Origin of the sequence: Peribacillus muralis (assembly GCF_001439925.1) — a bacterium.
In the GTDB taxonomy this organism is placed as follows: Bacteria; Bacillota; Bacilli; order Bacillales; family DSM-1321; genus Peribacillus; species Peribacillus muralis.
The window spans coordinates 376,647-433,583 of sequence record NZ_LMBV01000001.1 but is presented as its reverse complement, the minus strand read 5'-3'; the positions used below and the strand labels follow the sequence as shown (position 1 = coordinate 433,583).

62 protein-coding genes, 1 pseudogene and 2 riboswitches (3 of these 65 only partly in view) are annotated in these 56,937 nt (G+C 42.5%); of the genes and pseudogenes, 11 read left to right on the top strand and 52 right to left on the bottom strand.

Annotation, left to right across the window (positions count from 1 at the left end; genetic code table 11):
• Positions 1-3: the beginning of an exodeoxyribonuclease VII small subunit gene (gene xseB / locus ASU00_RS02120; protein ID WP_057911779.1), read on the bottom strand. Its footprint begins 234 nt before the window's first position; 3 of the gene's 237 nt are visible here — the first part of the coding sequence; the start codon lies at positions 1-3; the stop codon falls past the left edge of the window.
• Positions 1-1,352: the 5' portion of an exodeoxyribonuclease VII large subunit gene (gene xseA, locus ASU00_RS02115; protein ID WP_057911778.1), read on the bottom strand. It extends 1 nt beyond the left edge of the window; only the first 1,352 of its 1,353 coding nucleotides appear in the window; the start codon lies at positions 1,350-1,352; the stop codon is cut by the window's left edge — 2 of its three bases fall inside, at positions 1-2. Before xseA ends, xseB begins: the two co-directional genes overlap by 4 nt.
• Positions 1,353-1,501: 149 nt before the next feature.
• Complete coding sequence (folD, locus tag ASU00_RS02110) at positions 1,502-2,377, bottom strand: bifunctional methylenetetrahydrofolate dehydrogenase/methenyltetrahydrofolate cyclohydrolase FolD (RefSeq protein ID WP_057911777.1); 876 nt, start codon at positions 2,375-2,377, stop codon at positions 1,502-1,504.
• A 69-nt stretch (positions 2,378-2,446) separates the two neighbouring features.
• Entirely contained in the window at positions 2,447-2,839 is a 393-nt protein-coding gene (nusB, locus tag ASU00_RS02105) for a transcription antitermination factor NusB (RefSeq protein WP_057911776.1), read from the bottom strand.
• A 429-nt stretch (positions 2,840-3,268) separates the two neighbouring features.
• On the bottom strand, positions 3,269-3,673 hold the full coding sequence (locus tag ASU00_RS02100) for an Asp23/Gls24 family envelope stress response protein (protein ID WP_222620245.1): 405 nt from the start codon (positions 3,671-3,673) through the stop codon (positions 3,269-3,271).
• Positions 3,674-3,710: 37 nt separating this feature from the next.
• Positions 3,711-5,063, bottom strand: coding sequence for an acetyl-CoA carboxylase biotin carboxylase subunit (accC, locus tag ASU00_RS02095; protein WP_057911775.1), 1,353 nt, complete (start codon positions 5,061-5,063; stop codon positions 3,711-3,713).
• A gap of 14 nt (positions 5,064-5,077) precedes the next feature.
• Entirely contained in the window at positions 5,078-5,569 is a 492-nt protein-coding gene (gene accB, locus ASU00_RS02090; RefSeq protein ID WP_057911774.1) for an acetyl-CoA carboxylase biotin carboxyl carrier protein, read from the bottom strand.
• A gap of 602 nt (positions 5,570-6,171) precedes the next feature.
• The gene (locus tag ASU00_RS02085; RefSeq protein ID WP_057911773.1) at positions 6,172-6,750 is read right to left on the bottom strand and encodes a SpoIIIAH-like family protein; all 579 of its coding nucleotides are present in this window, start codon (positions 6,748-6,750) and stop codon (positions 6,172-6,174) included.
• A 14-nt stretch (positions 6,751-6,764) separates the two neighbouring features.
• Positions 6,765-7,433: a stage III sporulation protein AG gene (spoIIIAG, locus tag ASU00_RS02080; RefSeq protein WP_057911772.1), complete on the bottom strand. Its 669-nt coding sequence runs from the start codon at positions 7,431-7,433 to the stop codon at positions 6,765-6,767.
• Between the two features lie 8 nt (positions 7,434-7,441).
• Entirely contained in the window at positions 7,442-8,050 is a 609-nt protein-coding gene (gene spoIIIAF, locus ASU00_RS02075) for a stage III sporulation protein AF (protein WP_057911771.1), read from the bottom strand.
• A gap of 16 nt (positions 8,051-8,066) precedes the next feature.
• Positions 8,067-9,275, bottom strand: a complete 1,209-nt coding sequence (gene spoIIIAE, locus ASU00_RS02070) for a stage III sporulation protein AE (RefSeq protein ID WP_057911770.1) — start codon at positions 9,273-9,275, stop codon at positions 8,067-8,069.
• Between the two features lie 33 nt (positions 9,276-9,308).
• A complete protein-coding gene (gene spoIIIAD / locus ASU00_RS02065; RefSeq protein WP_100531630.1) occupies positions 9,309-9,704 on the bottom strand; it encodes a stage III sporulation protein AD in 396 nt (131 codons plus the stop codon).
• Between the two features lie 7 nt (positions 9,705-9,711).
• A complete protein-coding gene (spoIIIAC, locus tag ASU00_RS02060; RefSeq protein ID WP_034308319.1) occupies positions 9,712-9,915 on the bottom strand; it encodes a stage III sporulation protein AC in 204 nt (67 codons plus the stop codon).
• 21 nt (positions 9,916-9,936) lie between these two features.
• Entirely contained in the window at positions 9,937-10,452 is a 516-nt protein-coding gene (gene spoIIIAB / locus ASU00_RS02055; RefSeq protein ID WP_057911769.1) for a stage III sporulation protein SpoIIIAB, read from the bottom strand.
• Positions 10,445-11,377, bottom strand: a complete 933-nt coding sequence (gene spoIIIAA, locus ASU00_RS02050) for a stage III sporulation protein AA (RefSeq protein WP_057911768.1) — start codon at positions 11,375-11,377, stop codon at positions 10,445-10,447. Before spoIIIAA ends, spoIIIAB begins: the two co-directional genes overlap by 8 nt.
• A gap of 1,554 nt (positions 11,378-12,931) precedes the next feature.
• Positions 12,932-13,489, bottom strand: coding sequence for an elongation factor P (efp, locus tag ASU00_RS02040; RefSeq protein WP_034308328.1), 558 nt, complete (start codon positions 13,487-13,489; stop codon positions 12,932-12,934).
• A 26-nt stretch (positions 13,490-13,515) separates the two neighbouring features.
• Positions 13,516-14,577 carry a M24 family metallopeptidase gene (locus tag ASU00_RS02035; protein WP_057911766.1) on the bottom strand — a complete coding sequence of 354 codons (1,062 nt, stop codon included), beginning with the start codon at positions 14,575-14,577 and terminating at the stop codon, positions 13,516-13,518.
• Entirely contained in the window at positions 14,578-15,024 is a 447-nt protein-coding gene (gene aroQ, locus ASU00_RS02030) for a type II 3-dehydroquinate dehydratase (RefSeq protein ID WP_057911765.1), read from the bottom strand.
• 94 nt (positions 15,025-15,118) lie between these two features.
• A complete protein-coding gene (locus ASU00_RS02025) occupies positions 15,119-15,631 on the bottom strand; it encodes a YqhR family membrane protein (RefSeq protein WP_057911764.1) in 513 nt (170 codons plus the stop codon).
• 334 nt (positions 15,632-15,965) lie between these two features.
• Here ASU00_RS02025 and ASU00_RS02020 point away from each other — a divergent pair, with 334 nt between their 5' ends.
• On the top strand, positions 15,966-16,919 hold the full coding sequence (locus ASU00_RS02020; protein WP_057911763.1) for a DUF1385 domain-containing protein: 954 nt from the start codon (positions 15,966-15,968) through the stop codon (positions 16,917-16,919).
• Positions 16,920-17,055: 136 nt separating this feature from the next.
• Positions 17,056-17,430 carry an SA1362 family protein gene (locus tag ASU00_RS02015; RefSeq protein WP_057911762.1) on the top strand — a complete coding sequence of 125 codons (375 nt, stop codon included), beginning with the start codon at positions 17,056-17,058 and terminating at the stop codon, positions 17,428-17,430.
• 312 nt (positions 17,431-17,742) lie between these two features.
• On the opposite strand, the gene ASU00_RS02010 is transcribed toward ASU00_RS02015, so the two are convergent.
• The 4 genes from ASU00_RS02010 to ASU00_RS01995 all read right to left on the bottom strand — a co-directional run bounded on the left by ASU00_RS02010 (position 17,743) and on the right by ASU00_RS01995 (position 23,837).
• Complete coding sequence (locus tag ASU00_RS02010) at positions 17,743-18,624, bottom strand: patatin-like phospholipase family protein (RefSeq protein WP_057911761.1); 882 nt, start codon at positions 18,622-18,624, stop codon at positions 17,743-17,745.
• A gap of 82 nt (positions 18,625-18,706) precedes the next feature.
• Positions 18,707-19,732 (bottom strand): spore photoproduct lyase, encoded by a 1,026-nt coding sequence (splB, locus tag ASU00_RS02005; protein ID WP_057911760.1) that lies wholly within the window; start codon positions 19,730-19,732, stop codon positions 18,707-18,709.
• A 315-nt stretch (positions 19,733-20,047) separates the two neighbouring features.
• A complete protein-coding gene (locus ASU00_RS02000; RefSeq protein WP_057911759.1) occupies positions 20,048-22,618 on the bottom strand; it encodes a vitamin B12-dependent ribonucleotide reductase in 2,571 nt (856 codons plus the stop codon).
• Between the two features lie 382 nt (positions 22,619-23,000).
• Positions 23,001-23,837 carry a lipoate--protein ligase family protein gene (locus tag ASU00_RS01995; RefSeq protein ID WP_057911758.1) on the bottom strand — a complete coding sequence of 279 codons (837 nt, stop codon included), beginning with the start codon at positions 23,835-23,837 and terminating at the stop codon, positions 23,001-23,003.
• Positions 23,838-24,052: 215 nt separating this feature from the next.
• On the opposite strand from ASU00_RS01995, the gene ASU00_RS01990 reads away from it, so the two are divergent.
• Positions 24,053-24,436, top strand: coding sequence for a rhodanese-like domain-containing protein (locus tag ASU00_RS01990; protein WP_057911757.1), 384 nt, complete (start codon positions 24,053-24,055; stop codon positions 24,434-24,436).
• Between the two features lie 101 nt (positions 24,437-24,537).
• On the opposite strand, the gene gcvPB is transcribed toward ASU00_RS01990, so the two are convergent.
• The 3 genes from gcvPB to gcvT are packed head-to-tail and all read right to left on the bottom strand — an operon-like array spanning position 24,538 to position 28,458.
• Positions 24,538-25,995 (bottom strand): aminomethyl-transferring glycine dehydrogenase subunit GcvPB, encoded by a 1,458-nt coding sequence (gcvPB, locus tag ASU00_RS01985; RefSeq protein ID WP_057911756.1) that lies wholly within the window; start codon positions 25,993-25,995, stop codon positions 24,538-24,540.
• Positions 25,988-27,334 carry an aminomethyl-transferring glycine dehydrogenase subunit GcvPA gene (gcvPA, locus tag ASU00_RS01980; protein ID WP_057911755.1) on the bottom strand — a complete coding sequence of 449 codons (1,347 nt, stop codon included), beginning with the start codon at positions 27,332-27,334 and terminating at the stop codon, positions 25,988-25,990. The genes gcvPB and gcvPA overlap by 8 nt, the downstream gene beginning before the upstream one ends.
• A gap of 17 nt (positions 27,335-27,351) precedes the next feature.
• Positions 27,352-28,458, bottom strand: coding sequence for a glycine cleavage system aminomethyltransferase GcvT (gcvT, locus tag ASU00_RS01975; RefSeq protein WP_057911754.1), 1,107 nt, complete (start codon positions 28,456-28,458; stop codon positions 27,352-27,354).
• Positions 28,459-28,597: 139 nt separating this feature from the next.
• Positions 28,598-28,680, bottom strand: a riboswitch (glycine riboswitch).
• A gap of 3 nt (positions 28,681-28,683) precedes the next feature.
• Positions 28,684-28,771, bottom strand: a riboswitch (glycine riboswitch).
• Between the two features lie 367 nt (positions 28,772-29,138).
• Here gcvT and ASU00_RS01970 point away from each other — a divergent pair.
• Together ASU00_RS01970 and ASU00_RS01965 are read left to right on the top strand one after the other, a co-directional pair.
• Positions 29,139-30,827, top strand: a complete 1,689-nt coding sequence (locus ASU00_RS01970) for a DEAD/DEAH box helicase (protein WP_057911753.1) — start codon at positions 29,139-29,141, stop codon at positions 30,825-30,827.
• Complete coding sequence (locus ASU00_RS01965; protein WP_057911752.1) at positions 30,805-31,602, top strand: YqhG family protein; 798 nt, start codon at positions 30,805-30,807, stop codon at positions 31,600-31,602. The genes ASU00_RS01970 and ASU00_RS01965 overlap by 23 nt, the downstream gene beginning before the upstream one ends.
• 242 nt (positions 31,603-31,844) lie before the next feature.
• On the opposite strand, the gene ASU00_RS01960 is transcribed toward ASU00_RS01965, so the two are convergent.
• The 9 genes from ASU00_RS01960 to ASU00_RS01920 all read right to left on the bottom strand — a co-directional run bounded on the left by ASU00_RS01960 (position 31,845) and on the right by ASU00_RS01920 (position 36,698).
• Complete coding sequence (locus tag ASU00_RS01960; protein WP_057911751.1) at positions 31,845-32,030, bottom strand: YqzE family protein; 186 nt, start codon at positions 32,028-32,030, stop codon at positions 31,845-31,847.
• A gap of 111 nt (positions 32,031-32,141) precedes the next feature.
• Positions 32,142-32,528, bottom strand: a complete 387-nt coding sequence (gene comGG / locus ASU00_RS01955) for a competence type IV pilus minor pilin ComGG (RefSeq protein WP_057911750.1) — start codon at positions 32,526-32,528, stop codon at positions 32,142-32,144.
• Positions 32,521-33,000 carry a competence type IV pilus minor pilin ComGF gene (comGF, locus tag ASU00_RS01950; RefSeq protein WP_057911749.1) on the bottom strand — a complete coding sequence of 160 codons (480 nt, stop codon included), beginning with the start codon at positions 32,998-33,000 and terminating at the stop codon, positions 32,521-32,523. Before comGF ends, comGG begins: the two co-directional genes overlap by 8 nt.
• Positions 32,948-33,286, bottom strand: coding sequence for a hypothetical protein (locus ASU00_RS01945; protein WP_057911748.1), 339 nt, complete (start codon positions 33,284-33,286; stop codon positions 32,948-32,950). Before ASU00_RS01945 ends, comGF begins: the two co-directional genes overlap by 53 nt.
• Complete coding sequence (gene comGD, locus ASU00_RS01940) at positions 33,273-33,683, bottom strand: competence type IV pilus minor pilin ComGD (RefSeq protein ID WP_057911747.1); 411 nt, start codon at positions 33,681-33,683, stop codon at positions 33,273-33,275. Before comGD ends, ASU00_RS01945 begins: the two co-directional genes overlap by 14 nt.
• A gap of 40 nt (positions 33,684-33,723) precedes the next feature.
• Entirely contained in the window at positions 33,724-34,032 is a 309-nt protein-coding gene (comGC, locus tag ASU00_RS01935) for a competence type IV pilus major pilin ComGC (protein WP_057911746.1), read from the bottom strand.
• A 77-nt stretch (positions 34,033-34,109) separates the two neighbouring features.
• Positions 34,110-35,144 (bottom strand): competence type IV pilus assembly protein ComGB, encoded by a 1,035-nt coding sequence (gene comGB, locus ASU00_RS01930; RefSeq protein ID WP_161809680.1) that lies wholly within the window; start codon positions 35,142-35,144, stop codon positions 34,110-34,112.
• The gene (gene comGA / locus ASU00_RS01925) at positions 35,128-36,210 is read right to left on the bottom strand and encodes a competence type IV pilus ATPase ComGA (protein ID WP_057911843.1); all 1,083 of its coding nucleotides are present in this window, start codon (positions 36,208-36,210) and stop codon (positions 35,128-35,130) included. The genes comGB and comGA overlap by 17 nt, the downstream gene beginning before the upstream one ends.
• 107 nt (positions 36,211-36,317) lie before the next feature.
• Positions 36,318-36,698, bottom strand: a complete 381-nt coding sequence (locus ASU00_RS01920) for a Spx/MgsR family RNA polymerase-binding regulatory protein (RefSeq protein WP_057911744.1) — start codon at positions 36,696-36,698, stop codon at positions 36,318-36,320.
• A 203-nt stretch (positions 36,699-36,901) separates the two neighbouring features.
• On the opposite strand from ASU00_RS01920, the pseudogene ASU00_RS01915 reads away from it, so the two are divergent.
• Positions 36,902-37,601, top strand: a pseudogene (locus ASU00_RS01915) (helix-turn-helix transcriptional regulator).
• Positions 37,602-37,685: 84 nt separating this feature from the next.
• The gene (locus ASU00_RS01910) at positions 37,686-37,928 is read left to right on the top strand and encodes a DUF2626 domain-containing protein (RefSeq protein WP_057911743.1); all 243 of its coding nucleotides are present in this window, start codon (positions 37,686-37,688) and stop codon (positions 37,926-37,928) included.
• 59 nt (positions 37,929-37,987) lie between these two features.
• Here ASU00_RS01910 and ASU00_RS01905 read toward each other — a convergent pair whose 3' ends face one another.
• Both ASU00_RS01905 and ASU00_RS01900 read right to left on the bottom strand, forming a co-directional pair.
• The gene (locus tag ASU00_RS01905) at positions 37,988-39,085 is read right to left on the bottom strand and encodes a class I SAM-dependent methyltransferase (RefSeq protein ID WP_057911842.1); all 1,098 of its coding nucleotides are present in this window, start codon (positions 39,083-39,085) and stop codon (positions 37,988-37,990) included.
• A 205-nt stretch (positions 39,086-39,290) separates the two neighbouring features.
• The gene (locus tag ASU00_RS01900; protein ID WP_057911841.1) at positions 39,291-39,917 is read right to left on the bottom strand and encodes an MBL fold metallo-hydrolase; all 627 of its coding nucleotides are present in this window, start codon (positions 39,915-39,917) and stop codon (positions 39,291-39,293) included.
• Positions 39,918-40,149: 232 nt separating this feature from the next.
• Here ASU00_RS01900 and ASU00_RS24295 point away from each other — a divergent pair, with 232 nt between their 5' ends.
• Positions 40,150-40,323 (top strand): DUF2759 domain-containing protein, encoded by a 174-nt coding sequence (locus ASU00_RS24295; protein WP_082630109.1) that lies wholly within the window; start codon positions 40,150-40,152, stop codon positions 40,321-40,323.
• A gap of 1,422 nt (positions 40,324-41,745) precedes the next feature.
• Here the strand turns inward: ASU00_RS24295 and ASU00_RS01895 are convergent.
• The 4 genes from ASU00_RS01895 to ASU00_RS01880 all read right to left on the bottom strand — a co-directional run bounded on the left by ASU00_RS01895 (position 41,746) and on the right by ASU00_RS01880 (position 45,591).
• Complete coding sequence (locus tag ASU00_RS01895) at positions 41,746-42,918, bottom strand: YqgU-like beta propeller domain-containing protein (RefSeq protein ID WP_057911742.1); 1,173 nt, start codon at positions 42,916-42,918, stop codon at positions 41,746-41,748.
• 166 nt (positions 42,919-43,084) lie between these two features.
• A complete protein-coding gene (locus tag ASU00_RS01890; RefSeq protein WP_057911741.1) occupies positions 43,085-44,248 on the bottom strand; it encodes a M14 family metallopeptidase in 1,164 nt (387 codons plus the stop codon).
• Between the two features lie 147 nt (positions 44,249-44,395).
• The gene (locus tag ASU00_RS01885; RefSeq protein ID WP_057911740.1) at positions 44,396-45,367 is read right to left on the bottom strand and encodes an ROK family glucokinase; all 972 of its coding nucleotides are present in this window, start codon (positions 45,365-45,367) and stop codon (positions 44,396-44,398) included.
• A 2-nt stretch (positions 45,368-45,369) separates the two neighbouring features.
• Positions 45,370-45,591, bottom strand: coding sequence for a YqgQ family protein (locus ASU00_RS01880; protein WP_057911739.1), 222 nt, complete (start codon positions 45,589-45,591; stop codon positions 45,370-45,372).
• 193 nt (positions 45,592-45,784) lie between these two features.
• Here ASU00_RS01880 and ASU00_RS01875 point away from each other — a divergent pair, with 193 nt between their 5' ends.
• A complete protein-coding gene (locus ASU00_RS01875) occupies positions 45,785-46,642 on the top strand; it encodes a hypothetical protein (RefSeq protein WP_057911738.1) in 858 nt (285 codons plus the stop codon).
• Here the strand turns inward: ASU00_RS01875 and ASU00_RS01870 are convergent.
• The 5 genes from ASU00_RS01870 to ASU00_RS01855 form a co-directional block, all read right to left on the bottom strand.
• Positions 46,637-48,175 (bottom strand): rhomboid family intramembrane serine protease, encoded by a 1,539-nt coding sequence (locus ASU00_RS01870; protein ID WP_161809678.1) that lies wholly within the window; start codon positions 48,173-48,175, stop codon positions 46,637-46,639. The genes ASU00_RS01875 and ASU00_RS01870 overlap by 6 nt on opposite strands.
• Positions 48,176-48,309: 134 nt before the next feature.
• The gene (locus ASU00_RS01865; protein ID WP_057911736.1) at positions 48,310-48,498 is read right to left on the bottom strand and encodes a hypothetical protein; all 189 of its coding nucleotides are present in this window, start codon (positions 48,496-48,498) and stop codon (positions 48,310-48,312) included.
• Positions 48,499-48,562: 64 nt separating this feature from the next.
• Positions 48,563-49,147, bottom strand: coding sequence for a 5-formyltetrahydrofolate cyclo-ligase (locus tag ASU00_RS01860; RefSeq protein WP_057911735.1), 585 nt, complete (start codon positions 49,145-49,147; stop codon positions 48,563-48,565).
• 115 nt (positions 49,148-49,262) lie between these two features.
• Positions 49,263-49,412: a 50S ribosomal protein L33 gene (rpmG, locus tag ASU00_RS24290; RefSeq protein ID WP_028391797.1), complete on the bottom strand. Its 150-nt coding sequence runs from the start codon at positions 49,410-49,412 to the stop codon at positions 49,263-49,265.
• A 117-nt stretch (positions 49,413-49,529) separates the two neighbouring features.
• On the bottom strand, positions 49,530-50,138 hold the full coding sequence (locus tag ASU00_RS01855) for a hypothetical protein (RefSeq protein WP_057911734.1): 609 nt from the start codon (positions 50,136-50,138) through the stop codon (positions 49,530-49,532).
• A gap of 408 nt (positions 50,139-50,546) precedes the next feature.
• On the opposite strand from ASU00_RS01855, the gene ASU00_RS01850 reads away from it, so the two are divergent.
• On the top strand, positions 50,547-50,939 hold the full coding sequence (locus ASU00_RS01850; RefSeq protein ID WP_057911733.1) for a hypothetical protein: 393 nt from the start codon (positions 50,547-50,549) through the stop codon (positions 50,937-50,939).
• The gene (locus ASU00_RS01845; protein WP_152983661.1) at positions 50,932-51,372 is read left to right on the top strand and encodes a hypothetical protein; all 441 of its coding nucleotides are present in this window, start codon (positions 50,932-50,934) and stop codon (positions 51,370-51,372) included. The genes ASU00_RS01850 and ASU00_RS01845 overlap by 8 nt, the downstream gene beginning before the upstream one ends.
• A 56-nt stretch (positions 51,373-51,428) precedes the next feature.
• On the opposite strand, the gene phoU is transcribed toward ASU00_RS01845, so the two are convergent.
• From phoU to ASU00_RS01815, 6 genes are all read right to left on the bottom strand, one after another.
• Entirely contained in the window at positions 51,429-52,082 is a 654-nt protein-coding gene (gene phoU / locus ASU00_RS01840) for a phosphate signaling complex protein PhoU (RefSeq protein WP_057911731.1), read from the bottom strand.
• A 20-nt stretch (positions 52,083-52,102) separates the two neighbouring features.
• The gene (gene pstB / locus ASU00_RS01835; protein WP_057911730.1) at positions 52,103-52,930 is read right to left on the bottom strand and encodes a phosphate ABC transporter ATP-binding protein PstB; all 828 of its coding nucleotides are present in this window, start codon (positions 52,928-52,930) and stop codon (positions 52,103-52,105) included.
• A gap of 16 nt (positions 52,931-52,946) precedes the next feature.
• A complete protein-coding gene (gene pstA, locus ASU00_RS01830) occupies positions 52,947-53,825 on the bottom strand; it encodes a phosphate ABC transporter permease PstA (RefSeq protein WP_057911729.1) in 879 nt (292 codons plus the stop codon).
• Between the two features lie 3 nt (positions 53,826-53,828).
• A complete protein-coding gene (gene pstC, locus ASU00_RS01825; protein WP_057911840.1) occupies positions 53,829-54,728 on the bottom strand; it encodes a phosphate ABC transporter permease subunit PstC in 900 nt (299 codons plus the stop codon).
• 138 nt (positions 54,729-54,866) lie between these two features.
• On the bottom strand, positions 54,867-55,829 hold the full coding sequence (locus ASU00_RS01820; RefSeq protein ID WP_057911728.1) for a PstS family phosphate ABC transporter substrate-binding protein: 963 nt from the start codon (positions 55,827-55,829) through the stop codon (positions 54,867-54,869).
• Positions 55,830-56,019: 190 nt separating this feature from the next.
• A protein-coding gene (locus ASU00_RS01815; protein ID WP_057911727.1) for a peptidoglycan D,D-transpeptidase FtsI family protein crosses the window boundary here: on the bottom strand, positions 56,020-56,937 show its end. It continues 1,257 nt past the right edge of the window; the window shows 918 of its 2,175 coding nt (coding positions 1,258-2,175); the start codon falls outside the window, past its right edge — the gene reads right to left on this strand; the stop codon is at positions 56,020-56,022.

Here is a 56,937-nt window from a genome sequence, read left to right as displayed (position 1 = left end):
CATGGTTCAATTCGCTCCTTTATCTCTTTAATTTCACACTCAAGAGTGCCATCCTTTATGGAAACAGCTATTTTTTCCCCAACGGATACCTGCTGCGTGCTTTTCACGAGCGTTTCATCCCCAGTGAACACCAATCCATATCCCCGTTCCATGATTTTTAAAGGGCTGAGTGCAGACAACGTGGCCGTCATATGAACGAACTGTTGTGATTTTTGGCGATAGATCGCTTCCATCGCCCTCCGCAAAACCTTTTCATGCTGTCGCAACTCCTCTTTACCGTCTTTCACCGCTTGTTCAGGATGCTGCTTTTTAAGAATATCGTTCAGCTTGTTCAGCTCATCTCTCTTTTTCAAGAAATAACGTGCACTTGTCTTCAAAAGCATGTCCTTCGTCCTGTCGAGCTGTTCAAGCTTCTGTTCATACATCTTATGCGGGTAACGGAAAGCATAGGCCCTCTCCATTCTCGTCAATTTGGTGCGTTCAAAATTGACCGCCTCACGAATCGAGCGGGTCAAGCGGTTTTTGCGGTTCATCAGACGTTCAAGTATTTCATTCAAATGAGGAACCGCTAGCTCTGCTGCCCCGGTCGGTGTTGGGGCCCGCATATCAGCGACAAAATCGGCAATCGTAAAATCGGTTTCGTGTCCGACGGCAGAAATGATCGGTATATCGGAATCATAGATCGATTCAGCCACTATTTCTTCATTAAAAGCCCATAGCTCCTCAATCGACCCACCGCCCCTTCCGATTATGAGCACATCGCTTTCCGCCCTTGCATTAGCCATCGAAATCGCTTTAGCAATCGATTTAGCGGCATTATTCCCTTGAACAAGCGCCGGGTACACGATGATCCCTGCAATAGGATATCGCCGCTTAATGGTTATTAGGATATCTCTTAATGCAGCTCCAGTCGGAGAAGTGATCACTCCTACTGTTTTAGGGTAATGTGGGATCGGTTTCTTATGGTCGGCCAGGAACAAACCGGCTTCCTCCAGCTTTTTCTTCAGCTGTTCATAAGCAAGATACAAATCGCCCACACCGTCCGGGGCCATGCTTTTCACATAAAGCTGATACTGTCCGCTCGCTTCATATAATGAAATATCACCCTTTACAAGGACCTTCATTCCATTTTCGGGCAGAAATTTCATCCCTTTGTTATTGGCGGCAAACATAACGGACAAGAGGCGGGCCTTCTCATCCTTTAGCGTAAAATACATATGACCGCTTGAATGTTGTTTAAAATTCGAGATTTCGCCTTTTATGTATACATTTTGCAAATGCGGGTCAGCATCAAACTTCCTTTTAATGTACTTCGTTAAAGCCGACACGCTCAAATATTGTTGATTACTCATATCATGTCTCCTTCCGACGAAAATCGGATATAAAGAAAGCTCACCTATAGGTTACACATAAACCTTAATTAAATCTATAAATGGAAAAAAGCGGTCTCCCGTTATTATAAAACAAGAGGTCCGCTTCTTTAAATGATTTAACGCTTTTTTCAGCTTTTTAGTGCTGATTTTCTCTGTTCAAGTGCTTTTTGAGCAGATTTGACCGTATTCTTCATAAGCATCGTAATCGTCATGGGACCAACGCCTTTTGGAACAGGTGTGATGTATGAAGCTTTATGTTTCACTTCATCAAACGATACATCGCCGCAAAGTTTCCCTTCATCATTCCTGTTCATGCCGACGTCTATGACGACCGCACCTTCCTTAATATGGTCACTTGTAATCGTGTCCCTCTTTCCGACTGCCGCCACAACGACATCAGCTTGCTTCGTATAATAAGCAAGGTCTTTTGTCTTTGAATGACAGTATGTAACGGTTGCGTTCGCATTTAAAAACAATTGTCCGGCTGGTTTGCCGACGATATTACTTCTTCCGACTATGACAACATGCTTACCTTCGAGGTCATAGTTAATATGCTCGAGCATCACCATGACCCCGTAAGGCGTACAAGGTAAAAAAGCATCCTGCCCCGTCATCATCCTGCCGATATTGATCGGATGGAACCCATCCACATCCTTCTCGGGGGAAATCGCTTCAATGATCGCTTTTTCAGAAATATGTCCAGGCAATGGCAGCTGCACCAATATACCGTGAATGCTGTCATCCGCGTTCAATTCATCGATGCTGCGCATTAATTCCTCCTGAGATAGCTCTGCAGGCTTTTTGATCAATACAGAATGCATGCCCAAGTCTTTACAAGCTTTTTCCTTATTGCGAACATATGTTTGTGATGCTTGGTTGTCACCTACAAGAATGACAGCCAATCCCGGGACCATGTTTTTTTCGCGTAGTTGCTGTACTTCCTTACTGATTTCCTGTCTAACAGCCTCTGCAATTTCTTTACCATTAATGATTTGAGCTGACATGTGTAAATTCCTCCCAAGTTGTTTTTGCTAAAGAAATTGCCGAGAGATTCATGGCTCAGGACTGCAGCCTTAGCTGTCGCTTTTCACCTTCACTTTGGATAAAACGGCATTTACAAAGCTGCTCGATTGATCATCACCGAATTTCTTAGCAATTTCAATAGCTTCATTCATTGCAACACTTACAGGAACATCTTCACTGTGAACCATTTCATAAATCGCGATCCGCAGTAAATTCCGATCAATGTTCGCCAATCTTTCCAACGTCCAATTCTCTAAATTGTCCCTGATCATTCCATCAAGCTGTTCTCGATTTTCCGTAATCCCCATCACTAATTGCTTGAAATATGCATCAGTAGGAGCGCCATTCAATACGCTTTCCATTGCTTCGTCTGCATTGGACTTGGCAATATCTATCTGATATAGTGCTTGAAGGGATTTTTCACGGGCTACTCTTCTTTTCATAATCTTACTCCTTTAACATCTACTATTATATATGAAAATGCCAGAACAAACGAACATTTAATAACATTTTTTCAAAAATATTAAGATATACGGCATGTTTCTTCGTAATTAACCTAAATTTCACAAAACCAAAGGGCAAAAGACATAATCAACTTGATTAATCTCTCAGGCCATGATCCCGTCCTTTTTGAAAGTGTCAAAAAAAGCGCTTGCCTTGCTTTCATGCTCATATTTCACCTTTTACACTCTAACAGAAATCACCCTTGAATTAAAGGGAAACTTCCAGTCACCGCCTTATTATGTTCATTTACCATAATATTATCAGGCCGGCTCGCTTTCCGAAAGCGAAGCAATCCTCAAGCTAAAATTCAAAAAACAAAAACCCGGCTTTTTGCCGGGTTTCTGCAGGTGTGAATCGAATGATGCCACTTACACTTCTTGCTCATAATCCGCTTCTTGTTTCGCGTTTTCGAACGCTATACCAACAACATGGATATTCACTTCTCCAGCATCGATGGCCGTCATGTTCAACAAAGCTTCACGAATGTTGTCTTGCACTTCCTGAGCGACTTTCGGAATTGAAACACCGAATTTCATGACGCAATAAAGTTCGACTTTGATCGACTCTCCAGTCAAATCCACTTTAACGCCCTTACCGTGGTTCTTTTTACCAAGCTTTTCAACTACACCAGTAGCGAAATTCCCACGCATATGTGCAACACCTTCAACTTCCGATGCAGCAATGCCCGCTATTACCTCTATCACCTCAGGTGCAATCTCCACTTTTCCCAGTCCGCTATTATAATCATTCATTTCGAGTAATTGGCCTTCCATTTCACTCATTCAAAAGCACCTCCTGTCTTCCTTTACATTATGAGTTCATTACATCATATATTTCAAGGAATTTGGTATTAAATTCTCCGGATACGAATTGTTCATGCTGAAGTAACTTAATATGGAAAGGAATGGTTGTACTGATTCCTTCAATGACAAACTCACCTAAAGCGCGCTTCATTTTCTCGATCGCTTCATCCCTCGTCGGGGCGTGGACAATCAATTTGGCAATCATCGAATCATAATATGGCGGTATCGAGTATCCAGGATATGCTGCAGAGTCCACCCGAACCCCGTACCCACCTGGAGGTAAATACATAAGTATTTTCCCAGCGGAAGGCATGAAATTCTTTTCCGGGTTTTCCGCATTGATGCGGCATTCGATGGACCAACCGTTAAAAGTAACATCCTCTTGTGAAAGCGATAGTTTGTCACCAGAAGCGACTTTGATCTGTTCTTTAATCAGATCCACTCCCGTCACCATTTCCGTAACTGGGTGTTCCACCTGGATACGTGTATTCATTTCCATAAAGTAGTATTTTCTATTCACATGGTCATAAATAAATTCGACTGTACCCGCTCCTGAGTAATTAACGGCAAGAGCAGCCGTAACTGCAGCCTGCCCCATCTCTGCGCGTGTTTCACCATCCAGTGCAGGAGATGGAGTTTCTTCAACCAGCTTTTGCAAGCGGCGTTGAATCGAACAATCCCGCTCACCTAAATGGATGGCATTGCCATGATTATCAGCCATGACTTGAATTTCAACATGCCTGAAGTCTTCAATGAATTTTTCAATATACACACCAGGATTACCAAATGCTGTCGCGGCTTCCTGTTGCGTGATGTTAATGCCTTTAACGAGTTCTTCTTCGTTCTTGGCAACCCGGATGCCTTTACCGCCGCCGCCGGCAGTGGCTTTAATGATGACTGGATACCCCATTTCCTGAGCAAGGGCTACACCTTCATCCGTATCCTTAATGATGCCTTTGGAACCGGGAACGATCGGTACACCAGCTTTGCGCATCGTTTCCCTAGCTACGTCCTTTGTTCCCATTTTACTGATGGCTTCAGGGCTTGGACCAATGAATATGATATTGCATTCACGGCAAAGCTCAGCAAAGCTGGCGTTTTCAGCAAGGAAGCCATATCCAGGGTGAATTGCATCCGATCCCGTTTTCTTGGCTGTACTGATGATATTCGTAGTATTTAAATAACTGTCTTTTGATAGTTTGGGACCGATGCAATATGCTTCATCGGCAATTTGGACATGTAACGCTTCTTTATCGGCTTCTGAATAGACCGCTACCGTCTCAATTCCCAGTTCCTTGCATGCCCGGATGATTCGGACAGCAATTTCCCCGCGATTGGCAATCAATACCTTTTTAATCATTTAAAAACAGCTCCTCATTCCGGCTTTACTAAAAATAATGGTTGACCATATTCGACAAGTTGTCCTTCTTTTACAAGGACTTCAACGATTTCACCGCTAACTTCGGCTTCGATTTCATTGAAAAGTTTCATCGCCTCGACGATGCAGACAATCGAATCTTTTGTCACCTTACTACCTGCTTTTACGTAGGCCGGAGAATCCGGTGCAGGCGATTGGTAAAATGTCCCTACCATCGGAGACGTGATTTTATGTAAATTTTCCCGTTCAGTGACGGCAGCAGCAGGTTTTCCCGGTTCGATAGCCTGTGGCACCGCAGGAGCAGCGGCAGGCTTGACCTCAACAGCTGCATTGTTTTGAACAACATTCGGAGAAGCTGCTTGTTGGATGGCTGTACCCGTTTCAGTTTTTTTCAATTTTATTTTCGTTCCTTCATTTTCATAAACGAATTCACTGATATTGGATTGATCGACTAGCTTGATAATTTCACGAATTTCTTGCACTTTCATTTTGTGCACCCCTTGTCTAATTTAATATGAGTTGTGAGGCAATAATATTTTATGTAACATGCTATACCCTTTTACCCTTAGCTCATCCCTATCTTGTCCAATTCTGCTAGATGAAAGCCGCTAATCCACCCGAAAGCGAAAACACGAGTGAACACTTCCTGTATTACAACAGGGATTTCACTTTCTCAAAATATTGTTTCGTTTAGAGAATCGAAAAGTTTATGACCAGCTTCTAACATCATACAATATTAGCTTATACAAATTCAATGATAGATTAGTTGCAACTTGATATCCATACTTCCATTCTACACCTTTATTACAATATTGTGAATTCTATATCCTTTGGCCCCTACGCGTTACCGCTTATTTTTTCTCCGATTACCTTTAGGAAATAGCAGCAACTGTTTGTTAAATTGTTTTTCTAGAAAAGTATTATCTTGATGTCTTGTTGATTTTCCAATCTTAATTCCCATAAAAAAGCTTTTCCTCTAAAATATACACCGCATTCGCACATAAAAAATAAAACAAAAAAAAGATCCCTTTTTTTTTATAAAGGGAAATCTTCAAACTGGGGCTGTTGTGTATCAGCACTTTTTTCTGGCTTATTTTTCAGGTTGGAAATCGACCACTACATTTTGTGCATCGTTCACTTCTTTTCGTACTAGGCGGATAATGTTATTGGCCTCTGTTTTTGTTTGCTTATCAGCCTTGACGCTCACCTTGACATCCGTTCCGTCCACCCGAACGAGTGCAGCATTATAATCCATGGCCACGATTAAGTTTTCTATGATGTTCTCTTTAACTTTCGTTTCACTTAATTGTTCGATTTTGGCATACGCTTCGTCTCTTTCTTCAGCGGACAAATCTGTGTTACCCATTTTCACAGTCAATTCTTCATGTAGCTTCGCGCGTTCATCCTCAATTTGCATCCTTAACGATTCGAACTCATCACCTGATGCTATCGTAACTGAGGAACCCTCTGCATTTTTGGATGTTTCTTTGTTCCCTTTATTTTCAACTTTTGTGTCAGCTTTGTTATCCTTATTTTCTGCCTTTTCCGCTTGCTCCGTTGCCGTCATGTCGGCAGCGTTTTCTTCAGGAGCTGTTAAATAATAGACTGAAAGGACGACGACCAGACTTAGCATAGTCAATAACCAAACCGTTTGCTTTTTTAATAACATGTGAATTTTCCCCCTTATTTTTTAGGCATGACAGAAACTCTATGACTCGGTACATCAAGTGATCGCGTGACAGCTTCAATGATCCACTTTTTGATTTGGATGTTTTCGGCCCCTTTAGCGACTACCAGGACTCCCCTTACACTAGGTTTTTTTGTTTCGGAAATGATCGGTCCCTCTTTTTCGCCACTTTTGACCAAAACGAGCTGTTCATCCACCGATGTATCCTCGACCGTCCTTTTGCCGCCTTCCTGATCGGTTTCTTCGGTGACTTGCTTCTGGGTGACCTTATTTCTTTCATATACTTTTTTCTCGGAAGCATCGACGTAGATTATGACTTTTACATCCTGGACACCAGCAATCGATTCCAGTGCTTCCTTCATTTCATTTTGAAGGTATATTTCATAATCCTTCGTCGACTTGAATTCGGATTGATTCTTCTGGCCGAATGTTTCAACATCGTCCTTATCAGCTTGCTTATTATTGAATACCGTCTTCACGTCGGATGTTTGTCCCGTCTGGTTGGTGGTTAACAAATTCCCGGCCATCATAATTCCTGCTCCCAAAAGGACAACGATTAAAGCATAGACATACAGGGAAGGTTTTTTTTCCTTTGGCTCTTTTTGGTCAGGATCTTTATTCAATAGTTTTTGCAGCCAGGATAATGGACCTTTGTCTTTGTTCACTACTTAAGTCACTTCCTTTCCCCGGCGATTTCAATGATCTCTTTATCGACAGACCAACTTGTTGCCAGAAAACCTTTGACCGCATCCAGATTGGCATCGTTTGAAGGTGATGGACTCTCTGCGTTAATCTCGATTTTTGCCACTGCCTCTATCGAAGTGTCTTCTTTCGTTTCTGCCTTTTCCAAAGATATAGTAATATTTTGCAAGTTTTCCACGCTTGGGTTTTCCTCATTCTTGACCCCTACATTAATCTCGCTAATCTTCATGTTATAATCCTTCATCAGCTCCTCTTCCACACCTGCCTGTAAGTCAACAGCCATTTGTTTTAAAATATATGCACCCTGGGTAGCTTGTATTTCTTTTTTCTTCATTTCTGTCAAATTTCCCAAATCTTTTTTTTTCTGATCTTCAAATTCGCTTGTGGCGGCAGATAAAATTTCGTCGAAATCCTTATTGAATAATCCCAATATAGGAGTGATGATTATTGCAATCAGTAAAAGTCCGATGACCATTTTGGCATATTTCTGTAAAGCTGAAGTGGGAAGAAGCATATCGATTACAGTGGCGAGCAATACGAATACGATAATATTGGACACCCAGCCAGCTAAAAAACTCACCCTACCCTCCTCCTTTCTAACGAACCATCAGTGTAATGTTTCCAGAGGCTATGATTACCGTGATACTTAAAAAGAACATGAGTGAAACGATGGCCAAGGCCGCAAAAATATAAATCATACTTTTACTGATGATGTCCAGGCATTTTATTACCGGACCGCCGCCAAGAGGCTGTAAAAGGCTTGCTGCCAACTTATAGACAAAAGAAATCATTAAGATTTTAATGGCAGGGAATGTAGTTATGAGCAAGAGAATGATGACACCTGACAGGCCGACCGTATTTTTCAGAAGGACGGAGGCACTAATGACCGTATCCGTTGCATCGGTGAACATGCGTCCAATTACTGGTATGAAATTACCTGTCACGAATTTGGCCGTTCTGATCGTCACTCCGTCCGCTACAGCGGAGGATGCCCCTTGAACGGAGATGACGCCAAGGAATATGGTCATGAACGCTCCAAGGATGCCGATGGCAAAGTTACGGAGAAGCTGGGCCAGCTGTGTTACTTTATAATGTTCTGTCAATGTTGAGACGATGCTTAAAATCGCTGCAAAGAACAATAATGGGAGGACGACGTATTGGATCAGGATGCCGCTCGTATTCATCAAAAACATTAAGACCGGATGAAAGAAAGCTGCTGATACAAGCCCGCCTGACGCGGCTATCAAAGCCAAAAGCAGGGGGATGAGCGCCATCAGAAAGGAAATCATCAAATCTATCGTGTCTTTTGTATATTCAATCGCGACATGAAAGCTGTTGAGCGCGAGAATGATCAGCACCATATAAACGATTGCATAGGCAACCTTACTTACGGAGCTTTGCTCGAATGCATTCTGCAAGTTCTGCAAAAACATGCTGAAAACGGTTAACAAGATGAGTGAACCCAGCAGTTTACCATTGACGAGCAGTTCATGAAAAATGAATTTTGTAATGCCCTTTAGCCATTGGTTAAAGGAGAATTTCTTTTCTCCACTTACAAAATCCATGAAACTCCCTTTTTGGCTTTCCGGCAGGAAGCCCCCATATTCCGTGATAATGTTATCCCAATATTGTTTAAGCTCATCGACTCCCAGTCTTTCGATCTGGGCTTGTACCAGTTCTGACTGCATGATCGGCTCTTGAACGCTTTCACCATTTTCTGGATTTTCGGCAGCTTGTCCAATAGATGTATGCAAAAAAAAGAGTAAAATGAATAGAATTGATAAATAAGGCATCCGCTGCTTCATACATTCACCTCATTGACTAGTAGGAATAATCCATTAACTCGGGAGCATCTGAATAATCGTTTCGATAATGACCGTCAAGATCGGGATTGCCATCGCCAGAATCAAGATTTTTCCGCTTAATTCTATTTTGGAAGCGAGCGAGCCTTGTCCGGCATCTTTCGTGATTTGGGAAGCGAATTCAGCAATATAGGCAATTCCGATTATTTTTAAGATGGTCTCTAGATATACCGTATTTACATTGGCATTCACTGCAATTTTTTCTAACATCAATATGATTTCGTAAATTTTATCAGCTAAAAAAAGGAAAATGGAGCACCCTACAAAAACGATGAGCAGGAATGCCAAATTTGGTTTTTGCTCCTTGACGATCAAGGCCAGAAAGGTGGCAACTAGGGCAATGGCTACGATTTTTATGATTTCAATCGCCAATCCCCCCTTACTGAAATAGGAATACAGATTTAATTTTTTGGAATAGGTCCTCCACTACAGATGCGACCATGAATAAAATATAGATGAATCCGAAAAGTGTCACCCACTGGGCATACTCCTTCTTCCCAACCTGGTCGAGTATCGTGTGTAGAAAGGCTACAACAAGCCCCACACCCGCAATTTTAAATATGATGTCGACATCAATGCCCATTTTCATTCCCCCCCACATAAACTACATCAGCAAGATGATCAATAACAAACCTGTTAAAAAACCAAGACTTTTCATCATTTTTTCATACTTCCCCTGTCGGTCGAGGGCATCGTTCTCTTCCCGTTCCAAGTGTGCCATCGTCAGCATGATTTGCTTTTGCTGATGGTGCCTATCGCTTTTTCCAAGCGTCTCCCCAAACTGTGAAAGGATTTCGAACTCCCCCTGCTTCAAGGCCAGGGATTGCCATATTTTCTTCAGGCTCTCGTCCCAAGCTTCCTTGACGGTCGTCTCACCTGACTGGAGACGATTGGCGAATGTATCGAAAAAGATGGATAAGGGTTTTGCCAGCTGCTTGGAAAGCTTCCTTGCTGCTTCTTGCAAAGGTGTATGACCATACATGATTTCGGCTTCAAGTGATTGCAGGGCGACTTTCAGCTGTCTCAGCTGCCGCGGCCTCATGCTCAATTTTTTGGCAGCCTCGAACCCTGCCCATGTCGTGGCTATGATGATGATCGCTGCACCCACCAACTTAAACATGCGGGTTCACACGTTCACCCGAGAATAGAGGAAGCCCATCTGCATCGAGGACTTTGTAGCTTCTCATCCCGGTTTTTGTTCTTTGTAATTCAATATAGCGTTCAAAGATGTTTTGTTTTACTATTTGTGCGATAAAGGGACGCTTCTTTATTTCATCCAGTGTATGGCCATGTGTTGTGATCATGAGTTTAATGCCTGCATTCACCGCTTCGAGCACTGCTTGTGTATCTTCTGCGCGGCCTATTTCATCCACAACCAATACATCCGGGGACATCGAACGGATCATCATCATCATTCCTTCCGCTTTGGGACATCCATCGAGGACATCCAGTCTTGTTCCAAATTCAAGCTGCGGCACGCCATGAACACAGCCCGCTATTTCCGAGCGCTCGTCCACAATTCCCACCTTTTGCGGAGCAATCCCCCTCTTTTCATTTCCACTGGATATCATTCTTGCAATATCCCGTAACACGGTCGTTTTTCCTGTTTGCGGAGCACCGATCAATAATGTATGCTGCCATTCCCCATTATATAAATATGAAGTAAGCGGCTCTGCCACACCCACTTTTTCACGGGCAACCCTGATATTGAATGAGGAAATATCCCTGATAGCCTTGACCGCTCCATTTTCCAGGATCACCTTGCCAGCAAGACCAACTCGATGGCCTCCAGCTATGGTTATATATCCTCGCTTTAATTCTTCCTCAAGCGTATACAACGAAAATTGACCTATTTGGTTCAATAATTGATCTGCGTCCGTTTTGGTCACTGCATATGAAAAGAAGAAGGGTTCCCCACCTATAATGACCTCAAGCGGCCTTCCAATCCGTATTCGCAGCTCTTCCATTTTTTCGATCATCATCGGTGTCATACCCTGGAGCTGCTCGTATATTGTTTTCGGTAAGAAAGAAAGAATCGTTTCCATTTTGACAATCCTCCTGTATACACCACTTTCAATAAAATATATGCCGGTCCTTCATTAATGATGCCAAGCTATTAAAGAAACTGGGCATTTATTGAATGTTTACGGGACTAGTAAAAAAAAGCAAAAAAAGAGGCCAAGACATTAATCTCGGCCACAATTGTAGACAAACGCGATAGTAGTTGAGCTTTTCCTTCTATTTTGCGTAAAAGCAAAAATTGCATTCTGTTGCACGCCAGTTTTGAGTTTAATTTAGACCGTTACTTTCCACTACAAGCGGTCCGTGCGCCTCCTCGGCTTTCAGCCTGCGGAGGCGCACGAAGACGCGCATTTCCCGTAGGAGTGTTTTGCACCATCCGTTACAATCAACTCTGTGTGAATACTAATTTAGACCGCTGAACACCCACATTTTTGGAGAATCTGTACTTAGACCGTTTCATTACACTGCAGGCGCTCCCTTTCCGCGGGCGGTCCGTGAGCCTCCTCGGCTTTGAGCCTGCGGGGTCTCACGTAGACGCGCATTTCCCGCAGGAGTCTCGCACCCTCCGTTTCATTCCACTTTGGGTGAAGGTGAAAAAGAAGATAGAGTTTCCATTTACCTACATCTACAGATTTGGGAATTGTAATCCTGTTGTCCACATACATGTAGCTGGAGAGGGACGGTACAAAAAGCATGTGAAAAGCAAGGTTTTTAAGAGGAATCGCCTCAAATTCGAAGCAAAACCGAAACTCGCGAGTAAAGCTCCGAAATGGTGAAAGAAAGCAGTAATTATACGGAGAAGCCGGGCCGAATTCGGGAGTAAGGCAAGAACTTGACGAGAAATGGCCCCATTTGTGTGTTTAAAGGGCAATTTTTATGAGAATCCACCTCAAATTCGTTGCAAAAGCCCAAACTCGCGAGTAACTGTACCTTAGACCGTTTCATTCCACTTTGCGGGGGAATGAAGGTAGAAATTCAGACCACAGTTTTGGACAATCTTGATGTGATCGTTGCATTCCCTCAGGAGTCTCAATTCCCACTCCAATCAACTTGGTTTTACAACCTTTTTTCCTGAATTCTTTAAAAATAGAGTGATTAAAGCTTGAAGAAATTAGTATGCTTTCTACACATGATTTTAATCACCGAGTCAACCTGATATGATTACTTTAAATCAACTGGTGGCCAGTGAATTATTTGGTTTTTAAGTGGCTAATATGTAGTTTGAATTATTTCATGCGGGCGAATATCCCAACGGTTACGTCACCTGGAGATACATGACAGTCAAATCTTAGAGCCATTTGTTGAACAAGTGATAAAGAAATTGGAATATCCAGAAGTGGAATCCGATCATCAAAATATAAAACCGAGCTATGCGAAACGAAGAAATGATATGAGATGCAAAAGAAAAGCGTGCTATGCGTTGGACTATTTTAAGGGGCTTAAAGGTCAAGCTGGCAGCTTATCATAATTTTACGTTAATCTTCAAAACGAACGGCAAAAGGGGTTCGGGAATATAATTCCGAACCCCTTTTCCTACAAACTGAAAGGCCGAGACATGAGTCTCGGCCTTTCAGTAATTATGCGCGTGATACGTATGAACCTTCATTGGTATTGATCAATAATTTATCACCTTGGTTGATGAAGAATGGAACTTGAACGGAGAGGCCTGTTTCAAGGACAGCTGATTTCGTTCCGCCTGAAGATGTATCGCCTTTAATTCCAGGTTCAGTTTCCGCAACTTCTAGTTCTACTGTATTTGGAAGCTCGACCCCAAGTGTTTCAGCTTGGAACGTCATGATATGCACTTCCATATTTTCTTTTAGGAATTTCAATTCGCGTTCGATGCTTGATGCCGGAAGCTCGATTTGGTCATATGTTTCGTTATCCATGAATACATGGCTATCTCCGCTTGCATAAAGGTACTGCATCTTGCGGTTTTCGATATGTGCCTTCGCGACTTTTTCTCCGGCACGGAATGTTTTCTCTTGGATCGAGCCTGTACGTAGATTGCGAAGCTTAGAGCGTACAAAAGCTGCGCCTTTACCAGGTTTAACGTGTTGGAACTCGATTACCTGCCAAATTCCGTTATCTACTTCAATCGTAACACCCGTGCGAAAATCGTTTACTGAAATCATAAATTTGTCCTCCTACATGTACATGTTTACAGAATGATTAACTCTTTCGTTGAATGAGTAAGTGCTTCGTTACCTTCAATTGTAACGATTGTATCATCTTCAATCCGTACCCCGCCAACACCCGGTAGGTAAATGCCTGGTTCAACGGTTACGGCCATACCTGGTTCCAGAATGATATCAGACCTTAAGGATAATGCTGGACCTTCATGAACTTCAAGACCGATGCCATGTCCGGTCGAATGTCCAAAATACTGTCCAAATCCTTTTTCTTCAATTAAATTACGAGTTAGTGCATCCGCTTCCCTGCCCGTCATGCCTGGTTTAATTCCAGCCATTCCACGCAGTTGCGCTTCCAAAACAATGTCATAAATGTTAATAAGTTCTTCACTTGGCTTGCCAACTGCTAATGTACGTGTGATATCAGATACATACCCATTATAATATGCCCCGTAATCCAAAGTGACGAAATCGCCTTTTTCAATGATTTTATCCGTAGCCACTCCATGTGGAAGTGCCGACCTCTTGCCGGATGCAACAATAATATCAAAGGAAGAAGAAGTTGCTCCTTGTTTCCTCATGAAGAATTCGAGTTCATTGGATACATCCAATTCCGAAATGCCTGGACGGAGGAAATCGAGGATATGTGTATAGGCAGCATCGGCAATAGCAGCCGCTTCCTTTAATATCTTAATCTCTGATGAAGTCTTTATCAAGCGTAAATTCTCGATAACTCCAGACACAGGCATAAGTTTGGCTTCAACAGCTGCCTCGTAAGCCTTGTAGGTCGCAAAAGTCAGATGCTCCTGCTCAAACCCAAGTGTATCAATATTCATTATTTTAGCCTGTTTACCGACTTCTTCAATGATGGTTCCTTTGTGTTGGACGATTTCATAGCCGGTTGCCTGCTTGCCTGCTTGTTCCACGTATCGGAAATCCGTGATGAATTTCGCTTCATTTTGGGAAATCAGGACAACGCCTGCGCTTCCCGTAAAATTGGTCATGTACCGGCGGTTATATGTACTGGTGATCAAGAAACCATCAATGCCCGCTTTTTCCATTGAGGCTCTTAAGCTCATAAGTTTATCCATTCAATTTCTCCCCTTTGCAATCTTTATGATCGCCTGCAAGGCCAATTCATATCCGTGTATCCCCAAGCCGACAATCTGCCCAGCCGTAACTGGTGCGGTCACTGAATCATGCCGAAAGCTCTCACGGGCATGGATGTTCGAAATATGCACTTCGACAACTGGAACATCAATTCCGGCAATTGCATCACGAATCGCATAGCTATAATGAGTAAAAGCTCCAGGATTAATAATAATCCCGTCGATCCCATGATCCTCTGACCAATGGAGCTTATCGATGATCGCTCCTTCATGGTTAGATTGAAAAGAAGTGAATTCCACATGCATCCCTGCAGCTTGATTTTGTAAAATGGCTTCTACATCCGCAAGCGTCGAGGATCCATAATGTGCTGGTTCACGCTTTCCTAATCGATTTAAATTGGGACCATTGATTAATAAGATTTTTGTCATCACCTAACACCTGCTCATACTTCAAAGAATGCTTTCCCTCAACATTCTACCATAATTACAAATTGTCTTACTACTTTTTTACAACTAAGTTTCTTTAGCTTTCCTGCTGCTTTTGGGCTTTGTTTTTTTCACGGATATATTCCTGATGATCGTATGATATGGAATAGCCTAAAAAAAGACCGTATAAAATAAAAATGCAAACACTTGTTATGATCGTATTTGTGGACATTTTCGAAAAGGCTGGCAAATCGGAGAACATCGGTTTTAAAACAAAGATCAACAAAGCCCAGCAAACCACGCCAAAAATAATGCCTGAAAACATGCTCTTCACCCTTTTAAAGAGTGCATAGTATAGTAAAGCAATCACCACGGATAGGATTCCGAACAAGATGACGGTCATCAACACACCGAGCCAGTGATCGATCCATTTCATATTCGACCAAGAAGTTAGGATGAATCTGGGGCTGAAATCCATGAAATTGACATAGTGTGCGATCATCCCGGCAAGACTGGCTGCCGCTCCTCCAACAAAACCGATAATTAATGCGTTATAGATCAACACGCTTTGATTTTCCTGTTGATTTTGTCCATGTTCATTTGCTGACATATCAAACACCTCCGCTTGTAGTATGCCCCTTGTTAAATAGAACTATTTTTTTTTATCATTAAGGAGGAGAATCACTAGAGGTTTTTCGATTTATTCTGTATGATTAAATCATAAATAATGGACTTTCAACAAAGGATTATATGCACCCTCTGTTGAAATTTATATTGTACACAGGACGCTTCTTTTTCTTGTGATTCATCATTCATAAAGCGTTGCAGGAATTAAAGGCGCGGTTCCTTTATGGAAGGAGCGCCTCATCCTTGTAATGCTTGATAATAAACATGTTAGCAACCCATGAGAGCGCTACGTGAATAACTATTAGGTTGGTGTAGAAATGTCTGAGGTCCAAAAACCCGTTTATGGAGGGCAGGCTGTTGTGGAAGGCGTCATGTTCGGCGGCAAACATCACACAGTCACTGCGGTCCGCCGCAAAGATTCAACGATCGCTTATTATCATTTACCACGTGAATCGAAGCCAGCCGTAAAGCTTTTGAAAAAAATACCGTTTTTACGGGGCATCGTCTCATTGATTCAATCCAGTGCTACCGGTTCGAAGCATCTGAATTTTTCCACAGAACAGTATGAAGAAGAAGACGGGGAAAAACAAAAAGAGACGAAACAAGAAACGAAAGAACCCTCTAAATTAAGCCTTTGGCTAGGCGTTGCCGTGATCGGAGTGATCTCCTTCCTATTTGGGAAATTGCTTTTCACCTTGATTCCTGTCTTCCTCGCCAAATTGACAGAACCCATTTTCACCGGACATACGGCTCAGGTATTAGTGGAAAGCTTGTTCAAGCTGATTTTACTGCTCGTATATATTTATGTAGTTTCCTTGACGCCATTAATCAAGCGAGTCTTTCAATATCACGGAGCCGAGCATAAGGTGATCAATTGCTTTGAAAACGGAAAAGAATTGACTGTGGCAAATGTGCAGGCAAGTTCCCGCCTTCATTATCGCTGTGGCAGCAGTTTCATTTTATTTACAGTCATTGTCGGGATGTTTGTTTATCTGCTCGTACCAATCGATCCATTATGGGTTCGTGTCGTCAATCGCATTTTACTTATCCCCGTCGTACTCGGCATTGCCTTCGAGGTATTGCAGGCAACGAACAAATTAAAGGATATTCCTGTGCTGCGCTATCTTGGCTACCCTGGACTTTGGCTTCAGTTATTGACGACCAAGGCTCCCACCGACGATCAAGTCGAAGTCGCATTGGCTTCCTTCCATGAATTGTTAAGAATGGAAAAAGAGACAGAAAAAAGGTTAGAGTCGGATGTTATCGTGTAAAATCCAATACACAATTTGATCATGCAAAAACATATACTACCTAAGGGAATAATCTTCATTTTTTCGAAATATTTTACATGAAGAATGTTTAAAATAAGCAAAAAATGCTTATGATGCTCTTAAGGAGGTGTCTTTGTTGAAACGTTTCATATCTTTCATGATATACGGAATCATCGCCCTCGGAGTCCTCGGATTATTGAGCCGACTATTTAATGACCCGATTGGCTTTTTTAGGAACATTATCATAATAGCCATTGTCGCAGGGATTATTTATATGATCTATACCGGATTAACAAAGGGTAAACCAGTTAAAAAAGAGCAGCAAGCATTCAAGAAAGCTGCTCGCCAATCGAAAAAAAGGCTAAAAAGCCGAACGTCGAAAAAGGATAATGTGGCTAGCTTTTCTGCAGCAAAATCTTCAAAAAAAATAAAAGTGAGAAAAAAAAGTGATAGCCATCTAACCGTCATCGAAGGAAAAAAGAACAAAAAGAAAAACCGGGCTTCTTTTTAACAGCACGGTTCAGTTTGTACACAAAGGGGTTCGGAATTATTCCGAACCCCTTTTGAAATTCCCTTTGAGTTTGTTAAAGTTGTTTAAAACGAAGGATGCGATACTCCTTCTTATGAATGCGCGTCCAAGGAAAAAGAGACCTCACAGGCGCTAAAAGCGCCGCGGGCGGAACGCCTCGGATAAGGAAGCGCCTGCAGTGGCAAGGAACGAGCCTTATACAAAACATAAAAAACTGGAGACAAAACTCCATTTCCAGCGAGTTTGCCTACAGAACCGAGGCTTCTTTTTAAGAGCCCGATTTTTGTGTGTTCATCAATAAGTCCATTGCTTTAAGAATTCTTTCGTGTGCTGTTTGCCCCGATTAATCAGTTCAATCTTTTTTTCATCATTCAGGTTGAAATCCATCGCGGAAATCCCCTTCATCGGGATGAAGACGATATTCTGGACATGCTTTTTTGAAATGTATCGAGCATCATGGGCATCTTTCATCGTCTTGAACAGGGCTGAAAACAACTCAACCGCATTGTCCACCTCATGCGGTTTCCATATCTCATCGACACTTAGGCGCAAGCCTATGACCGGCCGTTCTTTCCTTACATGATCCGAATTGAATAACCACATCGGAAAATTGCTCAACACTCCTCCATCGACAAATAGGATTGTGCTTTTTCCGACGTCAAGCTTGACGGGCTCAAAGAAATAGGGAATGCTGCAGCTCATCCTTACTGCCTTGGCCACCGGGAACGTGACCGGGTTTATGCCGTAGTTCGGCAAATCATCAGGCAGCACAACCAGCTTCCCATTTGTAATGTCAGAGGTTATGATACGGAGCGAATTCGGACGAACGTCCTTAAAGGTGACTACACCCCTTTCCGCTAGCTTTCCGGCGATCCACGCCTCCATTGCATCCCCTTTGTAGAGGCCCAGTTTCCAATATACCAGGAGCCATTTGGCAAGCGGAATAGGCAAAAGCCCCCGCCTTTTATCGAGGAGACTGCTTAAATCTATATCAAAAAATAGCTCTTCCATTTCTTTTCCGGTATATCCAGCAGCTACGAAGGCTGCTATTATCGAACCTGCACTCGTACCTGCCGTGCTCTGAAAAACAAATCCTTTATCCTCTAACTCCTGCAGGGCTCCCACTAAACCATAGCCTTTAATCCCGCCTCCGGAAAAAACGCCGTCAATAATCATAGCTGCCCTCCCCTAATCCGGTCTTTACATTTTTAAGCGGGATTAGGGTGAATTATGACAATTTTATCTGAAGACTCCTTGATCAAGTAAAATACTGAATGTCCGATTTAGGGAAAAATTCGGCTATATACCCACGGATGGTGGTCTCTAGTTCTGCGGCGTCTTCTTTTTGATAAACATATTTACCAATGCCATATCGGCCCCATTTATACTTACGCTTCGTTTCATCCAGCTCCAATTTTGTTTTAGGGTAGTTTTTTTGGATTACTTTTTTTGCGGGTCCGGTAAACCGATGCTGAATCAGTTCGAACGTCAAGTCAGGGATATCAACCCCTTTTAGTGCCTCACTTAACCGTTCGAATAGTTCATGGTAGCCTTCCTTCCATCCTTCATGACGATAAATCGGAGCTACGATGAATCCTAGCGGATATCCTGCTCCTGCCACCTTGCGAGCCGCCTCCATCCTTTCCTCGAAGCTCGAGGTACCAGGTTCGAAGTTCTTTATTACGTAACGGGAATTGATGCTGAACCGAAATCTTGTTTTTCCGTTATGCTCGGCATCCAAAAGGTGATCGACGTGATGGAATTTAGTTACGAATCTTAAAACCCCATATTCACTCTTCCCGAAATATTCGATGGTCCGTTTTAATGAATGCGTCAAATGATCAATACCAACGATATCAGACGTACAAGCCGCCTCAAAACGGGTAATTTCAGGCTTTCTCTCATTTATATAATTTTCGGCTGCCTCGAAAATCTCATCAAGATTCACATAAGTCCTAATATACGGTTTAGATCCAAGTGTTGTTTGTAAATAACAATAATGACAATGTCCCATACATCCAGTGGCAAGCGGGATGGCATATTCAGCAGATGGCTTGGATGTATCGAATTTCAATGTTTTTCTGATTCCGACCACAAGCGTCGATTTGGCTACACGATATTTTTGCAAATCATTTTCGCCTGGAAGGTCCCTGATTTGGTTGTGAGAGGTGGTCTCACGGATTTCAATATTCATATCCTCAAATTTTTTCTTCAATTCGCGGCCAAGGGGATATTCCAAAGCCTTAGGCTCAATATAAACTAACTGTGGGATAAATGGTTTCATATCGTTCTCCATTCTTTTCTGGCTTTGCTTTAAACGAAGCCATTTAATTGATACCGTTAGCTTTTCTTTATTCTGTTATCCTCATGATTGTTTTTAAATGGTAATTTAAATAAAGGAAATGGAATGGTGCAGTCTGAATCGGAAAACAGCCATTGCCACTCACACATATATCTCGCAGAAACCATGTGTGTGAGTACCAGCGGTTTGCTTTGAGGATTTAGGAATGGGGTAGTATCCGTCTTCGTTCTGAATTCGATGAATGACAAAAAAAAGCCGTTAAGGTTTTAACATCACCTTAACGGCTTACCGTCTAGCTTAGAGCCCGCACTTCAGTTGTGCACCGCAATTGGTGCAAGTGTTACAGCCACCCATTTCCTGAACTTCCCCTTTGCGGCAGACAGGACAAGTGTTGCCCACTTCCGAACCAATTGTAACATTTGTGGAGCGCAGTTCATTAATGGTATCGACCAATACGACTTTTTTCTTTACTTCCACCTCTGTCAAATCGTCCATTTCAAGCTGCTCGTCCATTTGGTTTTCCTCCGCTTTAAGCGTTAGAACCTGACTGTCACGGCTGCCATCCACATACACGGTACCACCTTTTGCTCCACCTTTGTATAGACGTTCATATACTTTTTCGACTTGCTCGACCGTATATCCCTTTGGTGCATTGACCGTTTTACTGATCGAGCTGTCTATCCAGCGTTGGATGATGCATTGAACATCAGCATGAGCCTCAGGTGCTAATTCCATCGCCGAAATGAACCATTTTGGAAGCTCTTCCGTTGCCGCTTCCGGATGACGATCCAAGTATTCCTGGACAATGTCGGCCTTCACTTCAATGAATTTACCTAGACGGCCGCTGCGGAAATACGTGAAGGAGAAATACGGTTCAAGACCCGTTGATACTCCTACCATCGTCCCTGTGCTTCCTGTAGGCGCCACTGTCAATAAATGAGAGTTCCGGATGCCGTATGCAGCAACACTTTCCCTGATGTCTTCCGGCATTTTTTCCATGAATCCAGTTTGCGTAAAACGTGTTCTAAGCTCATCGGTTTCTTTATCCGTCGACCCAATCAGGAACGGGAAACTGCCTTTTTCTTTCGCAAGTTCCACGGAAGCCCTGTAAGCTGTGGTCGCTATCGTTTCAAATACCTTGTCGACGAGGAGATTTCCTTCCTCAGAGCCGTATTCCGTTTCACAGTAGATTAACAAATCATGCAGACCCATCACACCGAGGCCTACCCGACGCTCGCCAAGGGCTTGTTTTTTGTTTTCCTCCAAGAAATAAGGAGTGGCGTCAATGACATTATCCTGCATGCGTACACCGACTTCGACCGTTACTTTAAGCTTCTCGAAATCAACGGTTTTATTGTCTTTATCAGCCATTTCAGCTAAATTGACAGCCGCAAGGTTACATACTGAATATGGAGCCAATGGCTGCTCACCACATGGATTCGTGGCAACGACCTGTTGACCGTAGGCCTTCGCATTTGTCATTTCATTGGCATTATCAATAAAGAAAATGCCAGGTTCAGCGGAATATGTCGCACAAATGTTAATCAAGTTCCAAAGCTCTTTAGCGCGGATTTTACGATAAACACGAACTTTATGACCCATTTTCTCCCATTCGCGAACATCGCCGACTTTATGCCATTCTTCATTATATATGGCCATTTCTTCGGCATTATAGCTTTCGACATCAGGGAAGCGTAATTCATACTCTTCATCTCGTTCTGCCGCTTCCATAAATTCCTTCGTCAAACAAATCGAGATGTTGGCGCCTGTAAGGAAATCAGGATTATGGACGCTATACGTTCCGCCCGTGCGGAGCTTTTCCTCAGCTTCCCTAATGATCTTCTCATTGAATCCACCCAGCCCAGGAATTTCTTTAAAATTTATAATTCCTTGATACATGGCCATTTCCTGTTCCGTATGTGCAGTGAATTTCAACTTATCCGTCGCATACTTCTTGATGGCCTCATCTTTCGTGTTTTCAACCAAGTAACGAAGAATCCGTGGATTTTGCATTTTAGAGATGATGAATTCTGCAATATCCGGATGCCAATCAGAAAGCATGATCATCTGTGCACCACGTCTGCTGCCGCCTTGCTCAACAAGATGTGTCAGCTTCGCGATATCATCTAGCCATGACACAGAACCTGATGATTTTCCATTTACCCCTTTTGCCAGTGTGTTTCTTGGACGAAGTGTCGATCCATTCGTGCCGACTCCACCGCCGCGGCTCATGATCTCCATTACCTGCTTCCGATGCTCGGAAATGCCCTCACGCGAATCAGGTACGAATGGCATCACATAGCAGTTGAAATAAGTAACGTCCGTATTCGAACCTGCACCATATAATACCCGGCCAGCAGGGACGAAATTAAGGTTTTTCAATTCCTGATAAAATTTATTGAACCATTCCGTTCTTTTTTCTTCTGTTGTTTCCACTGAAGCCAGTCCCGTTGCATTCCGTTTTGCAATTTGCTCATAAAATATTTCAAGCGGCTTTTCGATGATATCCAACGGACGGTTTACAATCCCCGTCTCGACTTCTTCCGGATTATCCAATACGCCACGGAACTCATCATCCACCAGTACCTTGGCTTTTTTCGTTTCCCAATCTATATCAACGATGTAACCGAGACCCCGTGCCGGGAATTTCGGATCTTCCTTAATAGTCAGCACCACAAAATCGCCTGCCGAGAGCGTGATTTTTTCAGTATCCTTAAAAGAATAGCGGTCAAGCATGACTAGACGGGATACACCCTTATGCGTCATTTTCATATCAGCCGTTACGGGGTGTACTTGGGGAAATAAAGAAATATCCTTATTCAACCTTTCTAGATCAACCTTTAGAGCATCTTTTATTACAACCGACATAATTCCCTCTCCTTTATCTGTTTCAAAATCCGTCCTTGCTGACGCAAAAATCTATATGTAGCCTCANGTTTCGCTTAACAAGTAACCTAAATTTATCATAGCGAAACTCAAATATCAACATATAGTGTCGCATTAATTATTTCGACCACTATATATTGTGTTTTTTTTGAATAACTTTTTATTTTGTCAAACGATGAATCAATTAATATAGTTAGCAAAAGGGAGGAAAATGTCGATTTACGATAATATTTCATCAGATTTCAATTAATTTGAGCCTTGCTTTTTTCCCATCCCTTTATACGCTTATCCCTACAAGGAATAGCTCCTTTGGTCAAACAAATCTGAAAAAACTTTTTTATTTTCCTAGCCAACTATCTTACTTTTATCTCATAAAATTCCATTCGTCGCTTTCATATTTGCTTTTTGCAATCTCTTTCACTTCCAGCATTTGCTGTTCAGTGAGAGTGTATGGGACTAAATCAATAGAGAGTCCTTCTGCAAACCCTTTTTCAAAAGCAGCTTTCGCTTCCGGTATGCTGATTTTTCTCCCAGCTATGTCATTTATCGCCACAGCTTTATTTTTCAGGTTTTTTTGCATTCTTTCTTTAACCCTATCATTGGAAAACTTGAAGACACTAAACAGTTTTTCATCATCAAGGTCAAGTAAAATCGCCCCGTGCTGAAGAATGACTCCTTTTTGTCTCGTTTGAGCACTGCCAGCAACCTTCCTGCCCTCCACGACCAGTTCATACCAGCTTGGAGCATCGAAGCATACGGAGGACTTCGGTGCTTTTAAGGCCGCTTTCTCCTGATCGGTTCGAGGGACTGCAAAGTAAGCGTCCAAGCCTAAGTTCCTGAACCCCATTAATATGCCTTCTGAAATAACCCGATATGCTTCGGTGACAGTACTCGGCATGCCTGGATAGGATTCGGGGACGATTACGCTATATGTCAATTCATGCTCATGCAGGACCGCTCGTCCTCCGGTAGGTCGGCGCACAAAGCCAAGACCTTGCCGTTTGACCTCCTCGATGTCGATTTCCGCTTCTGCCTTCTGGAAATAACCAATCGACAATGTCGCCGGATCCCAACCGTAAAAGCGAATGATTGGAGGAATGTCCCCTTGGCTTTGCCAGTTCAATAGTGCTTCGTCCAGCGCCATATTAAAGGCTGGTGAACAATACCCGGAATCGATAAATCCCCATTTTTCTCTCATCATCCTTACCCCTCATTTCAAATAGTCTTTATCTCAGAAGTCCGTCATACCCCATAAAAAACTCACATGTAGTAGTTTAACAGACTTTATCACTCTAAAAAAGTAAGTGCCCCCCGAGTTTGAACGGAAATTGCTGAAAATTCTTTTTGATTATTGGGTAAAGCAATTATATAATAAAGATTGTCTGTAATCGTTAAGGTAGAAGGGAGTTTTTATGCTTGGAAATATTATATACACTGCTCATCATCTTAGGAGCGGTTATTGTGTATTCACTTTTTAATTGGTACCGCCAGCGTAAAATCGTTAAAACATTGACACAGGACGAATTTATCGCCAACTACAGAAAAGTGCAGCTAATCGATGTGCGGGAACCGAATGAATTCGATAATGGTCATATCTTAGGCGCACGGAACATCCCGATGACGCAAATGAAAACGCGCTTGGTGGAGATTAGGTCGGACAAGCCTGTATACTTGTATGCCCAAAGCGAAATCATCAGCGGAAGAGCTGCGGCCATGCTATACAAAAAAGGGTACAGGGAACTTTATCACCTAAAAGGCGGATTCAAAATGTGGACAGGAAAAATCAAAGCCAAGAAATAAGCCTAAGTTTTTGCGGGTTCACTGGAAATCAACATACATAAACATAAACAAGCAAAAATCCCCGCCATGCTGGCTGGGATTTTTGTTTGTAGCCCTAAAGGCTACGCTTGATAACGCAGTATTGGTTTTCTTGCAGCAAGTGTTTCATCAAGTCGCTTAATGACGGTTGTGTGCGGAGCTTCCTGGACGACTTCCGGAGTTTCTTCCGCTTCCTTGGCGATCTGGATCATGGCATCGATGAACGCATCGAGGGTTTCCTTCGACTCCGTTTCAGTCGGTTCTATCATCATTCCTTCTTCCACGTTCAATGGGAAGTATATGGTAGGAGGATGATATCCGAAGTCCAACAGCCTCTTCGCTATGTCGAGAGTCCTGACTCCCAATTGCTTTTGCCGGCGACCGCTTAATACGAATTCATGCTTACAATGGCGATTATATGGTAAATCGAAAAATGGTTCTAACCTTCGCATCATATAATTGGCATTGATGACCGCATTCTCGGTGACGGCTTTCAGACCATCAGGTCCCATTGAGCGAATGTACGTATAGGCCCTCACGTTTATTCCGAAATTCCCGTAATAGGGCTTCACCCTTCCAATTGATTGCGGGCGATCATAATCCAGTTTGAATTGCTCATCTTGTTTAACCACAAGCGGCTTCGGCAAGTACGGAATCAAATCCGCTTTCACCCCGACAGGGCCAGAACCCGGGCCGCCGCCACCATGCGGGCCAGTGAAGGTTTTGTGAAGATTCAAGTGAACCACATCAAAGCCCATGTCACCAGGGCGGGCCTTGGAAAGGACAGCATTCAGATTGGCTCCATCGTAATAGAGCTTCCCGCCCGCATCATGGACAAGCTGCGCCATTTCCAAGATGTTCTCCTCGAATAACCCGAGCGTATTGGGATTTGTCAGCATCAAAGCTGCCGTATCCGCTCCTACCACTCTCTTTAAATCTTCAAGGTCAACTAACCCATTTTCATCGGATTTCACCGTAATCGTTTCAAGACCGGCAACCGTTGCAGATGCTGGATTCGTACCGTGTGCCGAATCAGGGACGATCACCTTCGTCCGTGCCATATCGCCATTTGCCTCGTGGAAGGCGCGGATCATCATTAACCCGGTCCATTCACCGTGCGCACCTGCCGCAGGCTGCAAGGTCACTTGATCCATCCCCGTGATTTCCGTTAAATGCTCCTGCAAATCGTATAATAGTTCCAGTGCTCCCTGAACAGTAGACGGATCCTGATATGGGTGGATATGGGCAAACCCATTATAACGCGCCACATTTTCATTGATTTTCGGATTGTATTTCATTGTGCATGAACCTAGCGGATAAAACCCTGAATCCACCCCATGATTACGCTTGGAAAGGGCTGTATAGTGACGCATGATATCCAATTCCGATACTTCGGGAAGTGCCGCTTCTTCTATTCGGATGTACCCTTCTGGAAGAATTTCCTCGAGCAAGACAGCCTCCACATCCATTTCTGGCAGGCTATATCCGATGCGTCCGTTTGTACTGATTTCAAAAATGAGTGATTGATCTTGATTATTCATGTTGATCCCCCAATTCCTGCGCAAGTGCATCGATTTCTTCTTTCGTTCTAAGTTCAGTTACTGCGACAAGCATATGGTCGTTCAGTTCTGAATAAACGGTGCCTAAGTCGAAGCCGCCGATCATCCCTTTTTCAAATAGGTTCTTATTGACTTTAGAAAACGAGGCAGGAAGTTTAATCACGAATTCATTAAATGAGGGACCTTCAAACACAACCTCTATTCCTTTTTGCAGTAAAGCTTTTTTCGCATAATGCGCCTTTTGAATATTTTGCACAGCCATTTCCTTGACACCCTTTTTACCAAGGGCGGTCATGGCAACAGAAGCCGCTAGTGCATTCAACGCTTGGTTGGAACAAATGTTGGAAGTTGCCTTATCCCGGCGAATGTGCTGTTCACGGGCTTGAAGCGTCAGCACGAAGCCTCTTTTGCCATCTTCATCAACCGTTTGACCGACAAGGCGGCCAGGCACTTTCCGCATCAATTTATTCGTGACGGCAAAATATCCACAATGAGGTCCGCCAAATGCAGCTGGGATGCCGAAGGGCTGGGCATCTCCCGTTACGATATCGGCACCAAGTGAACCTGGCGATGATAAAGCCCCCAATGCAAGCGGATTACTGGACACGATGAACATGGACTTGGCAGCATGAACGATTTCTTCTATTTCTTTCAAAGGTTCGATGCGTCCAAAAAAGTTAGGATATTGGATGATGACACCAGCGATATCCTCATTAACCAATTCCTTTAATGCAGCCAAATCGGTCACACCGTCCTTATAAGGAATTTCAATCACTTCCACGCGTTGCCCCTTCGCATACGTCTTGACCACTTCCCTTGATTCAGGATGTACCGCTTTGGAAAGGAGAATTTTCTTCCGGCGTGTCTGACCTGAAGCAAGCATCGCCGCTTCAGCCAGCGCCGTCCCCCCGTCATACATCGACGAGTTAGCTACATCCATACCCGTCAACTCACAAATCATCGTTTGGTATTCAAAGATGGCTTGAAGCTCCCCTTGCGAAATTTCAGGCTGATACGGTGTATAAGCAGTATAGAATTCAGAACGTGAGAGAACATGATCGACGATGACCGGTGCATAATGGTCATATACACCCGCTCCAAGGAATGAGGCATAGTTTTTCAAATCCGCATTCTTGGAAGCAAGCCTCGCTAGTTCCTTCATTAAGGCTGGCTCTGATTTAGCTGGTTTAATATCATATTCTCCTTGAAAGCGAACACTTTCAGGGATATCTTTGAAAAGATCTTCAACCGTGGGTACCCCTATCACTTGCAGCATGTCCTGTTTATCTTGCTCTGTCATAGGTAAATAACGATGTTTCATCTAATGACACTTCCCCTCTATTTACGTGGTTTTTTATAAAAAGGTGTTTGTATGATAACGGCCTTCAAACGTTTGGAGCGGATTTCCACTTCCACTGCTGCATCCAGCACCGAAAATTCCTTATCAATAATTGCCAATCCAACATTTTTCTTCAATGTAGGAGATTGAGTGCCGGTCGTGACCTCGCCGATCATTTTGTCCCCGCTGTATACCTTGTAGCCATGACGTGGAATGCCACGATCAATCATTTCAAGTCCAACAAGCTTGCGGGGAGCCCCTTTCTCCTTTTGTTCAGCAAGAACAGCTTTCCCGAAAAAATCGGCTTCCTTATCCACTTTGACCGCAAAACCGATTCCAGCCTCTATCGGGGTGATGTCCGCTGTTAGCTCCTGCCCATAAAGAGGCAGCTTCGCTTCAAATCGAAGGGTATCACGGGCACCCAAACCGATCGGCTGAATTCCTTCTTCCTTCCCGGCATCCAAAATCGCCTTCCATAGGGCGGGACCATTTTCACTGTCGCTATATATCTCAAAACCATCTTCGCCTGTATATCCAGTCCGGGAAACGATTGTTGCCATCCCATTTATGATGACGTTTTCCTTGAACTTGAAAAAGCCAATTTCACTTAAGTCCGTGTCGCCCGACAGTTTTTGCAAAATCTTCTCTGCAGCCGGTCCTTGAAGGGCTAGCTGTGTATAGTCACTCGATACATTCGTCAGTTCAACATCGTCGGGACAATTAGCTTGCAGCCAGTTAAAATCTTTTTCCGTGTTCGCTGCATTGACCACGAGCAAATAGTCATCCTCCGCCCTTTTATAAACGATGAGGTCATCAACCGTCCCGCCGTTTTCATAACACATGGCCGTATAAAGTGCACCGCCCTGCTGCAGCTTAGATATATCGTTGGTCAGCATCTTTTGTAAAAAAGGAAGGCTCCCAGGACCCTTTACATCCACCTCACCCATATGGGATACATCGAATAAACCCGCCTTTGTACGGACTGCTTCATGCTCATCCTTGATACCCGAAAATTGGACGGGCAGTTCCCAGCCGCCAAAATCAATCGTTTTACCTCCGCTTTCCTGATAAACCTCGAATAGTGGTGTTCTTTTTAAATTGGTCAAAAAATGACCCCCCTCAGATTTTTTTTGGATTAATTGGGCTTCATTGATCAAATAGCTTCTTAGTCATACGCTTCAGGAAACCTGATTCATGATGTAAAAAAGCACAAAAAAGGACAGAGAAAGCCCATTTGAGCTTTTTCTCTGTCCTGAAACCTGAAAGTTTACCTATATGATAGGTTTTCCCCTTTGGTGGCCGTCCTGAATCGGAGGCGCTCTCCAGAGTTGCGTCCAATAAGAGTTCTTTTGCCTGAGAGATTCACTGCTAAGTTTGCTCCTTCGGCGCTACATCCGTAGTCTCTCCCCTTATCTTCAACCGCTTATAAATGGTTACCAATGAAAGGAATCATTCCCCTAGCATTCGTAATCCCTTGGCATTCATAGAATGCATTCACTGCCACCTCTTTTGGAACCTCCAGAAACTGATAGAATGAATCTCAACAGTTAACTTGGATAAAGTGGGAGCGTATGGCCCATACTAATAAAACGTGAACCACAAAATCAAAGTACATGAATTCTTGCACGTGGAAAATTGGAATTTTCTAAATATACTTATATCCTACCTTAAGAAACTTAACTCTGCAATATCTTTTGAAGATAAATATTTTTCTTATTTCACATATGTAATGTTCGGGTTTTGACCTTATATTAAGCAAATTACGATGTAAGAGGGAGTTTTTTCTATGAAAATCAATATATCCTCCAATTCAGAATGGAATGAAGAGTTTCTGCAAAAAATCGAAAGTGATGGACCTTGGGGTAATTGGGAACTTTATAAGCTGGCTGTTCAAATGGAGGAAAACCTCATCATCCCTGATTTTGAAGGATTACAGGCACCCAAACACCTTCCGCATCTAACTCCGCTCCCTCATCAATTGGAGGCAGCAAAACAGGTTGTGGAAAAGATGAATGGAAAGGCCATTTTAGCTGATGAGGTGGGGCTCGGAAAAACGATAGAAGCTGGGTTGATTTTAAAAGAATATATGATACGCGGCCTTGTCAAAAAAGTATTGATCCTTGTACCCGCTTCCCTCGTTTCACAATGGGCATTTGAATTGAATACGAAATTTCATATCCCGGCAGTCGCCCAAAGGAAAAGCTATGTTTGGGAGTCGTGCGATGTCGTCATTTCTTCCATTGATACGGCGAAACGCGCTCCACATCGTGATATCATTTTCAATCAGGAATATGACTTCATCATTATTGACGAAGCCCATAAACTTAAAAATAACAAGACAAAAAACTATGAATTCGTCCAAAATCTGAAAAAGAAATTTTGTTTGCTCCTGACAGCTACTCCCATCCAAAATAAAGTTGAGGAAATTTTTCACCTTGTTTCCTTGCTGAAACCAGGCCACTTGGGTAACGCGTCACTCTTTTCAGAAAAATATAAAGGAAAAGGCAAAAACATAATCGACGATGAGCACCTCAAGGAACTGGTCAACACGGTCATGATCCGCAATCGAAGGGCCGATACCGGGATCGAATGGACAAAAAGGCATGTGGAAACCATTACGATTGAGTTTTCTCCGACCGAACAAGCCTTGTATGATGCCGTTTCCCAATTCAAGCCTATATCAGACGGAACAAAGGGAAGCGCCTTTTCCGCTCTCACGCTCCAAAGGGAAGCATGCTCAAGCAGGGAGGCGGTATTCTACACATTAAAAAATATGAAAGCTAAATATGACGACCCTTCGCCCGACTATACGGCAAAGCTTGATGATTTATTTACAAAAGTAAATGAAACGGTTCAAAACTCAAAAGCCGAAAAGGCTTTGGAATTAATCAAAAAAATCGATGATAAAGTGATCATTTTCACCGAATACCGGGCCACCCAGCTCTATTTACAATGGTATTTACAGCAAAATGGCATATCTTCCGTCCCTTTTCGCGGTGGCTTCAAACGTGGAAAAAAAGACTGGATGCGGGAACTGTTCCAAAAAAACATACAGGTATTAATTGCTACAGAAGCTGGCGGCGAAGGGATAAACCTTCAGTTTTGCCATCACTTGATCAATTTCGACCTGCCATGGAACCCGATGAGGCTTGAACAAAGAATCGGACGGATTCATCGGCTTGGTCAGGAAGAAGATGTGATGATCTATAACTTTGCCACGAAAAATACAGTCGAAGAGCATATTCTCAAATTACTGTATGAAAAGATTAATTTGTTTGAAAAAGTGATTGGAGAATTGGATGATATTCTAACCAAATTGGACATCAGCAATATTGAAGAATATTTAATAGATGTAGTCGGCGAGTCGAAAACCGAGGGAGAAATGAAAATCAAGATGGATAATTTCTCTTCGTTAATCCAATTCGCTCAAGACATGAAGGAAGGTGAGGTTCATGCAGCAACAGGAAATTCATGATTTTTTACGCACTTACTTTAAAGCCAATGATTGCGAAATACTGGACGATACCCCCTCCCATCTTACCGTTCAATTGACAATCGACATGGATAAAGAATTAATGAACCGACCATTTTATTGGCATTATCTAGAAAAAACTGGCGGGATTCCGAACCCTGCAGCAATCACCTTCATAACCGACCCAGAACGAGCCCCTGCGGAATTGAAGGGAGAAAGAATTCATTTCGGTTCACCACGCCTTCATCAAATTATTCAATCTACGAAAAAGCTGGCAGGGTATACGAGACTATTTGAATATACCCCTCCGGTAAAAGGAGGGAATCATCCGCTATTTCCATGGCTGACACTAAATGTGAAAATATCCTATCAATGCGATCGAAAAAAAGATATCTTCATGTCCATCGGTTTGAATCTCATTTCTGGAGAAATCATCGAGGGTTTTCACAAGCGGGTCTTACCAGTCAAGGTCACCCCGAAAATACCGGATTACTCCTTTACCCTTTCACCGCTAATCATGCCAAAGAGTGGATTGACAAGGCTGGATACTTACATTAGAACCAGTTTCGAAGATGATGATCACTCTTGGGCGGAAGAAGCGATGAGACGCTGGCAGGATGACTTAAAGCTGCTGGAGCATTTTTACAAGGATATCGACGAAAAAAGCGAAAGCTATTTTACCGAAAAAGAAGCACTAAAGGCCCAATATGAACCGAACATCCGAATATCGATCATCAACGGAGGATTATTTTACCTCTCAGACCGCGCATTGGGGTAACTATTACCTAAAGGTGCGACACTCCCGCTTAAAAAATGCGTGTCTACGTGAGACGCTCGCAGGCTAATAGTCAAGGAGGCTCATGGACCGCCTCTGGATATGGTAGTGCCCGCAGTGAAAAGTACGGTCTAAGGATTATAAATCAAATTTATCCAAACCAAATAACTGTAGGCAAACTCCATTATGTTTTCGAGTTTGCCTACAGTATGAGATGTCCTTATGCACCGTACAGGACATCTTTTTCATTTTTTGATATTCTTCCTTACAAACATCGTCAGCGCAAAAGGAACAATGCCAAACCAATGGGACATCCCATGATTTTTATCCTCTTTTTTATGACGGCGCTTTTCTTTACGTTCTTTTTTGGTCAGATTGAAATATTGGACAAACTGCTGCGTCAAATATTTAATATAAGCATTAGTAGACATATGAAATCACCCTATGCTAAGCATGCCCGGTTTCCGTAACTTTTATTCCTTGCCCCTACTAAACACGCCCACAACCCGGTCACCGCTAATGCCCCTATTTTTCCATTTTAATCAACTCGTCTGTTTTTCGATCCATTCCACCACTCTCCCCGCCTCTTTATCATATTGTATGAGGACCCTGCCCACTCGATCATTATTGGTCGTGGAAAAAAAATCGATCAAAGCATATCGACCATCTTGCTTCAGTAACGAATATCGGACCACGCCATTTGGGTACGTAATGTGCCCCTCGATAACTTCCGGAATTTCCGCTTCCCACCCTGCCGTCACCTCCTTAACGGCAAGGTGGACAAGATGATCCGCCACTAACGATTCTTCCACTTCTTTATAAAATCTTTTATCGATGATAAATTGATCAATCATTAAAATCAGCATCATGATAAAAACACTGGCTATAATCAGCACCATCGGGAAAACGACTCCTTTTTGATTATTCATCGGCTTCCTTCTCATTTCTCAAATAAGGATGAAAGCTTCGGCTAAAAGTAGTCCCTGCCTTATCTGTTATTACGAGAACAATGACGCTGCCATCCTGCTCAACATGAAATTTTGAGATATTCTGCAACATGACCTCATGACCCTTGCCATCCACCCGCCTGCGGACCTTATCTTCATACTGTTCAATGGATGTAAGTTGGTCACTTGAAAGTAAATATAATCGATTTCCCAATATATCCTGGGACTTGGAACTCCGGACCTCCTGGTGCATTTGCATGGTAAATACCTCCCACTCTTTTGGATGCAATTCGTCAATGGTCCCTACTTGGGTTTGAATGATTGAAAAAAGCTGCACGACAAAAAGAGAGATAGTCATCAGTATCAGGAGCGAAAAAAGCATTTCAATCATTGTAAAGCCATCATTTTGTCGCAGTATCACAAATGGATTCACTTTTTCCAGAAACATCTTCATAACGGACACATCCTTCAATCTTTCCCGATGAGTCTACATCGTCCTTCCAAATCATACGATACGATCTTTTTTGAATTATGAATTCCCGCTCGGCGCCTTGTATCTCCCCTTCCATGAACGCTGTCAACCTTTCATATAATAAATGGTGGGCCTCCGTCCTCATGATGATATTTTGACGGTCAGTCATCACTTTCTCAAGAATCGGTAAAATGGTAAGAATCAAAAATATACAAACGGAAAAGGCGGCTATCAGCTCAAGGTAGACATACCCCTTACAATTTTTCAATCCTGTACCTCCCTTTACCGATATTCAGAACCACTTTGTACTTCCCTTTTGATGTCTCAATCATCATCGTTCCTGCATTCGATATATTTCCAAACTGATTGAAATGAAAGCTGAATCCCATAGTTTCACTTAAAAAGCGGATATCCTTCGGTATGCTTCGCTCGAGGACAATTCCCTCCCTGTAAGAGGAAACGGTATAAATCTTCTTCCCATTATTGATGTGCAGGTAAATCATGCTTTCGTGGCTGATGGCATATTGTTGTGCAAAGAAAAGATCTTCATGAAATTGAGAAATAAAAAGCCTTTCTTCCATTCCTTTATGGAAGCTTGGATATAAATTGGGGGTAATGGCAAGCAAAAGGACGAAAATGACGAGGACAATAAGGGTTTCTGACATGGTAAATCCGCCATTGGCACGCTGAGGATTTCCTTTCCTACTACTCACCAATCGTGATATTTCCCTTTTTGTCCAAACTAATTTCATCTCCATTCGGACAGGATGTCTGTTTAAGATAGCCTTGACTTTCCAATTCATTGATACTACTAGGCAGCTTGGCATTGTCAATCTCATATGCCTGGACTTGTGCTTGGGCCATTTTTATGAATGCTTCACATCCCCTAGTATGGATCGTCGATTGATTCTTGGTGATATTGGGAATCGTTATGATCAAGAGAATGGATATGACTAGTAAAACAATAAGCATCTCGATTAAGGTAAAACCTCTTTCATTCATAACTTTTTTCATAAACTCCTGCTCCAAAAAACCATCTGATTCACAATGGTTTTCGTGCAGTTTCACCTCCACAGTTTAATAATGATATCCTATATACCTTCAAGCAGAGAGAACATCGGCAGCAAAACCGCTAAATAAATCGATACGATCAAGAGACCAATCACCGAAAACATAAGAGGCTGAAGAATTTTCAGGATTACATTCATTTTCTCTTCAATTTTTTCAAGCAAAAATCGACTGTAATGATGCAACTCCGCATCAAGCCTGCCGTATTTTTGCCCGTTTGCCACCACCACTGGTAAATTTTCATCAAAATAAGGCAATTCCCCAAAAATCATTTCAAGCGCCCTTCCCTCCGTCAGGTCATCCTTAATGATTGAGCATAGGCTTTGGTAGAATGGCTGTTGCTGATTAATCGAGAACAATTTTATGGTTTCGTTAATGGACAATCCTCCGGAAAGCAAGCCGCTGAATTGGCTTGCAAAAAAATAGGTTTCATATAATTTGATGAACGTCCCTACTATCGGAATGTCCAACAATATCCTTCTCTGCCGTAAAGGGCATAAGCGGTTAAACCAAAACCGTTTGAAAACATACAGAAATAAGAATAAGCCAAGCAAAATGAAGGGAAGTAGGGGCAGAATGAAGGAAAATGCTGATAATAGAATCAGGATGGCATTCTGATCGACATCCATCGTTAAATAGATTGCCTGAAATTTAGGAAGGAGAACACTCTGGAGAATATAAAACACAATGCTTACAAAAAAAACCAAGAAAATGGGGTAAACCAATATTTTTTTTATCTTTTCCATATCTTCCGTTCTTTTCTTCCAATATCCCCCTCCTTCTTTCAAGGCACGATCAAGGTCGCCGTACTGCTCTCCGTAAAAGATATAACTGATAAGTTGTGGGTGAAAATGAAGATGGGCCAGCACTTGATGCAAGGGAAACCCGTTCCTTAAATCCTGTATGGCCCTATCGAAATCTTCCGCCTTCTTCTTGGACTCTTGAAACTCGAGGAAATGGATTGCTTCTGCCAAAGGATAGCCATGGCTTAATAATTCACCAAGCTTGGTTACGAATACGGCTTGTTCTTTCAACTTCCATTTACTTTTTGTCTTCATGATATACCAACCGGTCATATTCTTGTGTATCCACATAGCCCATGGCTACCGCTTTTCCAATTTCATCCCTTAACCGGCGATAACTGACAGACGTGCAGTCCTTTTTACCCGCACGCATTTGGAGAAGGTCGGCCAAGCTTTTCCCATATAGTAATTCATATACACTCGCCCTTTTAGACCTGACAGTCATTTCGCAAGCAGCGGCACAGTCTTCATCCCCCATACACGAAAAACAGCGAAGTTCAACAAGCCGCTGGGCCGTCACGCCAATCAAGCTTTGTTCGATTTCAAGCAAGCTTACCCCAAACTCAAGCAGCCTCGAGATAGCACCTTGCGCGTCCCTTGTATGCATGGTCGTAAGAATCAAATGGCCTGTCAATGCCGCACGCACCGCGATCTTCGCCGTTTCCGCATCTCTGATCTCCCCCACGATGATCACATCGGGGTCGTGTCTTAGCACCGCTTTTAGGCCGACTGAATAGGTTATGCCCGCCTTTTCATTGATTTGGACTTGCAGTACTTTTTCGGACACACTCTCAATCGGATCTTCAAGTGTAATGATATTTCGATTGAGCATCTCATGTGCATGATGAAGCAAGGAATATAAGGTCGTCGTTTTCCCGCTCCCGGTTGGGCCGGTAAAAATCAGCATGCCATGGGAGTGCTTCAGAAGAGCAATCAATTTTTGTGCGGTATTCGGGAATAAGGATAGCTGTTCTAACGGAAGGATGTTCTGTTGGGGTATCAAGCGGATGACCAGGCTTTCGAGATAAGCAGTGGGAAGTGTGGAGAGGCGGAGCCCAACCACTTGGTTAGCTAAATTGATGGTGATGGCGCCACTTTGCGGCCTCCTTTTCTCGCCTATGTCCATGGCGGCAAGGAACTTCAAATGGGCTATCAGCCTTTCCGCTTCAAAGGATGATAATGTTTCCTGAGGTACGAGCTTATTGTCTATCCTGAATTGGATGAGCGGCCCCTCCCTGCGAAAAAAAATATGGATGTCCGACGCCGATAGCTTAATGGCACGAGTAAGGATCTTTTCAGCCGTCTTTTCAATCGATATCAAATCATTCATCACCTCCTGTTTTTCTTAAAAGTAAATTTTCGACAACGAACGACAAATTCCTGCTTAATAAATAAAAAAATTCTCGAAAAAATTTTCGAGAATCATTTTTACATGCTCCATTTCAACTCCAGCTTTTGTGAAACCAAATTTCTTAATGCGTCTTCATTATGCCCAATCACTAATTTTTCCCCGTCGATAAGGATTGGCCTTCTTAATAACCTCGGCTCATTTGTCAATAATTGGATAACATTAGAAAGATTCATTTCGTCAATATTAACAAGTAAGCCTTTATATGCTTCACTTCTTGTTGCCAATACTTCATCAAGTCCTTCGGTTGTCAATTCAAGGATTCGTTTTAGCTCTGCTTCCGTAGGCGTCTCTCGGAATAAATGGCGCTCATCGAAGGAAATATGATTGGCATTCAACCACTTTTTCGTTTTTCGGCACGATGTACAACTTGGATACGAAAAGAAAGTCAATCGACCCATATTTACCACTCCTCATTCACAATTTGGATATATATATTGATTGTATAATATTTGTATAATATATGTACATTGTTATACCTTTTAAAAACGAGGAAAATTTGAACTTTTTATAACTAAAGTGAAATTGCCACATCTGTTATTCCATTATTTTCTGCCTGTATATAATGAAAAAGAGGAAAACTAAGGAAGGTCAGGAGGGCATAATGGAACAAACGTTAAAAATTACGAACGTGTGCAGATCCCACTCGTTATTATATATATCAATATATTGTGAACAATCATGGGGATGTGATGGTACAGCACATTGCCGATTCGTTTAACATCCATCCAAACGTCGCCCGTCTACACTTATCAAAACTTGAAGATATTGACATGTTGACATCCGAAGCTCGTAAAACGGGGAAGGGCGGTCGCCCAAGCCGGCTTTATCGTTTGTCTGATAAAGTCATTCAGCTGCATTTTCCCTATCGGGACTATCAGCTGCTTTCAAGAATTAGCATCCAGACAATGATGACATTAGGGGAGCAAGGAAAACAGGCCCTATATGATACGGGGAAAGTGTTCGGTGAGGAGTAAGTCAACCAGCAGCTAGCCATGAGCCTACCCTCTATCAACAGCCTTACTTTTGCTGAAAAAGTCGGCATGCTTAAAAATGCCGCTGCCATTGCAGGATACTCGCCTGATATTCAAGCAAACGAAGAAGATAATGAAATTCACTTTCGTATCTTCTATTGTCCATTCAAGGAAGTTACAGCCTTGGAGCCAGATATGATTTGTTCGATGCACAATTCCTTTTTAAAAGGAATGTTTGAAGCCTTGTTTGGTAACGTCCATATTGTGGAACTAGAAAATATGATGTCCGATTGTTCCACATGCTCTTATCAAGCTTCGGTTCACACATAGAAACAAAAGGCATCCTTTACATTACCTTACAATTTCATTTATAATTATTTGGAATGTACACGACTGACAAAAGGAGGGATTTGGATGGAACGCATGTTTAGAGTATGCGGATTTTGGACAGGAATTATGGCCATTTTCTTTTATCTTGGCCATATGCATCAAACGTCTTTACTTTTCTTTGCACAAACTATCTTTTTTGTTCTTTTAAGTTATTTGAAATTATCTGAGCGCATGTATATTTATGTCTTTGGCGCCTATCTTACCGTTTTCTTTGCAGGATTTTCGTACTGGAGCGTATTTATGATGACTCCAGGCGCCTCCCATTAAGAACGGAACAAGCATGATACATAACCCATGAATTTAGGTTCATGGGTTTTTACTTGTCATCAATCAGGAAAAATCTTGACTGTTCCAGCTAAATTCCTCGTTTGAAGCAGCACCTTGAAATGCTCACTAAATCCGCCTGGAACGATTAACCCTCGAATGGCACGATTGCGTTTTGACGTTTTTGAAAATGGGTCCGTCTCTTGGTGTTCCTTCAATTCCTCAAGGATACCCGTTTTAAGCAGGAATTCATGCTGCTGATAAAGTCCTCCGCAGGCAAGACCAATCTTTTCTCCCCTATCCATTAATGTGTCAAAATGAATATGCGTCGTCAAATCCATATCCCCTGGATACACAAGTGCATCCTTAATCATTTCATGCTGATAATAGCCCCTTAAGCTTCCCTGACGAAGAGCTGGCTCCTTCCATTCATCCTGGGTATAACCGTAATCGATAGTAAGAAGGACCCCCGAACGAATGCTAGAGGCTATCTTTTCATATACCTTAACCATTTTTAGCGGAATTTCATATCTTTGCTTATCATGTAAAGTCACAGATTGTTCAGTAAGGTAAGAAAGAATGTTACGGTTCGTCAAAGGTTCCTTCACTTCGAGCAAACGGCCATTCTTCACTGTAACGAAGACCTCCACCAGGGCTCCGTCATTCTTTTCAATGACGTGGACAGGCAGTGCATCGAAAAATTCATTTGAAAAGACGATTCCATTTATGCTTGTCCACTCTTCTGCTTCTGTAGCAAAAGAGACCTGTTTGAACATCCCGATACGTTCTACCTGAGACCTTTTATGATATGGACTGGTTTCCACCAGGACATACGTCATTGAATCCCAAATCAGGGGCTCGGTTTCTTTAATGCAGACGAGAATGTCATAAGCCAGCTTCCCGTCTCCCGCACCAATTTCGACGATTCTTGGGGATACCCCGCACACTTTTATCAAATGAACGAACCATCTGGCAAGCGACCTCCCAAATGCGTCCCCGACATTGCCAGACGTATAGAAATCCCCCTTTGTGCCAATCTTCTTTTTTTGCTTCACATAGTAACCGATGTTCGGGGCATATAAAACAGCATCCATATAGTCATGATAGGAAATTCTCTTATTGGGGCTGCCTTCGATCATTTCCCTCAAGTGATGTTTCAACATACCGCCTCCTCTTCCTTGATTTTCCACCATGATTAAGTTTTTTCTTTGACAATCATGCACAAAAATCCATTACTTTTTTCACGAAACATTCGTTTTTATTTGGAAGCATATTCAGTATAATTCCGCATGCCATTTTTTTCAATATTCCCGCATTTCGGGACCGAAAAATAAAACAGGTGCCAATTGGCACCTGAAAAAGTGATTATCTCAAGAATGGATTGGCATTCTTTTCAACTAAGATGGTCGTGACTGGCCCATGTCCTGGAAAAACGATCGTATCATCAGGCAACGGCAGCAGTTTCGTATCAATGCTGTTTAACAGCACTTGTTCGCTTCCGCCTATTAAATCTGTCCTGCCGACGCTTCCCTGGAACAAGACGTCCCCTGAAAAGAGCATACGTTCTTCCTTGGCAAAATAGGAAACACTGCCTGGTGAGTGCCCGGGCGTTTCGAAAACTTCGAATGTGAATCCCCCAATAGTAAGTTCTTGCTCATTAGCCAGGATATGATCAGCAGGCTTCATGCGCATCGGGTTTTCAGGGAACCAATTCAAAGAACCATTCAAAGCCGGATCAAGCAGCCACTTGGCCTCTTTTTCATGAATATAAGCGGGCACTTCATAATGATCCCGAATGGCATCAAGGGCACCAATATGATCAAAATGAGCGTGCGTCAATAAAATCGCCAAAGGCTTCAATTTTTTTGTCTGTATATATTGTATGATTTTCTGTGGCTCTTCACCCGGATCGAATATAATGCAATCATTTCCATCCGAAACTATATAACAATTCGTTTGCAGCGGCCCTAGAGGGATTTGTGTCCATTTCATTTCCATCAACTCCAATAACATTTTCTAACTTCATTTTACACCAATTCAAGCAGGAAATGCTTATTCAGTATACTTTATAAAGAAGTGTCGTCTGTTTAAACCTCGACAAATAATTGAAAAAATATTAAAATATTAACAAATGCATTCTTTTCTACATATTTTTGGTAGTTGCCTTATCCTCTGGGTATATTATTAGGGATTGGCATCCATTATGAAATAAGGGGGTTTTGATATGATATTAATGGTTGTATTTGGACTTGTAGCTATTATGGGAGTAGCAGCTGTATTTACTTCATTAAAAAAGAGAAACTTCTTAGGATTCATTTTTGCAGCCGGCAGTGCGGTCGTATTTGGCTGGTTCACTGTCATGACCATCATCAACAGTGGCTTTCCTGTTGCCCATTAAAAGAAAAAAGGTTTCGGAAGGGTTTCCCTTCCGAAACCTTTTTTTGGATTTTTTATCGGATGTCAACTACCGTATGTAATAATCGTTCGTTATAGGATGACTTTTTCATTATCATGGTAGTCATCGGTTTGTCTACCTGAACATATACGAGGCAATTCATATCGAGTCAAGCGAACATCCTATGAATTCAAAAACAAAACAAACCTTAACGATAAAGAAAATAACATTACGATAGCACAAATGCTTACAATAACAAATGAAATTTCAGATTTATTCTGAAAAGCAATATAGGAAAACGTAGAGGTCGAAAATAAAAATACTACTTGCAGATAGGCTGTTCAAAAGGTCCCTTACGCAATAAAAAAGTTATCGCCATTGCAGAAACAATAAGGATTATAAGAAGCGGAAAAATTTTCTTCCCCATTTTTATCACCTCCTATTATTCACAAGCTACCAGTCTCCTCCAAATGGAGGTAGAGAGGTTTTCAAAGTGAAATGGTATGTCCAAATTCATTAAAACTCTGAGATTCCAATAAAACAAATTCGTTTTCTCCCAGAGTGGATTGGAACGGAAGGCAACGAGACTCCAGCGGGAAATGCTCGTCTACGTGAAACCCCGCTGGCGAAAAGTCGAGAAGGCTCACCGACCACCTCTGGATAAGGGAGTGGGTACAGTGAATTGAAACGGACATTGTACAAATCCTCAAAACTGTAGGAATTTTGAGATGCTATCTCCATTTTCACGCACAGTGAATTGAAACGGAAGGCGACGACACTCCTGCGGGAAATGCGGTATACGTGAGACCCCGCAGGCTTGAAACACGAGGAGGCTCACGGACCGCCCGCGGAAAGGGAGCGCCTGTAGTACAAATCATCAAAACTATAGGCAATGTAAATCCTTTCTTTGTTTTCACGCACAGTGGAATGAAACGGAAGGCGGCGACACTCCTGCTGGAAATGCGCGTCTAAGTGAAACCCCGCTGGCGAAAAGCCGAGAAGGCTCACCGATCACCTCTGGATAAGGGAGTGGGTACAGTGAATTGAAACGGACATTGTACAAATCATCAAAACTATAGGCAATGTAAATCCTCTTTCTTTGTTTTCACGCACAGTGGAATGAAACGGAAGGCAACGAGACTCCTGCGGGAAATGCGGTCTACGTGAGACCCCGCAGGCTGAAAGACGAGGAGGCTCAAGGACCGCCCGCGGAAAGGGAGCGCCTGGAGTGCAATGCAACGTTCTAAATACAGATACTCCAATGTTGGTATTATAGGATATAAAATAGTTTTCACACAAAGTGGTTTGAAAAGCAGCGTTCCATTTATTTAAGCCTTGAAAAAATACTGTAAACACACTCCATCCTTACAAAGTCTGTCTACAGTATGAAAGCTCGCCATTGTGGCGAGCTTTTGATTTAGATCATCATTGTTTTTTAAATAGTCTTTGTATTTGATGGGTTTTCATATCAATGATTTTCTCGAATTGATATCCATATAAGCAGAGGTTGCCATCAAGCGAACAGCTCAACGGTTCATTTTCCATGTCCTTCATCACTTCTTCTTGTGTGCCATTTTTCCAATTTAATTTAGTCAAGGTAAACCTTCCCTCATATTGGTCCGCATCTTTTGATTCACTTGGAATAAACGTTATGAATTCCTTGTTTTTTTCAATGAAATCGTAGGATGGAATCACCCAATCTGAAAAGCTTTTCAATAGCGGCACGGAAAAAGAGTGTATCGGCTTGTTTGTTTGATCATAAAAAGCATATGTACCCCGATCATGTTTTTCTGTCTCCACTTGAATCGTCATCAGCGCTTGTTTCATTTTTTTAAAGTGAATGACATCGAGCATAAGGCTATCCACCCCATCATCATTCAACGCTTTGCTTACTAAAGGAGCCGTCAAAGCAGGTTCATCCCTATCCCAATCGAGAAACATCAATTCCTTTTCACCTGCCCATTGAGCAAAGGGCTGGGGAAAGTCCAGTGTTTCCATTGATTGATCGTCTGGGTTCAGCACATAAGAGCTATAGGTCCAATCTTCATTAAAACTCGATAAAAAAAGCGTTCCATCTCGATAGGAGTTCCACTCATAAGCTAATTCAAAGGCTGGTATCGCCACAGAATACAAGGGATTGCCTTTACGATCGAGAATGGTAATCGATGCTTTGCCTGAAGATGTGAAGGACGATACCAAAATATGCGTTCCAGATGGACTGATTGAAACTTCGGAAAACGCAATGGCCGGTTGATAGAAAACGGACGTGTCATTCGATTTCATATTCCAAGTCATTAGCTGGGGGACTTTATTTCCATTCCGCTTCTCAGCAAATAGAACGGTTTTGGAATCAAGCCATCCATAAATCGCTTCGATTTTTTCGGTTTCAGTAGTCGGGATCTTCCATTCACTTGAAGAAATCCCCAAGTTGGATGAGGAGTGTTCTTTTTCCGTATCAGTTACGGGTTTACTAAGGTTGTTGGAAGGCTCACAAGCCGTGATAAGAAGGATGGTGGAGAATAATAATGGGACGAAACACAACATCTTACAAATGGTAAGCCGCATACAAAGCGCTGCTTTTATTGCTTTAATCTCCACACACCTCCAACTTCAAAACTAAAACGCCTGGCATATGTGAGCGAGACATTAGAAAGAGCAAGGATTACTCGAATCCTTGTGACTTTCATTATAAAGTAAAAAAGAGAAAATGTGGCGACTAATTATCTTATATTTATGTGGAAGTATATTCCTTGACTAAATGAGCTTACATATACAGCCCTGCCATTAAAATCTTTACGGAATCTTCATAAATACCAGGCAGATGCGATAAAGGAAGTGGATTGATGCCCTTCCCTAGTTCAATGGTGAAGCCAGGTTGTTTGAATTCCTGAATGAACCAATCTTTATACCCGGCATGACTATCAACGTAACGAACGGCACGATATCCGCTGCGCTCTTCAAACTCCCTTGCCATACTCGCTGAATGTTCGGGTTCATGACCTTCATATCCCCAATAAAATTCCTTCCCCTGCGTATGAAGGGCTATCACTCTTTCAAAATTTCGTCTTTCAGCCAATTCCTTCATGGCCAACGCTTCTGGCTCCGATAAAAAAACCTCTCCTGGAAAATCTCTCGGGGCCGGAGCTTTTGGGATTTTTCTTCGCTTTTCAATTTCCCAATTGGCAGGATATTGATTATTTAGATCTACACCACGGATATTGGCTTTCCAAGCGTAAAAGGCGGGATTTCCGTTATTCATTTTTACAACATCAAGTTTGCCTTCCGCGGCTGACTCTCCTTTTAGGACTAAGTCGACTCCATCCGGATTGACCATCGGAACGAGTGAGATGGTCACATTTTCATAAAAGGACAGGCAGTCAACACCACACAGCATGCAATCATTCGTTACTGCCAGCAGCATATCGTTCAGCCATTTCATCAAGACGGCCGAGGTGATCCATTCGTTGGCATGGAAGGAACCGTTATAATGGATGACCTTCTCACCTCGGCCGACCCTTACTTCCAGAAGCTCTTTTCCTAATACACTCTTCCCAAACGATTCGACTTGAATGAAGGGATAGTGCAAAGAAAGAATCTCAAGATCATCAAGAAAAGATTGGTATTCATACGGTTTTTCGATGGCAAGCAAGGGACTGATGATCCTAACCGGTACGGAAACCATTTCTTTTTCACCTTGATTCAATAATAATAAAGCATCCATGGGCAATTGGAACCGTAACGCGATATCATTCAATGTGCTCTCCTCACGGGATTCTTTAACTGTTACGAACCCGGGAATATGCACTTCGATTCCAGTTGGCAAAACTTTAGAGATGCTGGGATTGGCATCCGCCAGTAAAACTTCAGGGATTTGGAACAATTCACTGTAATAGGTCAATGTATCTCTGCTTCTGCTCACGACTTTCATAAAAGACTCCGCCCCCTTCCTAATCTGATTTTATGAAAGAATCGCCGAAAAAATGCGATACCAAAAAAAGCCTGGATTGCTCCAGACTTTGTTTTTTCATCGTTTCTCTTTTAGCAGCCCTGTCCAAATAGACCTGCTAGAAACGTCTCAAGCATTCACTTGATTTTTAATTAGCCAAGCTGCACCTATCACTCCAGCATCGTTACCTAGTGTTGCAAGGCTTATTTTCGTAGATTTGCCAACTCGTTTGAACGCATACTTTTCAAAGGACGAACGGACTGTATCGAGCAAAATAGCTCCCGCTTGAGAAACGCCCCCGCCTATGACGATTTTATCTGGATTCATGACATTCCCTACATGTGATAGCGCAAGTCCTAAGAAATTGCCCACCTTATCCACCACGGCTTTTGATAGGGGATCACCATCTTTTGCGCACTGGAATAGCAATTTGGAAGAAACAGCATTTCCTTCGTTCACTTTTTGCTGCAGCAAAGATGTTCCATCGTCTTGCTTCAAGGCCTCTAAAGCCAGCCGAACGATTCCGGTAGCTGAAGCAACCGTTTCCAAACAACCTGTCTTGCCGCAATTGCATGGTGCGCCTCCGTCGGCAATGACCGTCATATGCCCGATTTCACCTGCAGCACCGCTTGTTCCATGGACGATTCGGCCATTGTGGATGATGCCTCCGCCTACACCTGTTCCAAGTGTGACACAAACAAGGTCTTTGGCTCCATTACCAGCACCTTTCCACATTTCTCCGAGGGCAGCCATATTGGCATCATTATCAATGACCGCAGGCAGAGAGGTTTCGACTTCCAACAAATCCTTCAATGGATAGTCTTTCCAACCAAGATTGACTCCTTCATAAATGGAGCCATTGACAAAATCCACTGGGCCTGGGGCACCCATTCCTATCCCCACTATCTTACTCTTCGGTTCATTCAATTCTTCAAGCTTCGCATCGATCGATTTAGCAATGTTCGTCGTGATGAATTTTCCCTTTTCGGAGATGTCGGTGCTGATTTCCCATTTATGAATGAACTCTCCATATGAATTGATTAAAGCCAGTTTGGTAGTTGTACCGCCTAAATCGACACCCATCAGCCATTTTTCCATCATTCTCACCTTTTTTTATCAATTTTTTTCTGTTTCTCCAACTCAATAGACAATTGCTGCCTAATTAAAAGGATCGCCATTTGATAATCTTTCGTATCCATCATCTGCATACGATGGATTTCCCTGATTTCAGCTTCCATCAGTTCAAGCTCGGCGACACGATCGCCAATATAAATAAATGTACCAAATCTTTTCAAATATTGCTGCAGATCATAAAATGATTTCATATTAAGCCTCTTTACTCTTTTCTATAGGAAAGTATAACGAATCCGCCTCTATGTAACAAGCGTCTATTTCCTCTTTTGATAATTTCCCGATCTGCCTCATACATGTCCACGTCCATTCATATGATGGAATACAAGGCAAGTGGCGCCCAACATGGCTCGTTTGTGCTTCAAGCGTCAAAAACGGAGGGGAAAAATGAAAATACAATTGAAGTATACCGTTTTATTAGTCTTGACTACCATTTTTGTCATTCTTTATTTTTCACAAAACGAACAGGCAGAGGAAACGATCACTTATTTTCCCATCGATTCCTCACTCCATTTTGAACATGCTTCCACACAACTGACGGCGAAGGAAAACGGGGGGGATAGCTATTCGGTCACATGGAGGGTCAATTCTGCGTTGGATCGGCCTGCCTACTTGCGCCAAGACGTATCCCTTTTATACACCAATGGAAAATTGACGGGAGCTTTAAAAAATTGGCGGCAAAATAAACAAGAACTCTCCCAAAAAGCGAAAGCGAAGGAAAGAGAAAGCGGTCGCTACGATGCCGTTACATTTCATTATGCAGAGGTTCATCCAAGTGAGACCATTTTCACCAGTGCCCAACAGCTCAGTAAAGACAAGATTTATGCAGTAACGACACCTTCTTTTCAATATTTTCACCGTCCACTTTCGGAAGAACAGATCGAATGGAAAAAAACACTGGACAGCTTGACCGCTCAAACCGTTCAAGATGGTTTGGAAAAAGTCAGTCAGGCCTATCATATTAACCTGAATCACTATAACATCATCTCATTAACCGACCTCCCCGCGAAGAAAAACCAATGGCTTTCTGCATTCCCTTCATTCAAACGGGAAGAAATTGTAGGAAAGCTATGGGAAGGACTTTATAAAAATTATGTATTAGGCATCAAAAAAGAGGATGGATCCACCGTTAATGCACAAGGCAGCACCATCCCCTTATTACTTATGGCGCAGAATCAACGTGAACTGCTTGTCTTGTTTACCTTGAAAGACGGTACTCCCATCATGCTGAGTCAGAAGTTATAGTTGCGTTTCGATTTTCTTCAGCAGCTCAGCATATGACTTATTGTCGGGAGCAAGCTCGATCGCCTTTTCTGCTTGCTCCTTAGCCTGATCAAGTGATCCAAGATCCATTTGAACCAAGGCAAGGTTGTAATGGGCTTGATGTAAATCCGGATTCGTTTCGATCGCTTTTTCGTAATAATCCTTGGCTTTGTTACTGTCTTTTTCATCAAAGGCTATATTTCCGAGCATGAAAAGCGATAACGATGCATCCGGGTTGTCACCTACATAATCGGTTAACATTTCCTCCGCTTTCGCTTTTTTTTCATCATTCATATACTTTTGGGCTAGCATTGCCATCGTGTCATCATTGATGGCCGCGCTGTTCTGATGATTGAAGCCAAACTTAAGCAACGTATAGGTTAGAATCGCCGTTCCAATAAAAAAAACGAGCTGGCGCAAGATATTTTTGTTTTTTGGAAGAGAGACCACCCCAGCAGCGAGAAAGCCACCAATCAAACCGCCGATATGTCCTGCATTGTCGATCCCCGAAACGGAGAAACCATATATTAAGTTAATGATGATTAAGACGATGACCGATGATCCCATCGTGCGCATGAATAATTTCGGATAGACGATCCCAAAGTACAGCAGTGCCCCAAAACAGCCAAAAATCGCTCCGCTAGCTCCAGCTGAAAGGTTCGGCGTCATGATGAAGCTGCCTAGCGTTCCGGCGAAACCAGCGAATGCATAAATGAAAAGGAACCTGGCATTACCGTATATCCTTTCTACTTCAGCGCCGATTAAATACAGGGAAAAGGTGTTCATCAATAAATGAAAGAAGCCAATATGGACGATTATCGGGCTAAAGAACCTCCACCACTCCCCTTGCATGATCAATGGCGAGTATTTTGCCCCAAACTCAATCAAGGTCTTTGAATTGGTACTGCCCCCATTGAACTCCATCAGGATGAACACAGCGATCTGGATCGCCATGAATAGATATGTAAAGAATGGCTTATTAGCATGTTGAAACACTTTCTGTTCGGCCTTCGCTTTTTTGACTGATTCCGAGATGGCATCCTTCTTTAAGGCGAGAACCTTCTCTTCATCTATTTCATCTTCTTGAAGAACTTGTATGGAAAGTGGTTTTTTCAAAATATGCTCAAGGTTTTGCAGCGATTGTTCAATTGCTTCACAAGTTAGAATGAATGTGTTAACCTTCGTTTTTTTATAAGAAGCAACCTGTAAACTAAAATCATGATCATCGACAGGTGCAAATTTACTTACATAGATACTTAATATGTTTATCGGTTTCTTATATAATTTTTGTCTGATTCTTTCCCCATTCTGCAACGTTCTTTCAATATCACGTTTCAACCAGTTAGCCCAATCCAAATCTTGCCGGATCAGCCTGATGACCGGAAATTCCTTGTTCGTATCGCTTTCAAGCCAAATCTCCTGATGGTTTTCCGTGACAGTGATCATTCGATAATCATAACGGCCCGATAACTCCCTTATGGTTGCCCAGAACAAATAATCCTCTTTAAATCCCAATGCCTTCCCCACTTTCCAATCAATCTCGAGCTTCTGATATTCCCGTTTCATTATTTAAAACTATAGACGATATCTTGTAAAAAGTAAAAAAAGGAACCTTGATTCGGTTCCTTTTTAAGAAATGCAGACATAACTCATTTGACCTGACTGAACATGCTTTGCATCATTTTATCCCTGAACATTGGCATACTCAAGGATTTGGTCACTAGAAATCTTCTCAGGAAGCCATTGGAAAGCGCCGCATTGACCAAGCGGTACCGATTTTTGTACCCGGCATAAACAGCTAAACCAACCAGGAAGATATGAATAATCGATCGAAGCATAATAATCCCTCCTATCATTAGTGTGATACGAGACAGGATTTTTATGAGCTAAAAGTGATAAAGATTAAACATCTTCCATTCTGGTGTACGTTCGCAGAATTTTTGTTGGGGTGATAAGCTTACCGACTGCGATATCATGCACATCTATCGGTAGCTCCTCCACAAGTTGAAGCTCGTATGCAAGTGCTAGCGTAGCTCCTTTGTATCCGGGGAGGAAGCGGTCATAATAGCCGCCGCCGAAGCCGAGGCGAAACCCCTCTATCGTAAACGCGAGACCTGGGACGATCAACACATCCAATTCGTCTTTTGTCGCCTTGGCTGTGTTGGCTACCGGTTCAAGCAGCCCATGATAGACAGACTCCAACTCATCAAAGGAGGAAATCTTTTTGAATTCCATCGACTTTTGATGAGGGTCACATTTTGGTACTGCCACTTTTTTGCCTTCACGCCACGCTTGTTCGATGATCCGTAAGGTTGAAACTTCAGGATGGATGGAAATCGTAATGCCAATCGTCTTCGCCTTTTGCCATTCCTCAAGCGAAAATAAGTTTTCCGCTATCTTGTTCGAATGTTCTTCATGCTCCTCTTTGGTCAGCTTCATTAAGCGGTCTTTAATTTGCTGACGGAGTTTTTTCTTAATTTCCTTCATCATATCTCATTCCTTTGCTCAGCTACTGTTAGTATCTTAAAATAGCAGTTCGTTTACGAAACGTCCGCATGACCATAAAAAAGCATAAAAAAAACAACAGGAAAAATCCTGTTGCTTACTTTGTTTCGCGGTGAGTTGTGCTGCGTTTTTCTCTTGAGCAGTATTTTTTAAGCTCAAGACGGTCTGGATTGTTACGTTTATTTTTTTTAGAAATATAGTTACGGTCTCCACATTCAGTGCAAGCTAATGTAATATTTACGCGCATTGTGTATTTCCCTCCAAACATATTGACTTTTTCACATAGGACTTTTCTATAATAGCATTATTCAATGCGAATTGCTAGTATGTTTTTTGGGAAATCGAACATTAACTTTTAACTAATTCAAATCGTTACGTTTTGCATCGTCAGCAGCAGCTGATTATTGATGACTTTCGCATCCTCCTTCGTTTCAGCATGAACGACCCAAGCCACCGCTTCGACACACTCTTTCGGCAGAATCTCCGTCTCCAGTGTGAACATGCTGGTTACCTCCCCCTTGGCGAGCGGTGAGTACGCCAGAAGTCCTTCTTTCAATGATTTGAAGCAACCCTCCTGATAAAGGCTTCCTTTGCCTTGAATGCAATATTGAGAGATGCTTTTCCCCTTTACCAAGCCCCCTAATAAGGCAATCGATTGGGGCGCTACATGTAATATGGCCCGTTCATTCGGGCTATAAAAAGCCACTGCCTGTCTTTCGAAAGCGTTTTCATAGTGGAAAAATATTTTGGGACGCTTAATCTCAAATGAAGTATTCCTGATCGTGAACTTGGAAAAGGTAACCTGCCCTTGTGTGAAGGTTTGTAGCAGTGTCCGTATCTCTCCATTAGGATGACTCATCATATCTTCCTCAGGATACCAATCAAAACTCTCATCCATCCATAAACCGGCCTTCAATCCCTTACGAAATAGATCTTGATTATCCTGCGGCATATATGCGTATAACGAATTCATATAATCATCCCTTCCCCTTCTCTATTTTTAAATAGCTTATCGTTAGGCGCTGACAGTGAAACGACTCACCTGAATTTTGCACACTCAATTAATTTCAATATTCATAATATTTCGTTTTCCAATTTATTCTATCTTCATGTTAGCATTGATTGGGCTTATGGACAATAAACACATTTTGTCGAATTTTATGCAAGTTATTAAGCAAAGGTTTTATTCCCCGATTCCTGCTCATTTTTTTTTTCAACGTGTAAAATCATGATAGCTTTCGACAATAATTTGAAATAAAACAAATAAAAAAATGAAGCGTATTGCCGCTGCCCTAGCTATAAAAATATGAAATTCGCCATTTTTTTTAAAATTTGTGTAAAATACAAGTATATGTCGAAAATTATTTTCCGAGGTGAAAACATGGAAACCTTAATCATCCTACTTTTCTCGTTAGCGATCATTCTTCTTATCCTTTCCTTTTTCAGTAAAGATAAAGTCGCCAAATTAGAAGAAGACTTAGAACAAATGACGATAACGTATATGCACGATATGTATCAATTAAAAAAGAAAGTGAAAATTCTTGAAGGCATCATCGAGGATGATCCCGTTTCATCCGTAAAAGCTAGATTCCAGCATCCACCGGTCTCTTCCGGGGATCTTGAACCGATTCATGAAATTCTAAAGAGCCAAGTTCTATCCTTATACAGACAAGGGCTTTCTTTGGCACAAATCGCTAAACAATCCTCCTTAACCGAGGAACAAACCCTGTCGGTCATCGAACAACAGGGAATGCGGGGAAATGATCATGATTAAGGGAAGACTGCAGGGTTTTTCAGCCGGCATCATCTTCACGACTTGCATCTTTGCCGGCTGTTATTATGGCACCGGAATAATTAAAGGGAGCGATTTGACCAGTGACGAGGCCAAGGAACTGCTCGAGAAAGACGGTTTCACCGTCTCTCTTCCTAATAAGGAAGCGCAGCAGGCTTTAAAGCCGTCAAGGGACATCGATCAAAAGCCGAAGGTGGAGCAAACCCCCATCGTCTCCTATACCATGAAAGTCAAATCGAATATGACTTCAGCGGAGATTGCCACTATGCTTGTTGAAGAAAAGATCATCGATGACGCAGCTGAGTTTGAAACGTACATGAACGAGCATGACTTCTCGAAAAAAATACAAATCGGCGAGTTTGTGGTCACCAATACGATGACCTATCGGCAATTGGCCAATACGTTATCTCATTAGTCAATGAATAAAAGAGGCTTTGTAAAAAGCCTCTTTTTTTTAACTTATGGTTCAGATCATTCATTTCTGCCGATGTATCTCCCTCTTACAAGGAAATAAATATTTTCTGCGATATTCGTTGTATGATCTGCCGTTCTTTCTAAATATCGGGCAATTAAGGAAAGCTGTGTGACCTGCTGTAGGTTTTTTTCATCTGAAAGTCGAAGGAGACTTCGAATCATCTCTCCATAAAAGCGATCGACCTCATCATCCATTTCAATGATTTCTCTTGAAAGGACAACATCTTCCTTCTCAAATGCTTCTATCGAAAGTTCAATCATCTTTAATGTAATATCATGCATCTGCCTTAAAGGTGTTAAAGGCAGAATAAATGGCTGGTCACCGATTCGGATGGCTGATTTAGCGATATTGACGCCAAAGTCCGCCATCCTTTCAATATCCGAGGCAATTTTTATGGCAGCAATGATACGCCGCAAATCAATTGCAACCGGCTGCTGCTTCGCAATCAGTAAAATCGCAAAGTCATTAATTTCCTCTTCCAGCAAATCAGCTATTGTATCATCATCAATAACTTCAAGAGCATCATCAACATTATTGTTTTCCAGTGCTGCATATGATTTTGATATTGCCCCTGAAGCTAAATTAGCCAACCTCACTATTTTCTCTTGTAACTCTTTCAACTGAAGCTCGAAATTTTCACGAACGACCATTATCGCATCTCCCTTTCTCTTTAACCGAAGCGTCCGGTAATGTAATCTTCTGTCCTTTTATCATTCGGATTAGAGAAGATGGTATTGGTATCAGAATATTCGATGACTTCCCCATTTAAGAAGAAGGCCGTTCGATCAGAGATACGCGCTGCTTGCTGCATGTTATGGGTAACGATGATGATGCTGAAGTCCTTTTTCAGTTCCTGGACTAATTCTTCAATTTTCAATGTGGAAATCGGATCAAGGGCGGAAGTCGGTTCATCCATTAATATGACATCCGGTTCGATTGCCAAACATCTGGCGATACAAAGACGCTGTTGCTGTCCACCTGAAAGTCCATATGCATTTTCATGCAGACGGTCTTTCACTTCATCCCAAATGGCTGCCCCTTTTAAACTCTTTTCCACGATTTCATCGAGAACCTTTTTGTTTTTGATGCCATGAATCCTTGGTCCGTAGACCACATTATCATATATGGATTTAGGAAATGGATTTGGTTTTTGGAAGACCATGCCCACCTGTGTCCGTAAGTCTTCAACCTTGTAGGACTGATCAAGGATATTTCTGTTTCTGTATTTGATCTGTCCTGTCGTTTTGACGTCCGGGACGAGTTCGATCATTCTGTTCAATGTTTTGATGTAGGTGGATTTCCCACATCCTGAAGGTCCTATGATGGCTGTCACCTCATTTTGATGCATATCCAAATTAATATTTTTCAAAGCATGGTTTTCTCCATACCATAAATTGAGATTTGACGTTTCATATACCTTTTCCGAAAAGGGAACGGACTCGACATTTTCGAACCCGTTAGCCGGTGACTCATTTTCTCTCATTAAGGTCATATTCATGCTTTCCTTCCTCCTATTAGTATCTTTTCTGGAATTTATTTCGAATTAAAACCGCTATTGAATTCATAAAAATTAACAGGATGAGTAAAACGATGATTCCCGCGGCAGCAACCTGCTGGAATTCCTCCTGTGGACGAGATGTCCAATTATAGATTTGCATCGGCAGAACTGTAAATGTATCCATGACCGTTTGTGGTAAAAAGGCGATGAACATCGGTATGCCAACCACCACAAGTGGCGCCGTTTCACCGATTGCCCGTGACAAAGCCAGTATTCCCCCAGTTAAAATACCAGGTACCGCAGCCGGCAGGACCACTTTCAATATCGTCTGCCACTTTGTTGCACCCATTCCAAAGGAAGCTTCCCTTAAATCACGCGGTACTGCACGTATGGCCTCTTGGGCAGCTACTATGATGACTGGAAGAACGAGTAGGCTCATCGTCAAGCCTGCTGCCAATATGGACCGATCCAATGCCAGCGCACGGACGAAAACCGTTAAGCCCAGCAGTCCAAATACTATTGACGGGACACCTGCCAGATTGGAAATATTCACTTTGATGAAAGTGGTGATCCAATTTTTCCTGGCATATTCCTCTAAATAAATGGCCGTTCCGACACCAAGCAGCAGGGAAACTGGAGCCACGACTACCATCAACCAGATCGACCCGATCAATGCTGCCTTTATTCCAGCTTCTTCCGGTTTCCTCGAAGCGAAATTCTGCAGGAAATCCCCATTCAGACTACCAATTCCTTGAGTGAATATCCGATAAAATAAGATGGCCAAAACGATGAGGCCAACCAGTGTTGCCAAGAAGAACAATCCTTTACATACCGTATTTACGGCCAGCCTGACGGGCATCTTTTTTGCAACTTGACTTTTGTTTATCAGCTTCATGTCTTAATATTCCTCCCTGAACTTGCGAGAGATGAACTGCGCCAGTAAATTCATGATGAGCGTAAAGACGAACAGTGTCATACCAACCGCATATATGCTGTAGTAAATCGTTGTCCCGTACCCTGCATCCCCCGAACTGACCTGTACGATATAAGCAGTCATCGTTTGGATCGATGACGTCACATCCATGCTCATGTTTGGGGTCGAGCCACCGGCAACACTCACAATCATCGTTTCCCCGATCGCTCTGGATAAAGCAAGAACGATGGAAGCCACAATTCCTGAGATGGCTGCTGGCAATACCACTTTAATCGTCGTTTCGAGTTTCGTTGCTCCTAAAGCATACGCACCTTCGCGAATCGACTTCGGCACTGATACAAGGGCATCTTCCGACAAAGAGGCTATCATCGGCATGATCATGATACCTACAACGATTCCAGGACTTAAAGCATTGAACATGTCAAGGGAAGGAAAAAGATCCCGCAAAACCGGTGTTACAAAAGTTAAGGCAAAGAAGCCGTAAACGATAGTAGGAATCCCAGCTAAAACTTCTAAAATCGGCTTGATGATTCTCCGTGTTTTCTCAGATGCATATTCACTCAAGAAAATGGCTGTTGCAAGCCCTATTGGAACTGCAACCACCGCTGCTATGACTGTGATCTTCAACGTCCCAATGACAAGGGGCATAATCCCATAGGAAGGTGTGGAAGCAAATGGGAGCCATTTAGCTTCTGTCAAAAATTTGACGATGGACACTCTGTCAAAAAAGATAAACGTTTCAAATATAAGGGTCAGGATGATCCCGATTGTAGTAAAAACGGAAATTGCCGCCATAAGGAACAAAAGCTTAGGCATGACTTTTTCCATATTGATTTTTTTCTTACTTTTCTTTTCCAGGATCATTTGCTGTACAGAATAGGTTTCTGTTTTTCTAAGTTCCAACTTGCATCCTCCATTTCAGACACGCAATTTTTGGATTTACAAGCTGTTACCCCCGCCTTAATCGAGTCAAGGCGGGATTTCAATAGCCTGTAATATCGTTTATTTTTCCAATTCTTTTAATTTATCAAGATCTTTCTGATACTCTTCTTCTGGCAGGCTGATATATCCCACTTCTTCTGCAAGCTCTCCTGCATTTTCAATGACGAATTGAGTATAATCTGCAACTTGTTCTTTTTCAGCTACCGACTTATTGGCTACATATGTGTAAAGCGGACGTGACAATGGTGCATACTCCCCACTTTTAATCGTTTCATGCGTTGGCTCTACGGCACCTTTGCCGTTGTCGATGGAAAGGATCTTCAGCTTATCTTTATTTTCAGAGTAGTAGGCATAACCGAAGAATCCAATCGCATTTTTATCACCTTCCACGCCTTGTACAAGAACGTTATCATCCTCGGAAAGCGTGGCATTTTCCACCATCGGTTTTTCTTCAAGGATCACTTCATTGAAATAATCATATGTGCCTGAATCTGTTCCCGGAGAGTAGAATTTAATTTCTTCCTTCGGCCATTCAGGGCGTATATCAGACCATTTCTTCACCTTTCCATTATCAACCCATAGTTTTTGAAGTTCTTCAACTGTTAGTGAATCGATGAATTCATTATCTTTATTGGCAACGATTGAAATACCGTCAAATGCCAGTTTCAACTCTGTATATTTAACTCCCTTTTCTTCAAGTAAGGCAGTTTCTTCTTCTTTGACCGGACGGGATGCATTGGCTAGATCCGTATCACCAGCGATGAATTTCTTGAATCCCCCACCTGTTCCTGACGCTCCCACTGAAACCTTCACATCAGGCTGTGTACCCATATATTCCTCTGCAACTGCCTCCATGATCGGGAAGACCGTTGAAGAACCATCGGTAATCACTTCTCCCTGCAGTTGGCCCGATCCTTTTCCTTCGCTGCTGCTTGTCTTAGCGTCATCAGATCCACAACCTGCCGCCACTGCAATTACTCCACCCATAACTACAGTCATTGCAATACCTTTGAAACGTCTCATTTGTAAATCCCCCTAAGAATTTTATATGAATATTTTGTCCTACAACCAAATCATACTTTCAGACTGTAAACCCCGTTTAAAGCATTTGTAAATATTCCGTAAATTATTGTGTGCGAATTGTAAAGATGTCAAAACAGGATGGATGAAAAAAAAACACGTCTTCGGTTTTATCCGAAAACGTGCTTTGACTTCATTCATTTTCCTGGCTTTTTCTAACTTCTGCCTGGTCTTTTTGTACGTCTTTACCATTCTCTACTTTTAAATCAGTCGATTTGTCTGTATCTTCATCTTTCTTCTTTTCCCGTTCTTTTTTCAGTTTGAAATACGTGTCCATGATTTCCTCACCTATTTCTTTACTCATGTCATGACCCGTATGGCCCTGATATGCCCACGGTACGACGACCGCAAATGCAACTTCAGGGTTTTTAGCAGGTGCATAGCCCACCATCGTGATGTTCATCGTTTCTTGGGGCTCGCTAAACTTCTCCCGGTCCGGTCCATCATAGAACGCTTCAGCCGTCCCTGTTTTAGCAGCGACTGTATAAGGTTTATCCCCGAAAAACCTATAAGCTGTCCCGCCTTGCTCCATTGAAACTTTCTCGAAGCCGCTCTGGACGCGCTTGATCCAGTCTTCCTTCATATCCAGGCGATTCATGACCGTCGGTGAAACGTCTTCGGCGACAGGTCCCAATTCCTCGTTGTTATCGACCGGATCACGAATTTCCTTGACCATGTGAGGCTTCATGCGGTTTCCGCCATTGGCAATTGCTGAAACATATTGCACGAGCTGCATCGGCGTGTACGTATCATACTGGCCGATAGCGAGATCAAGAAGCTTACCTGGAGATACTTCGGAACCTTTGAAACCGCTCATTTCATTTGGAAGATCGATTCCCGTGCGCACACCCAAGCCAAACTGGGCAAATGAATTCCGCATCGTCGAAAACGCGCCTGAACTAATGTTCAAAGGTTCATTCGGTACATAGTGCGCACCTGCAATATTAATTGCCGTTCTGAACATATAAACGTTCGAAGAAACCTTTAATGCGGTCAAATCATTGATGTTCCCGAAGTCACTATATGAACCTTTGGGCGGTGTACCTTTGAT

What these genes read in the sequence shown, in the direction of transcription:
- spoIIIAE (WP_057911770.1), bottom strand. Translation starts at nt 9,275, where the DNA reads ATGAAGCAGCGGATGCCTTATTTATCAATTCTATTCATTTTACTCTTT.
- comGC (WP_057911746.1), bottom strand. Translation starts at nt 34,032, where the DNA reads ATGAAAAAAGTTATGAATGAAAGAGGTTTTACCTTAATCGAGATGCTT.
- folD (WP_057911777.1), bottom strand. Translation starts at nt 2,377, where the DNA reads ATGTCAGCTCAAATCATTAATGGTAAAGAAATTGCAGAGGCTGTTAGA.
- ASU00_RS01890 (WP_057911741.1), bottom strand. Translation starts at nt 44,248, where the DNA reads ATGAAAGTCGTGAGCAGAAGCAGAGATACATTGACCTATTACAGTGAA.
- ASU00_RS01920 (WP_057911744.1), bottom strand. Translation starts at nt 36,698, where the DNA reads ATGGGTCGATTGACTTTCTTTTCGTATCCAAGTTGTACATCGTGCCGA.
- comGG (WP_057911750.1), bottom strand. Translation starts at nt 32,528, where the DNA reads ATGAATAATCAAAAAGGAGTCGTTTTCCCGATGGTGCTGATTATAGCC.
- pstC (WP_057911840.1), bottom strand. Translation starts at nt 54,728, where the DNA reads ATGATCCTGGAAAAGAAAAGTAAGAAAAAAATCAATATGGAAAAAGTC.
- comGF (WP_057911749.1), bottom strand. Translation starts at nt 33,000, where the DNA reads ATGAAGATGTTTCTGGAAAAAGTGAATCCATTTGTGATACTGCGACAA.
- ASU00_RS02010 (WP_057911761.1), bottom strand. Translation starts at nt 18,624, where the DNA reads ATGATTATTGACGGCGTTTTTTCCGGAGGCGGGATTAAAGGCTATGGT.
- accC (WP_057911775.1), bottom strand. Translation starts at nt 5,063, where the DNA reads ATGATTAAAAAGGTATTGATTGCCAATCGCGGGGAAATTGCTGTCCGA.
- ASU00_RS01850 (WP_057911733.1), top strand. Translation starts at nt 50,547, where the DNA reads ATGGAAACCTTAATCATCCTACTTTTCTCGTTAGCGATCATTCTTCTT.
- nusB (WP_057911776.1), bottom strand. Translation starts at nt 2,839, where the DNA reads ATGAAAAGAAGAGTAGCCCGTGAAAAATCCCTTCAAGCACTATATCAG.
- ASU00_RS01970 (WP_057911753.1), top strand. Translation starts at nt 29,139, where the DNA reads ATGAAAATCAATATATCCTCCAATTCAGAATGGAATGAAGAGTTTCTG.
- ASU00_RS01860 (WP_057911735.1), bottom strand. Translation starts at nt 49,147, where the DNA reads ATGAAGGAAATTAAGAAAAAACTCCGTCAGCAAATTAAAGACCGCTTA.
- ASU00_RS01965 (WP_057911752.1), top strand. Translation starts at nt 30,805, where the DNA reads ATGCAGCAACAGGAAATTCATGATTTTTTACGCACTTACTTTAAAGCC.
- accB (WP_057911774.1), bottom strand. Translation starts at nt 5,569, where the DNA reads ATGAAAGTGCAAGAAATTCGTGAAATTATCAAGCTAGTCGATCAATCC.
- ASU00_RS01855 (WP_057911734.1), bottom strand. Translation starts at nt 50,138, where the DNA reads ATGAATTCGTTATACGCATATATGCCGCAGGATAATCAAGATCTATTT.
- ASU00_RS01865 (WP_057911736.1), bottom strand. Translation starts at nt 48,498, where the DNA reads ATGCTTCGATCGATTATTCATATCTTCCTGGTTGGTTTAGCTGTTTAT.
- ASU00_RS24295 (WP_082630109.1), top strand. Translation starts at nt 40,150, where the DNA reads ATGATATTAATGGTTGTATTTGGACTTGTAGCTATTATGGGAGTAGCA.
- rpmG (WP_028391797.1), bottom strand. Translation starts at nt 49,412, where the DNA reads ATGCGCGTAAATATTACATTAGCTTGCACTGAATGTGGAGACCGTAAC.
- ASU00_RS01875 (WP_057911738.1), top strand. Translation starts at nt 45,785, where the DNA reads ATGAAAATACAATTGAAGTATACCGTTTTATTAGTCTTGACTACCATT.
- aroQ (WP_057911765.1), bottom strand. Translation starts at nt 15,024, where the DNA reads ATGACAAAAATCTTATTAATCAATGGTCCCAATTTAAATCGATTAGGA.
- ASU00_RS01960 (WP_057911751.1), bottom strand. Translation starts at nt 32,030, where the DNA reads ATGTCTACTAATGCTTATATTAAATATTTGACGCAGCAGTTTGTCCAA.
- spoIIIAB (WP_057911769.1), bottom strand. Translation starts at nt 10,452, where the DNA reads ATGTTTAAGTTGGTGGGTGCAGCGATCATCATCATAGCCACGACATGG.
- ASU00_RS01885 (WP_057911740.1), bottom strand. Translation starts at nt 45,367, where the DNA reads ATGATGGAAAAATGGCTGATGGGTGTCGATTTAGGCGGTACAACTACC.
- splB (WP_057911760.1), bottom strand. Translation starts at nt 19,732, where the DNA reads ATGAAACCATTTATCCCACAGTTAGTTTATATTGAGCCTAAGGCTTTG.
- comGB (WP_161809680.1), bottom strand. Translation starts at nt 35,144, where the DNA reads ATGAAGACAAAAAGTAAATGGAAGTTGAAAGAACAAGCCGTATTCGTA.
- pstB (WP_057911730.1), bottom strand. Translation starts at nt 52,930, where the DNA reads ATGAATATGACCTTAATGAGAGAAAATGAGTCACCGGCTAACGGGTTC.
- pstA (WP_057911729.1), bottom strand. Translation starts at nt 53,825, where the DNA reads ATGAAGCTGATAAACAAAAGTCAAGTTGCAAAAAAGATGCCCGTCAGG.
- ASU00_RS01880 (WP_057911739.1), bottom strand. Translation starts at nt 45,591, where the DNA reads ATGAAATCATTTTATGATCTGCAGCAATATTTGAAAAGATTTGGTACA.
- gcvPA (WP_057911755.1), bottom strand. Translation starts at nt 27,334, where the DNA reads ATGAAACATCGTTATTTACCTATGACAGAGCAAGATAAACAGGACATG.
- ASU00_RS02025 (WP_057911764.1), bottom strand. Translation starts at nt 15,631, where the DNA reads ATGTCAGCAAATGAACATGGACAAAATCAACAGGAAAATCAAAGCGTG.
- ASU00_RS02020 (WP_057911763.1), top strand. Translation starts at nt 15,966, where the DNA reads ATGTCTGAGGTCCAAAAACCCGTTTATGGAGGGCAGGCTGTTGTGGAA.
- ASU00_RS01845 (WP_152983661.1), top strand. Translation starts at nt 50,932, where the DNA reads ATGATTAAGGGAAGACTGCAGGGTTTTTCAGCCGGCATCATCTTCACG.
- comGD (WP_057911747.1), bottom strand. Translation starts at nt 33,683, where the DNA reads ATGTCAGAAACCCTTATTGTCCTCGTCATTTTCGTCCTTTTGCTTGCC.
- ASU00_RS01995 (WP_057911758.1), bottom strand. Translation starts at nt 23,837, where the DNA reads ATGATGAGAGAAAAATGGGGATTTATCGATTCCGGGTATTGTTCACCA.
- ASU00_RS02035 (WP_057911766.1), bottom strand. Translation starts at nt 14,577, where the DNA reads ATGGATAAACTTATGAGCTTAAGAGCCTCAATGGAAAAAGCGGGCATT.
- ASU00_RS01900 (WP_057911841.1), bottom strand. Translation starts at nt 39,917, where the DNA reads ATGAAATGGACACAAATCCCTCTAGGGCCGCTGCAAACGAATTGTTAT.
- gcvPB (WP_057911756.1), bottom strand. Translation starts at nt 25,995, where the DNA reads ATGAATAATCAAGATCAATCACTCATTTTTGAAATCAGTACAAACGGA.
- ASU00_RS02100 (WP_222620245.1), bottom strand. Translation starts at nt 3,673, where the DNA reads ATGGAAGGCCAATTACTCGAAATGAATGATTATAATAGCGGACTGGGA.
- spoIIIAA (WP_057911768.1), bottom strand. Translation starts at nt 11,377, where the DNA reads ATGGAAACGATTCTTTCTTTCTTACCGAAAACAATATACGAGCAGCTC.
- ASU00_RS01910 (WP_057911743.1), top strand. Translation starts at nt 37,686, where the DNA reads ATGGAACGCATGTTTAGAGTATGCGGATTTTGGACAGGAATTATGGCC.
- phoU (WP_057911731.1), bottom strand. Translation starts at nt 52,082, where the DNA reads ATGGTCGTTCGTGAAAATTTCGAGCTTCAGTTGAAAGAGTTACAAGAG.
- ASU00_RS02000 (WP_057911759.1), bottom strand. Translation starts at nt 22,618, where the DNA reads ATGTCGGTTGTAATAAAAGATGCTCTAAAGGTTGATCTAGAAAGGTTG.
- ASU00_RS02085 (WP_057911773.1), bottom strand. Translation starts at nt 6,750, where the DNA reads ATGTTATTAAAAAAGCAAACGGTTTGGTTATTGACTATGCTAAGTCTG.
- spoIIIAC (WP_034308319.1), bottom strand. Translation starts at nt 9,915, where the DNA reads ATGGGCATTGATGTCGACATCATATTTAAAATTGCGGGTGTGGGGCTT.
- efp (WP_034308328.1), bottom strand. Translation starts at nt 13,489, where the DNA reads ATGATTTCAGTAAACGATTTTCGCACGGGTGTTACGATTGAAGTAGAT.
- ASU00_RS01820 (WP_057911728.1), bottom strand. Translation starts at nt 55,829, where the DNA reads ATGAGACGTTTCAAAGGTATTGCAATGACTGTAGTTATGGGTGGAGTA.